Source organism: Roseofilum sp. Guam (assembly GCF_017746735.1).
Lineage (GTDB): Bacteria > Cyanobacteriota > Cyanobacteriia > Cyanobacteriales > Desertifilaceae > Roseofilum > Roseofilum reptotaenium.
On the sequence record NZ_JAGHZN010000022.1, the window covers coordinates 1 to 57671 of the forward strand.

At 44.5% G+C, this 57671-nt stretch carries 49 protein-coding genes and 1 tRNA gene (1 of these 50 running past the window's edge); 35 read left to right on the forward strand and 15 right to left on the reverse strand.

Translation table 11 applies throughout. The features are described from left to right. Window positions 1–244: 244 nt before the first annotated feature. The 3 genes from J7529_RS10330 to J7529_RS10340 all read left to right on the forward strand — a co-directional run bounded on the left by J7529_RS10330 (window position 245) and on the right by J7529_RS10340 (window position 3317). Complete coding sequence (locus tag J7529_RS10330) at window positions 245–475, forward strand: type II toxin-antitoxin system CcdA family antitoxin (protein WP_271943749.1); 231 nt, start codon at window positions 245–247, stop codon at window positions 473–475. A 184-nt stretch (window positions 476–659) separates the two neighbouring features. Beyond that, complete coding sequence (locus tag J7529_RS10335; RefSeq protein WP_318728893.1) at window positions 660–2402, forward strand: sensor histidine kinase; 1743 nt, start codon at window positions 660–662, stop codon at window positions 2400–2402. An 18-nt stretch (window positions 2403–2420) separates the two neighbouring features. Continuing rightward, window positions 2421–3317 (forward strand): sensor histidine kinase, encoded by an 897-nt coding sequence (locus J7529_RS10340; RefSeq protein ID WP_271943753.1) that lies wholly within the window; start codon window positions 2421–2423, stop codon window positions 3315–3317. Here the strand turns inward: J7529_RS10340 and J7529_RS10345 are convergent. Then, complete coding sequence (locus J7529_RS10345) at window positions 3307–4104, reverse strand: alpha/beta hydrolase (protein WP_318728894.1); 798 nt, start codon at window positions 4102–4104, stop codon at window positions 3307–3309. The two genes, J7529_RS10340 and J7529_RS10345, sit on opposite strands and share 11 nt — an antisense overlap. Window positions 4105–4476: 372 nt before the next feature. Here J7529_RS10345 and metG point away from each other — a divergent pair, with 372 nt between their 5' ends. The 3 genes from metG to lptC all read left to right on the forward strand — a co-directional run bounded on the left by metG (window position 4477) and on the right by lptC (window position 8004). After that, window positions 4477–6075, forward strand: coding sequence for a methionine--tRNA ligase (gene metG, locus J7529_RS10350; protein ID WP_318728895.1), 1599 nt, complete (start codon window positions 4477–4479; stop codon window positions 6073–6075). A gap of 93 nt (window positions 6076–6168) precedes the next feature. Continuing rightward, window positions 6169–6771: an NYN domain-containing protein gene (locus tag J7529_RS10355; protein WP_390890051.1), complete on the forward strand. Its 603-nt coding sequence runs from the start codon at window positions 6169–6171 to the stop codon at window positions 6769–6771. 33 nt (window positions 6772–6804) lie between these two features. After that, window positions 6805–8004 carry an LPS export ABC transporter periplasmic protein LptC gene (lptC, locus tag J7529_RS10360; RefSeq protein WP_318728896.1) on the forward strand — a complete coding sequence of 400 codons (1200 nt, stop codon included), beginning with the start codon at window positions 6805–6807 and terminating at the stop codon, window positions 8002–8004. Here the strand turns inward: lptC and J7529_RS10365 are convergent. Both J7529_RS10365 and J7529_RS10370 read right to left on the reverse strand, forming a co-directional pair. Next, entirely contained in the window at window positions 7994–9676 is a 1683-nt protein-coding gene (locus J7529_RS10365) for a WG repeat-containing protein (RefSeq protein ID WP_318728897.1), read from the reverse strand. The genes lptC and J7529_RS10365 overlap by 11 nt on opposite strands. Beyond that, the gene (locus tag J7529_RS10370) at window positions 9676–9909 is read right to left on the reverse strand and encodes a hypothetical protein (RefSeq protein ID WP_318728898.1); all 234 of its coding nucleotides are present in this window, start codon (window positions 9907–9909) and stop codon (window positions 9676–9678) included. The genes J7529_RS10365 and J7529_RS10370 overlap by 1 nt, the downstream gene beginning before the upstream one ends. A 230-nt stretch (window positions 9910–10139) precedes the next feature. On the opposite strand from J7529_RS10370, the gene J7529_RS10375 reads away from it, so the two are divergent. The 5 genes from J7529_RS10375 (at window position 10140) to J7529_RS10395 (ending at window position 16535) form a co-directional block, all read left to right on the forward strand. Next, entirely contained in the window at window positions 10140–10808 is a 669-nt protein-coding gene (locus tag J7529_RS10375; RefSeq protein WP_318728899.1) for an OB-fold-containig protein, read from the forward strand. Between the two features lie 93 nt (window positions 10809–10901). Beyond that, complete coding sequence (locus J7529_RS10380) at window positions 10902–12839, forward strand: flotillin family protein (RefSeq protein WP_318728900.1); 1938 nt, start codon at window positions 10902–10904, stop codon at window positions 12837–12839. Window positions 12840–12988: 149 nt separating this feature from the next. Beyond that, the gene (locus tag J7529_RS10385; protein WP_318728901.1) at window positions 12989–14152 is read left to right on the forward strand and encodes a GuaB3 family IMP dehydrogenase-related protein; all 1164 of its coding nucleotides are present in this window, start codon (window positions 12989–12991) and stop codon (window positions 14150–14152) included. Window positions 14153–14856: 704 nt separating this feature from the next. Next, entirely contained in the window at window positions 14857–15234 is a 378-nt protein-coding gene (gene trxA, locus J7529_RS10390) for a thioredoxin (RefSeq protein WP_271943777.1), read from the forward strand. A gap of 239 nt (window positions 15235–15473) precedes the next feature. Beyond that, complete coding sequence (locus J7529_RS10395) at window positions 15474–16535, forward strand: LOG family protein (protein ID WP_318728902.1); 1062 nt, start codon at window positions 15474–15476, stop codon at window positions 16533–16535. A gap of 38 nt (window positions 16536–16573) precedes the next feature. On the opposite strand, the gene J7529_RS10400 is transcribed toward J7529_RS10395, so the two are convergent. Continuing rightward, window positions 16574–16798: a transposase gene (locus J7529_RS10400; protein WP_318728903.1), complete on the reverse strand. Its 225-nt coding sequence runs from the start codon at window positions 16796–16798 to the stop codon at window positions 16574–16576. A 720-nt stretch (window positions 16799–17518) separates the two neighbouring features. Then, window positions 17519–17591: transfer RNA gene (locus tag J7529_RS10405), tRNA-Ala, on the reverse strand. A 112-nt stretch (window positions 17592–17703) separates the two neighbouring features. Here J7529_RS10405 and J7529_RS10410 point away from each other — a divergent pair. Next, on the forward strand, window positions 17704–18597 hold the full coding sequence (locus tag J7529_RS10410; protein WP_318728904.1) for a rhodanese-related sulfurtransferase: 894 nt from the start codon (window positions 17704–17706) through the stop codon (window positions 18595–18597). Between the two features lie 303 nt (window positions 18598–18900). Here J7529_RS10410 and J7529_RS10415 read toward each other — a convergent pair whose 3' ends face one another. Genes J7529_RS10415 through J7529_RS10425 form a run of 3 tightly spaced genes read right to left on the reverse strand, consistent with a single transcriptional unit; the run spans window position 18901 to window position 22605 of the window. Then, window positions 18901–21939, reverse strand: coding sequence for an ATP-binding protein (locus J7529_RS10415; protein ID WP_318728905.1), 3039 nt, complete (start codon window positions 21937–21939; stop codon window positions 18901–18903). After that, the gene (locus tag J7529_RS10420) at window positions 21936–22382 is read right to left on the reverse strand and encodes a hypothetical protein (protein ID WP_318728906.1); all 447 of its coding nucleotides are present in this window, start codon (window positions 22380–22382) and stop codon (window positions 21936–21938) included. The genes J7529_RS10415 and J7529_RS10420 overlap by 4 nt, the downstream gene beginning before the upstream one ends. A gap of 10 nt (window positions 22383–22392) precedes the next feature. Continuing rightward, a complete protein-coding gene (locus tag J7529_RS10425) occupies window positions 22393–22605 on the reverse strand; it encodes a hypothetical protein (RefSeq protein WP_318728907.1) in 213 nt (70 codons plus the stop codon). Window positions 22606–22712: 107 nt separating this feature from the next. Here J7529_RS10425 and J7529_RS10430 point away from each other — a divergent pair, with 107 nt between their 5' ends. Next, a complete protein-coding gene (locus J7529_RS10430) occupies window positions 22713–23942 on the forward strand; it encodes a pentapeptide repeat-containing protein (protein WP_413038865.1) in 1230 nt (409 codons plus the stop codon). After that, on the forward strand, window positions 23939–24106 hold the full coding sequence (locus J7529_RS10435; protein WP_318728909.1) for a hypothetical protein: 168 nt from the start codon (window positions 23939–23941) through the stop codon (window positions 24104–24106). Before J7529_RS10430 ends, J7529_RS10435 begins: the two co-directional genes overlap by 4 nt. A gap of 114 nt (window positions 24107–24220) precedes the next feature. Here J7529_RS10435 and J7529_RS10440 read toward each other — a convergent pair whose 3' ends face one another. Beyond that, window positions 24221–24565, reverse strand: coding sequence for a histidine triad nucleotide-binding protein (locus J7529_RS10440; RefSeq protein WP_318728910.1), 345 nt, complete (start codon window positions 24563–24565; stop codon window positions 24221–24223). 168 nt (window positions 24566–24733) lie between these two features. On the opposite strand from J7529_RS10440, the gene dusB reads away from it, so the two are divergent. The 5 genes from dusB to J7529_RS10465 all read left to right on the forward strand — a co-directional run bounded on the left by dusB (window position 24734) and on the right by J7529_RS10465 (window position 31991). Further along, window positions 24734–25777 carry a tRNA dihydrouridine synthase DusB gene (gene dusB, locus J7529_RS10445; protein ID WP_318728911.1) on the forward strand — a complete coding sequence of 348 codons (1044 nt, stop codon included), beginning with the start codon at window positions 24734–24736 and terminating at the stop codon, window positions 25775–25777. Between the two features lie 74 nt (window positions 25778–25851). Continuing rightward, complete coding sequence (locus J7529_RS10450; RefSeq protein ID WP_318728912.1) at window positions 25852–26241, forward strand: DUF4359 domain-containing protein; 390 nt, start codon at window positions 25852–25854, stop codon at window positions 26239–26241. 27 nt (window positions 26242–26268) lie between these two features. Next, a complete protein-coding gene (locus J7529_RS10455) occupies window positions 26269–27792 on the forward strand; it encodes a serine/threonine-protein kinase (protein WP_318728913.1) in 1524 nt (507 codons plus the stop codon). 129 nt (window positions 27793–27921) lie between these two features. Further along, complete coding sequence (locus J7529_RS10460; RefSeq protein ID WP_318728914.1) at window positions 27922–30849, forward strand: response regulator; 2928 nt, start codon at window positions 27922–27924, stop codon at window positions 30847–30849. Further along, window positions 30846–31991 (forward strand): sensor histidine kinase, encoded by a 1146-nt coding sequence (locus tag J7529_RS10465; RefSeq protein WP_271937817.1) that lies wholly within the window; start codon window positions 30846–30848, stop codon window positions 31989–31991. The genes J7529_RS10460 and J7529_RS10465 overlap by 4 nt, the downstream gene beginning before the upstream one ends. On the opposite strand, the gene J7529_RS10470 is transcribed toward J7529_RS10465, so the two are convergent. After that, window positions 31939–34665 (reverse strand): ATP-binding protein, encoded by a 2727-nt coding sequence (locus tag J7529_RS10470; protein WP_318728915.1) that lies wholly within the window; start codon window positions 34663–34665, stop codon window positions 31939–31941. The two genes, J7529_RS10465 and J7529_RS10470, sit on opposite strands and share 53 nt — an antisense overlap. 357 nt (window positions 34666–35022) lie before the next feature. Here J7529_RS10470 and J7529_RS10475 point away from each other — a divergent pair, with 357 nt between their 5' ends. The 4 genes from J7529_RS10475 (at window position 35023) to J7529_RS10490 (ending at window position 40879) form a co-directional block, all read left to right on the forward strand. After that, the gene (locus tag J7529_RS10475; protein ID WP_318728916.1) at window positions 35023–37044 is read left to right on the forward strand and encodes a response regulator; all 2022 of its coding nucleotides are present in this window, start codon (window positions 35023–35025) and stop codon (window positions 37042–37044) included. A 51-nt stretch (window positions 37045–37095) separates the two neighbouring features. Continuing rightward, the gene (locus tag J7529_RS10480) at window positions 37096–37938 is read left to right on the forward strand and encodes a hypothetical protein (protein WP_318728917.1); all 843 of its coding nucleotides are present in this window, start codon (window positions 37096–37098) and stop codon (window positions 37936–37938) included. Between the two features lie 90 nt (window positions 37939–38028). Further along, complete coding sequence (ftsH, locus tag J7529_RS10485; RefSeq protein ID WP_318728918.1) at window positions 38029–39894, forward strand: ATP-dependent zinc metalloprotease FtsH; 1866 nt, start codon at window positions 38029–38031, stop codon at window positions 39892–39894. 394 nt (window positions 39895–40288) lie between these two features. Beyond that, entirely contained in the window at window positions 40289–40879 is a 591-nt protein-coding gene (locus J7529_RS10490; RefSeq protein ID WP_318728919.1) for a hypothetical protein, read from the forward strand. A gap of 158 nt (window positions 40880–41037) precedes the next feature. Here J7529_RS10490 and J7529_RS10495 read toward each other — a convergent pair whose 3' ends face one another. Then, window positions 41038–42522, reverse strand: a complete 1485-nt coding sequence (locus tag J7529_RS10495) for a family 10 glycosylhydrolase (protein ID WP_318728920.1) — start codon at window positions 42520–42522, stop codon at window positions 41038–41040. Between the two features lie 298 nt (window positions 42523–42820). On the opposite strand from J7529_RS10495, the gene J7529_RS10500 reads away from it, so the two are divergent. Then, window positions 42821–43561, forward strand: coding sequence for a PEP-CTERM sorting domain-containing protein (locus J7529_RS10500; RefSeq protein WP_318728921.1), 741 nt, complete (start codon window positions 42821–42823; stop codon window positions 43559–43561). Between the two features lie 65 nt (window positions 43562–43626). On the opposite strand, the gene J7529_RS10505 is transcribed toward J7529_RS10500, so the two are convergent. Continuing rightward, window positions 43627–44538 carry a MoxR family ATPase gene (locus J7529_RS10505; protein WP_318728922.1) on the reverse strand — a complete coding sequence of 304 codons (912 nt, stop codon included), beginning with the start codon at window positions 44536–44538 and terminating at the stop codon, window positions 43627–43629. Window positions 44539–44649: 111 nt separating this feature from the next. Between J7529_RS10505 and J7529_RS10510 the strand changes: the two genes are divergently transcribed. The 3 genes from J7529_RS10510 to J7529_RS10520 all read left to right on the forward strand — a co-directional run bounded on the left by J7529_RS10510 (window position 44650) and on the right by J7529_RS10520 (window position 46862). Next, window positions 44650–46197, forward strand: a complete 1548-nt coding sequence (locus J7529_RS10510) for a type II CAAX endopeptidase family protein (protein WP_318728923.1) — start codon at window positions 44650–44652, stop codon at window positions 46195–46197. 97 nt (window positions 46198–46294) lie between these two features. Continuing rightward, a complete protein-coding gene (locus tag J7529_RS10515) occupies window positions 46295–46573 on the forward strand; it encodes a type II toxin-antitoxin system ParD family antitoxin (protein ID WP_271941512.1) in 279 nt (92 codons plus the stop codon). Next, on the forward strand, window positions 46560–46862 hold the full coding sequence (locus J7529_RS10520; RefSeq protein WP_318728924.1) for a type II toxin-antitoxin system RelE/ParE family toxin: 303 nt from the start codon (window positions 46560–46562) through the stop codon (window positions 46860–46862). Before J7529_RS10515 ends, J7529_RS10520 begins: the two co-directional genes overlap by 14 nt. Window positions 46863–47051: 189 nt before the next feature. Here J7529_RS10520 and J7529_RS10525 read toward each other — a convergent pair whose 3' ends face one another. Continuing rightward, window positions 47052–48443 carry a UDP-N-acetylmuramoyl-tripeptide--D-alanyl-D-alanine ligase gene (locus tag J7529_RS10525; protein ID WP_318728925.1) on the reverse strand — a complete coding sequence of 464 codons (1392 nt, stop codon included), beginning with the start codon at window positions 48441–48443 and terminating at the stop codon, window positions 47052–47054. A gap of 507 nt (window positions 48444–48950) precedes the next feature. On the opposite strand from J7529_RS10525, the gene J7529_RS10530 reads away from it, so the two are divergent. The 3 genes from J7529_RS10530 (at window position 48951) to J7529_RS10540 (ending at window position 52542) form a co-directional block, all read left to right on the forward strand. Then, entirely contained in the window at window positions 48951–50234 is a 1284-nt protein-coding gene (locus J7529_RS10530; RefSeq protein ID WP_271941522.1) for a hypothetical protein, read from the forward strand. 239 nt (window positions 50235–50473) lie between these two features. Next, window positions 50474–51043, forward strand: coding sequence for a Uma2 family endonuclease (locus tag J7529_RS10535; RefSeq protein ID WP_271941524.1), 570 nt, complete (start codon window positions 50474–50476; stop codon window positions 51041–51043). 89 nt (window positions 51044–51132) lie between these two features. Further along, the gene (locus J7529_RS10540; RefSeq protein WP_318728926.1) at window positions 51133–52542 is read left to right on the forward strand and encodes a GTP-binding protein; all 1410 of its coding nucleotides are present in this window, start codon (window positions 51133–51135) and stop codon (window positions 52540–52542) included. Window positions 52543–52598: 56 nt separating this feature from the next. On the opposite strand, the gene J7529_RS10545 is transcribed toward J7529_RS10540, so the two are convergent. Beyond that, on the reverse strand, window positions 52599–53468 hold the full coding sequence (locus J7529_RS10545; RefSeq protein ID WP_318728927.1) for a retropepsin-like aspartic protease: 870 nt from the start codon (window positions 53466–53468) through the stop codon (window positions 52599–52601). An 82-nt stretch (window positions 53469–53550) separates the two neighbouring features. Between J7529_RS10545 and carA the strand changes: the two genes are divergently transcribed. The 5 genes from carA to J7529_RS10570 all read left to right on the forward strand — a co-directional run bounded on the left by carA (window position 53551) and on the right by J7529_RS10570 (window position 57086). Further along, window positions 53551–54696: a glutamine-hydrolyzing carbamoyl-phosphate synthase small subunit gene (gene carA, locus J7529_RS10550; protein WP_318728928.1), complete on the forward strand. Its 1146-nt coding sequence runs from the start codon at window positions 53551–53553 to the stop codon at window positions 54694–54696. Window positions 54697–54810: 114 nt separating this feature from the next. Beyond that, window positions 54811–55200: an STAS domain-containing protein gene (locus tag J7529_RS10555; RefSeq protein ID WP_278003129.1), complete on the forward strand. Its 390-nt coding sequence runs from the start codon at window positions 54811–54813 to the stop codon at window positions 55198–55200. A gap of 79 nt (window positions 55201–55279) precedes the next feature. Next, entirely contained in the window at window positions 55280–55678 is a 399-nt protein-coding gene (locus tag J7529_RS10560; RefSeq protein WP_271941538.1) for a Mini-ribonuclease 3, read from the forward strand. Between the two features lie 6 nt (window positions 55679–55684). Then, window positions 55685–56713 (forward strand): 23S rRNA (guanosine(2251)-2'-O)-methyltransferase RlmB, encoded by a 1029-nt coding sequence (gene rlmB / locus J7529_RS10565; RefSeq protein ID WP_318728929.1) that lies wholly within the window; start codon window positions 55685–55687, stop codon window positions 56711–56713. Window positions 56714–56798: 85 nt separating this feature from the next. Continuing rightward, window positions 56799–57086, forward strand: a complete 288-nt coding sequence (locus J7529_RS10570; RefSeq protein WP_271941544.1) for a DUF1816 domain-containing protein — start codon at window positions 56799–56801, stop codon at window positions 57084–57086. A gap of 25 nt (window positions 57087–57111) precedes the next feature. Here the strand turns inward: J7529_RS10570 and J7529_RS10575 are convergent, their stop codons facing one another. Next, on the reverse strand, window positions 57112–57671 hold the 3' portion of the coding sequence (locus tag J7529_RS10575; RefSeq protein ID WP_271941546.1) for an alpha/beta fold hydrolase. Its footprint extends 253 nt past the window's final position; only the last 560 of its 813 coding nucleotides appear in the window; its start codon lies off the right edge, out of view; it ends in the stop codon at window positions 57112–57114.

Below are 57671 nucleotides of genomic sequence, written 5' to 3' on the forward strand. Positions count from 1 at the left end.
TGAATGCTCTTTCCATAAAAGACTATTTGACTCTTGTTTACATTATAGCCCCTTCAATGTAAGACCGGCAAGTTAAAACTTGCCCGCTCGCCTTCATCCCCAGAATGAATTCACGGGGTTTTCGGCATATCTCTTATAATAGTTTAACGTAAGTACGGGAGTTTAATGAGGTGCATGCCCAATTACCAATCCATCAGGCGATCGCACCATGTTAAACTGAAATAAACCCTACGTTCTTGAACCCATGAATGATTCCACCCTTTCTTCGGAACCTAAGCTCGACAAAGTAGAAATTTCTATCGCCTTAGACGCAGAATTACTCGAACAAATCCAGCACTTAACCAACGACCCTTCAAGAATTATTGAAACAGCCATTCGTCAATGGCTCAAAGGCTCAAACCAAAGGGATGATGAACTCACCCGTACTCTGATCAAAAATCCTCCCCTACCTCCCAGAGGTGAATGGAACGATTAAAACCCAAGGCGACCAGGATTAATGGGAGTACACTGGGATCTTAGGCCATCAGATCCCCAATCGGTTCTAAGAACCTTAAATTGTCAACCCTCAGATGCGCTGAATCGGTTATTCCTCAATCTAGAAAATCTAAGCTACTCTAGGTTAGAGGTCAAATGTCTGTTCAATTCACCGACACCAACTCATGAATGCTTCCTCCCATGCATCCATTTCCACCCTAAACGAAACCAGCCTTTCTAATCATCTAGAGACGGGAGACCTAACACCGCCAAGTCTGTCCGAATTGGGTGCTGAATTAAGCTTTATCCATAATACCTCTGGTGAGTATCTAGCCTTTCAGTGGACTCAAGGGGAACGCTACGATTTAGCTCCTGAGAGCTTGGTGGGGCAATTGATGGAAAATACCCTCTACCCCATTCCCATCGATGCCTATTTGGATCGAGTGCGCCAAGTCTTGGAAAATAAATTACCGGATCGTTTTAGCTATCCCTTTCAGTATAGAGAATGCTACTTCCTCTTCGATCTGGTGGTCACTCCAGTGCTAACCTCTCCCTTGAAAGCCAATCAAGTTTTGGTTCTTGGGCGACTCCTCTCGAGCGCTGTAGGGTCTCAATCCTTTGCCAGTAGCTCAGATCCACCGCAGCAGGGAGAGCGCAAAACCAGCGATCATTATCAGACGCTTTTAACTCGGATCACCCGCAAAATTAGACGGACGCTAGATTTAGAAACTATCTGCAATCAGACGGTGGAAGGCTTGGGTATTGCTTTAAACTTAGAAAGCTGTGCGATCGCCCAAAAATGCCTAGAGACAGAACACCTCAAAGTAGTTGCCCACTATACCCATCAAGGGGGCCATTCCCAAGTGGGCCGTTTGCTCCCCTTAGAGAATAACTCTCCCTTAATTGATGCCCTATCGAGCCTAGACCCCTTAGCCTGGGTAGAATCAGAGGATAAGGAGTCTTTAGAGTCTCGGTTAGCTGTAGCCACCTGCTATAAGGATCGCCCCAATGGGTTACTGTTGTTATCCCCTCCCATCAGATCCGACCCGGATCAAGCCTATTTGTGGTCAGCCGAAGAGATCGAGTTGGTGAGGGAGTTGGCCGATCAAGTGGGAACGGCGATCGCCCATGCTACGCTCTACCAAGAACTAGAATTAGCCAGAGAACAAGCTGAGGAAGCCTCTCGACTGAAAAGTGAATTTTTGGCCAATACGTCCCATGAACTGAGAACCCCCCTCAATGGAATGATTGGGTTTCTGAAGCTGATCCTAGATGAGATGGCTGATGATCCCGAAGAGCAAATGGAATGGGTGCAAGAAGCCCATAAGTCTGCCTTGCATCTTTTAAACTTGATTAATGATGTGTTGGATCTGGCTAGAATTGAAGCCGGAAAAATGCAGATCGATATCAGTCCGGTAAATTTGGATGAATTATTCACCAACCTGGACAACTTTACCCGACCTCAAGCAGAAACGAAAGGGTTAAGTTATGAAATCAGTCGCACCCCAACCCGCGATGAAGTGATGATTACGGGCAATTATCAACGTCTGCTGCAAGTCTTGTTAAATTTAGTTGGCAATGCGGTTAAATTTACTCATGAAGGGGGCATTACCATTACCGCAGAAGTGATCGCGAAGAAATTCCAAGTTGGAGATCGGGAGCATCCAGGGTTTGTCAAGGTGAGTGTGGCGGATACCGGAATTGGCGTACCTTTGGAGAAGCAAGAGCAACTGTTTCAAAATTTTTCTCAAGTGGATGGATCTCGCACCCGTCAATATGGAGGAACCGGATTAGGATTAGCCATTTCTCAGCGTTTGATTGAAACCATGGGGGGGGAAGTGAATTTCTTTAGTATGGGAGAAGGATTAGGCTCGACCGTAACGTTTACGGCTCCCCTGGGACAATTGCCCGTAATTGTGAAGGAGTAAAATCATGGAGAGGGTTTGATGGTAGATAAAGGATTGGAAGTCAGTTCAAGTTCTGACCATCGGCATGGGGCTTGCTCTAATCCAGAGATGTTAACAGTGATGGCGGCGATCGCCAATGCTATCCTTTACGAAGAACTCGAATCAGCCCGAGCGCAAAGCGAAGAAACCTCACGACTTAAACAGCAACTTCTGAATAAGGTTTCCCATGAGTTTAGAACACCGCTCAATGGCATGATTGGTTTTCTAAAGCTTATCCTTGATGGTATGGCTGACGATCCCGAAGACCAAATGGAGTTTGTTCAAGAAGCTCATAACTCAGCGCTGCGACTGTTGAATCATATCGAGGACTTTCTGGATTTAGCGAAACTCCAAGCTGGCGAAATGACGATTGAGCTAAGTTCAATCCATCTGGATGAGCTATTGAGAGATGTAGAAAAGTTTACCCGATCTAAAGCCGAGGAGAAAGGTTTAGAGTATAGTATTTCTGCTCCCCCGACCCGAGATGAGGCGATCGTGGTGGGTAATTATCAAGGACTGCTACAAGTGATGTTAAATCTGATCGGTAATGCCATTAAGTTTACCCATGAGGGGGAAATTACGATTCGAGGACAAGCGATCCCTCAAAAATATTCCGCCCTAGGACGCGAGTACCCTGGATTTGTCAAGCTGATTATATCGGATACCGGCATTGGTGTGGCTCTAGACAAGCAAAACAAGCTATTTGAGGCATTTTACAAAGTTGATGGATCGAATACGTCCAGATACGAAGGTACAGGCATTGGATTAACGATTTCCCAAGGATTGATGGAGTCCATGGGATGTGAAATTGATTTCTTTAGTATGGGGGAAGGATTGGGATCGACTGTAACTTTAACGGTTCCTCTGCAACAATTACCGATCCTGATTAAGGACTAGATAAAGTCGGTGATTTAATCCATTCGCAATCAGTAATAATACTGAAAAGACTGATGGACTCTTCTAATAAGCAGGCATGACCACTATGGGGTAAATCAATGACTTGAGCATGTTTAAGATGTTGTTGTAAATACCGGGATTCGGAGACTGAAGGTAACAAGCGATCGCTCCCGCTGGCTAGAATGAGCGTTGGTTGCGTGATTTCGTAAAGATCCTGGACATCGAGCGTAAATTGACGCAGTAAAGATAACCGCCAAGCAGAGGTATCAGCCGGCACATTACAAAGAGCAGACCAAAGGGATTGGCGATCTTGGGGCGCGATCCGAGGCAGGGCAGCCAGTAAAAAATAAACAGCAACACTGCCAACATTATAGATGCGATCCGGAATCCAAGGCACAATGGACTCCCCCAGTGCCATCCAAGGACGACGATGGAACGAAGAAGCGGGATTGACCAAAATTAAACGAGCAATCAATTCGGGTGCTTTGAGAACCGTTTTTAGTGCCAAACAGCCCCCAAAAGACTCGCCACATAAATACACCTGCCGGTTGACTCCAGAAGCTAATTGAGCTTCAATCAAATGGATGAGGCGATCGCTCAATCCGTCCCAATCGAGGCGATCATTCACTGGAATTCTCAAAGCACACACCTCAAAATCCTGTTGCAACTCTTGCGCCTGACGAGCAAACAGCGATCCCCAACCATCCATACCCGGTAAGAAAACCAATAAATCAGCTTCGGGACGCACCGCGCTGAATTGGAGAAAATGAGGAGAACCATTAGACATAGGAAAAAATCAAAATATAGCCTTGGGTATTCAAGATCAACAACAAATGCATTGATCCCTAAAGAAATATTAATTAATCCTAATCATAGATGAGGCACTTTTCCTGTGAATTCCCTTATTTTTCCCTTAATTAGCCGCTCCTCCTGAAGCTTGAAGCCACAAGCTGCTCTTTTCTCTAGCCCTCTCCAGTCTGTTATCTTAGTCTCATCTGGAATTAATTGGCCATCCAGACCAACCTGAGCGATTAAGGCTACAATTATAATCAATTCCCTTTATTGATCAGTTGAGTAAAATCTTTAGTAAAATCCATAAAATCACCTGACCGGTTGATTCAACAAAACAGATCATTAAAAAAAGTCATCTTAATCTTCCATGAACTCTGAGTATCCAACAAAAAAGACCTTTACCATTACAACCCCTCTATACTACGTCAATGACTTGCCCCATATTGGGAGCGCCTATACTACCATTGCCGCAGATGTTTTAGCTCGCTACTGGAGACTTCGGGGAGAAGAAGTCTTGATGATTACGGGGACAGACGAACATGGCTTAAAAATCCAACGAACTGCTGACGAGCGCGGAAAAGCCCCCCAGAGCCATTGTGATGAAATTGTCCAAGGGTTTAAAACGCTTTGGCAAAACCTCAATATCCAGTACGATCGCTTTAGTCGCACAACAGCAGCTAAACATCATCAAATTGTGCAAGAATTCTTCCAACGAGTTTGGGAGAATGGGGACATTTATCAAGGGGTACAACAGGGATGGTATTGTGTTTCCTGCGAAGAATTCAAAGAAGAACGAGACCTACTCGACGACCACCGGTGTCCCATCCATCCCAACAAACAAACAGAATGGCGAGATGAAAATAACTATTTCTTCCGTTTGTCCAAATATCAAGACCAGTTAGAAGCATTTTATAATGAGCATCCCGACTTCATTCAACCGGAAAGTCGTCGTAATGAAGTCTTAAGCTTTGTGACTCGAGGACTGCAAGATTTTTCCATATCGCGGGTTAACCTCGATTGGGGATTTCCTGTACCTACGGATAGTGACCAGACCCTTTATGTCTGGTTTGATGCCCTATTAGGCTATATTACTGCCTTACTCGATCCTGAAGATGCTCCCAGTTTAGAGAATGCCCTAAGGCGGTGGTGGCCGATTCAAACTCATCTAATTGGTAAAGATATTCTCCGCTTCCATACCGTCTATTGGCCAGCGATGCTCATGTCTGCGGGTCTCCCTTTACCCCGACGAGTCTTTGGGCATGGCTTTCTGACGAAAGATGGGATGAAGATGGGGAAAACCTTGGGCAATACCTTAAATCCCTATGAGTTGGTGGATCAATATGGGGCTGATGCGGTTCGCTACTATTTTCTCAAGGAGATTGAGTTTGGTAAGGATGGGGATTTTAATGAAACCCGATTTATTAATGTTCTCAATGCTGATTTGGCCAATGATTTAGGGAATCTGCTCAATCGGACACTAGGCATGACGAGAAAATATTGTCAGGGTCAAGTGCCCGCTATATCTGGCGATCGGATTCCGGATGATAACCCTCTCAAAACCCTGGGAACCTCCTTGAAGTCAAAAGTAGATCTTGGTTACAATGCCCTAGCTTATTCCCACGCCTGTGAAGCCATTCTGGGTCTAGTCCAAAGCAGCAATAAATATATTGATGAGCAAGCACCCTGGACATTGCACAAACAAGGGCAAAAAGAAGCAGTCGCAGAAGTTCTCTATTCGGTGCTAGAATCTGTTCGTTTAGCCGCCTATCTTCTCTCACCGATTATTCCTGAGATTAGCACCGCGATCTATAATCAATTGGGCTTTAGTGTCGATTTTAATCAGACGGTAGATCTTCAGAAGAAAATTCCCTTTGACACTCATGCCCAATGGGGTATTTTACCCGCTCAACAAACCCTAGGAAACCCCAAACCGGTTTTCCAACGTTTAGAATTAACTCAAGCGTGAATTTGATATAATCACGAGCTTTACTTTCACTTCCAAACCACCATAAAACTATAAGATTTTAATAACTGAGGTATAACAATGATGTATGAATCGATGGAACAAAATCAAAGTCTCTGTACTCCAGAACAAGTGCTTTCCAATCGAGGAACCGTAGCCATTTTTATTGATGGTTCTAATCTGTTTTATGCTGCCCTGCAACTGGGGATGGAAATTGATTACACTAAGTTATTGTGCCGCTTAACCAATGGTTCTCGGTTGTTACGGTCATTTTTCTATACGGGTGTCGATCGCACTAACGAGAAGCAGCAGGGGTTTTTGTTATGGATGCGTCGCAACGGCTATCGAGTGATTGCCAAAGATTTGGTGCAACTGCCAGATGGTTCTAAAAAAGCGAATTTGGATGTAGAAATTGCAGTTGATATGATGGCTTTAGTGGGATGTTACGATACGGCGGTATTGGTCAGTGGCGATGGAGATCTGGCGTATGCAGTGGATTCAGTGAGCTATCGAGGGGTACGGGTAGAGGTGGTGAGCTTGCGATCGATGACCAGCGATAGTTTAATTAATGTGGCCGATCGCTATATCGATCTCGAGAGCATTAAGGAAGATATCCAGAAAACCCCCCGGCAAAACACCTATTCCTATCGTCCCTTATCCAGCTTAAGTCTGATGGATGAACGACAGGAAAAACGATAATCTTCGCTGTACAGAAATCATAGGTCATCGATCATGGGCAAGAAAACTGGCAATCCCATTGAGGCTGGCATCTCTAACCTAGGGATCGGAACTGGGCTGTCCTTAATTTTGGCGATCGCTTTATCCGGCTGTGGTGGCTCGAATACACCGGATCAGCTCATGCAAGCAGCATCGGATGCAGAATCATCCGATGATATTCAACTGGTCTTTAAAGACATCACTCTAGAACAAGGAGACGATAAAGGTCAGTTACTTTGGAAAGTGGAGGCCAAGTCAGCTACCTATAGTGAAGATCGACAAATTGCCACCGTAGAAGAACCGTCAGGGGAATTGTATCAAGACGGAAAATTGGTCTATCGAGTGCAAGCGAAGCGGGGAGAAGTTCACCAAGATGGGAATTTGATTTTACTCAAAGAGGATATCAAAGCGATCGCCATTGAAGATGAAGTCGTGTTAGAAGGGAATGAACTGGAATGGCGACCCCAGGCGGATGTTTTGGTGGTTAAAGATACGTTAACTGGCTCCCATCCCCAGGTCGAAGCCAAAGCCGATCAAGTCAATGTCTATAGCCGCTTACGGCAAATGGAATTGATCGGCAATGTAGATGCAATTACCCGTACTCCTCAGTTACGGATGACCACGGAACACTTAGTCTGGTTAATGAAAGATCGGAAAGTGGTGGGATCGGTTCCCCTAGAAGTGAAGCACTATGAAGACGAAGAACAAAAATTAACTGAAATCCCAGAAACGTCTCCTAGCCACACCGCCTTAGCTGGGGGAAGTTTAGTAGACTTAGAGAATGAATCGGTCACCTTGATGAATCAAGTCACATTAACCGCTGCCGATCCAGCCTTAGAAGCCAAAAGTGATTCCATGACATGGGATCTCAAATCCGAGTCTGTGGGAGCCAATCAAACCATTACCTTAGAACATCTGGATGAAAATCTGACCTTAGTGGGCGATCGCGGTACAGTGGATTTAGGCAATAAAGTCGCCTATTTAACGGAAAATGTCCGGGTAACCGGAGGTAAAAATCAGTCCGATCTATCGGCAGAAAGTGTCACCTGGTCTTTTGGAACAGAACAAGTTGAAGCAACCGGAAATGTGACCTATCGTCAAGTCAATCCCCCCTTGTTTCTGCAAGGAGCCAGAGCCTTTGGTCAGTTACAAGATCAAAATATTACTGTAAGCAGTGGCGATCGCACGAGAGTGGTAACTGAGATTATCCCTTAGATACAGCACTGTTTAATTGGAGATATCCCCAAGTTCCGCCTCTAAACAGGATTACATATTCGGCGGGCATTCCCGATCCCGTATTTCCCCGTCCTTCTTGATACCATTCTCCCTGTAACGTCACCCGTGCTAATCCATGGGAGAAGGAACTAGCATCGCTAAAATGAGGGGGAATTACAAACGTTCCAGTTTGATCGATAAATCCACATTTTGGCCCGAATCTCACCATCGCTAAACCTTCAGAAAATGGTTCTACGGGAGAATAGGGTCGATCGCGAACATCCTCTAATCCGTAAAATTGGGGGGCGATCGCGATTTCTCCCGTTTTATCGATATATCCCCATTTCTTCTCCCATTCTTCTCCCATTTCAATGGCTGCCAGTCCTTCTGAAAACTTTTGGATTCTATGGGGCGTTTCCAAGACTAGATTGCCTGTGCGATCGATACATCCATAAACGCCGTTCAATCTCACCACGGCTAAACCATCCGAAAATCGATCGGCTTGCTCAAATTGGGGTTCAACGATCGCATTTCCCTGGTTATCCAGATACCCATAACGCCCATTGCTCCAGATCACGACTCGCTCCTCAGAAAAGCGATATCCCCGCTCTAATTCCGCCGGAATTACCCAGTTTCCCGTGGTATCAATATACCCATATTTTTCTCCCACTTTCACCGCAGCACGGCCATTGTAGAAGCGATCGCTCGATTCAAATTGGGGTTCAATCACCACCTGACCTGTTGGATCAATATATCCTGATTTTCCCCCTTTTCGCACTAAACCCAAACCTTCCGAAAAGGGAGCAGCCATCTCCCATTCTGCGGGAATGACCAAATTTCCTTCCTGATTCAGATATCCATACTTCAACCCAGAATGGGTCTCTGTAGAGACTGGAATTAGGGGGTCTGAAGTGGGCAATTCACGCTCAATCTCAAAGCCCCACTCTAAGATTTGATAGTGACGATCGAATTCAATGGGTTGACCGTTTAGGTTGATTAAATCATAGCCCAATTGACCCGAAACAAGGGCTACGCCTTGAAAGAAATGAGACGCTCGACTAAATTTGGGTGCGATCGCCCAATGTTCTCCTCCTCCGATAGCAGATAAAGGAACTGTATTCCATATCCCTAGCGTTTGACATAAAATGGCGGCCACTTCTCCCCGTGTTGCTGGTTGATTAGGGCGCAATTTGCGGCGATCGGGAAAATTAACAATGAGATAGCCAAATAATGCTGCGGTTAACTTAGGTAGGGCATAATGGGGAATCTCTTGGGCATCATCAAAATAGAGTTTGAGGTTCGTTTTGCTAACGGTAACGGTTGGGGGAATCTCTAACTTTAAATGGGACGCGATCGCAATCAACACTTGAACCCGAGGAATGGGTTGCTCTGGCTTAAATGCCAAACCCGGATAACCGACTAAAAATCCTTTAGAAACAGCGGTTTGAATTGCTTCATAGGCCCAATGACTTTGGGGCACATCCACAAAATTTTTCCGATCTCGAATGGGTTTAGCACTGGAAAACACATTGCAGAGCAAAACGGCAAATTCAGCGCGAGTGACTAAACCTTCTGGTCGAAACGTGCGATCGGGATACCCTTGAACCAGGTTTAATTCTGCTAATTGGGCGATCGCTGCTTTTGACCAATGAGCTTCAATATCAGAAAACATCAGGTTATCGGCGATCGTAAATAACGGTTAGCTTTGACTGGGCGATGATCTGGCAAACTTAAAGACTCAGAAAGGGTTACTACTCTACATTCAACGGTAATCGTAGTTCCCCCATAGCCATAGGCCAAATTCTCAGCAACAAAGGAATCGCGAGGGCTAAATAATTGTAGTAATACCCAAGAATAGGCTATCCACAAGACAAGACCAACGATTAACCCATTAACTTCCATCATTACTCAATATCCTCATGCCCAGATATTTAAAGTTGCTTATCATTCATTATAAGACCTAGGGAACCCTGAAGTTGCTCATTTATTTAACGAAATATTACAAGCGATCTCTTCTCCGGCTCAGTCCATGGAAGTTAAGATAATCTATATATTTCCCCTGGCATTCTTCATCAATTGCTACCTTAGAGATAAATATCCGTTTTCAAAACTTCTCAAATTTCAGGTTTTTAGATATGGTCTTTGACCTTGCCCATCTCCCCTATTGGATCTTTCTCGGTTTAGGAGTTGTCTTATTTTTACTGGTCATTTTTTCTGGAGGTGGAGATAGTGATGGCGATGTAGACATTGACGCTGATGCAGATTGGGATACTGACCTAGATATGGACGTAGAAGCAGACGCTGAAGGTGGTTTTAGCGCTCTGCAAGCATTAGGATGGTTAGGCTTAGGAAAAGCCCCCTTATTGCTATTATTGGCGATTGATTTCAGTCTTTGGGGGCTTCTGGGATGGGTTCTAAACCTACTCTTAGGAATTCCCACCGGACTATTCGGGAATGTGGTTTTAATCGTCTCCTTAATCTTAAGTCTATTCGGGGGAAGTCTAATTTCTCGACCCATTGGCAAACTGTTTGCGGCATTTGGGGAAGATACCCGTAGCGATCGCCTCATCGGATGCATGGGAACTGTCGCTTCACCCACTCTCCCCCAACAGCCCACCACGCAAATTGGCCAAGTGGATGCGATCGATTCAGCTAATAACTTAGTCAGTATTAACGTCCAGCTCCCCCAATGGGCAACCCAAATTCCTCAACGGGGCGATAAAGTCATCATTATCGAATATTCTGAACCTTTTTATCTAGCTATCGTGAAAGATAGTGCAGATGAAACACGCTGGTTAGGCTAACTTGAGTGCCTGTGAATCTTCATGCACACGTTCTGGTTGTGTATGCTCTTCATCCTTGAATAGAACTATCCAATTTTCAGGTATCACCCGATTATGAAACAAACCATTATCGAACAATCCTCCCAACCCCTACTCGCTCAGGTTCCCCTTGTCCAAATGGGATCGGCAGGTATGCTTTTAGCTGGCGGTTCCTTGGGATTTGTCTTTCTATTGATCTTAGGGATTATTGCTTATACAAGTGTTTACAAAATTACCCCTAACAACGAAGCTTTTGTGCGGACTGGGGGCGTTTTCATTAAACAAAAACGAGTCTTTCTCAACGGGGGATGTATTGTCATTCCTGGCTTTCATGAAATCACCCGCGTTCCCTTACGAGAAATTTCTATCGATGTGGAACGCACGGGTAATTTAGCGGTGCGGACTCAAGACTATTTAAGGGCAAACATGCGCGTCACCTTTTATGTGTGTGTTAGTGCTGATAAACAGGATGTCTTAACGGTAGCGGCTCGTTTATCGAAGCAAGGCAATATTTCAGCAACTGATATTAAAGAAGCACTGGAGAAACGTGCAGATGATGCCATTCGTGCCGCTGCCAAAAAGAAAAGTCTAGCTGAAATTGACTCGGATAAATTGGGATTTGCGGATGAAGTTTTAAACCTGATTCAACAGGACTTGAAAAAAGTTGGCTTAACGCTCAACAACATTGCTATTTCTGAGATCGAAGAAAGCGATACCTATGATGAAAATAACTTTTTCGATGCTCAGGGTGTGCGTCTGAGAACAGAAACGATTCAGAAATCGATTCAGCAAAAACGGGAAGTAGAACTGAAGACGAAAGTTCTGATTGAGCAACGGGAACTGGATGCCGAAAAACAATCCTTACGCATTGCGAAGGAGAAAGAAGAAGCCAAGTTAGATCAAAAATTAGAAGTGGAATCGATGACGGCTCAACGGGAACGGGAGATTCAAGAATCGAAAGACCAAGAATTGGCGAAAATTGAACGGAATAAATTGTTGCAAAACAAGTCTGTTGAAGAAGAAAAAATTCAGCAACAGTTAGCAGTACAACAGAGTCAAATTGATGCTAATATTGCTTTGGAAGAGCGCAATAAACAGTTGAATATTGCCCAAGCTCTGCAAAAACAAGAATCTGAAGTTGCCGAAATTAATCGTCAACAAATGGTGGAATCGTCCCAGCTTAAAGCACAGATTGAAATTGCGGCGGCGGAACGGGAATCGAAGATTGCCCAACAGGAAGCGGCGATCGCCATTGTAGAAAAAGAAAGGGAACGGTTAGCTGCCGATGCCGAACGCGCCCAAGCCGAAGCCGCCGTTATTACCGCCCAAGAAATCGAACAAGCGGAACGGGCACAACGGCTAACGGCGATCGAAGCCGAAAAAGAAGCTCAGAAACAACGGATCTCCGAACAAAACGTAGTTGAAATCGATGTTTTCCGTCGTCGCAGACAAGCCGAAATTGCCCGCCAAGCCGCCGAACTCGAAGCTGAATCAATCCGTACCCTAGCCCAAGCCAACCGGGATAGAGCCTTAGCTGAAGCCCAGGGAGAACAAGCCTTAATTGAAGCCAGAAATGCCCTCTCCGATGCCAAACTCTCCGCCCAACTGATCTCGGAAATCTGGCCGGCTCTAGCGCCCCATATTCCTGAAATTGTCAAAGGACTCACGCCCCAACCCGGTATCTTGGGCGATACCCGCATCTATTCTTTCCCTGGAGCCAATGGCAACAACGGCAACGGCATGGGCGATATCAACAAGCTCCTGATGTCCACCAGTGGCTTATCCTTAGTCAATGCCCTGATGGACGAGGGAAAATTGGGGGCACTGCTCCAACAAATTAGCCAAATGGTGCGTAACCCCAATCCTCCAGAAGCCAGCAGCCAAAACTCCCAGCCTAAAACGGAAGTATCCAACCCAGCACCGGCTTCAGAAAAGCCATCAAAGGCGATCGCCCCACCCAAGCGGCAACCCATGAAACCCCCCTCAGCGCCAGATAATCCCACTGCCAGCTAAACCCTATTCAGGGCAGATGAGCTGCCCTGATTTCCTCCCCCCCTTTTTGCCCTTACTCCCCATCTCCCGATTCCCCCACTCCCCACTCCCTATTTTCAAGTGAATTTGATAGGCTAATTAAATCTATTTTGGGAAACGCAAGAGAGACAGTGGATATTCAAATTGGACGGGGAAAAACAGCCCGCAGAGCTTACGGAATCGATGAAATCGCCCTAGTACCCGGTCTTCGGACGCTCGATCCGACTTTGGCCAATACGACCCTAACCTTGGGTGGGATAGAACGGGAAATTCCCATTATTGCCAGTGCCATGGATGGGGTTGTGGATGTAAAAATGGCTGTAGCCTTATCTGAGTTAGGCGCAATGGGAGTCCTAAACTTAGAAGGAATCAATACTCGCTACGACGATCCAAACCCCATCTTAGACAAAATTGCCTCGGTGGGAAAAGACGAATTTGTATCCTTGATGCAACAACTGTATGCCCAACCCATCGATCCAGAACTGATTACCAAACGGGTCAAAGAAATTAAGGATCAAGGGGGTATCGCGGCAGTGAGTGCCACTCCAGTGGGAGCAATTAAATACGGTCAGGTGGCAGCCGAAGCAGGGGCAGACCTGTTCTTTGTCCAAGCAACCGTCGTCTCCACCGATCACCTCTCCCCGGAGTCCGTCGCACCTTTAGACTTGGCACAATTCTGCGAACAGATGCCCATTCCAGTCATGTTAGGCAACTGTGTGACCTATGAGGTGACCTTGAAGTTAATGAGAGCGGGGGCTGCTGGTGTTTTAGTAGGCATTGGGCCAGGAGCTGCCTGTACATCGCGGGGCGTTTTAGGGGTAGGCGTTCCCCAACCGACGGCGATCGCCGATTGTGCAGCGGCACGGGATACCTATTACCAAGAAACGGGTAACTATATCCCCGTAATTGCCGATGGCGGCATCATCACCGGAGGCGATATTTGTAAATGTTTAGCCTGCGGTGCAGATGGAGTCATGATCGGCTCTCCCTTAGCCAGAGCCAAAGAAGCTCCCGGCCGAGGCTATCACTGGGGTATGGCTACCCCCAGCCCTGTATTGCCCAGAGGCACCAGGATTCGGGTTGGCTCTACCGGAACTCTAGAACAAATCCTGCGAGGCCCAGCTCAGTTAGATGACGGAACCCACAACCTACTGGGTGCAATGAAAACCAGCATGGGAACCCTAGGCGCTCAGACCATTCGTGAAATGCAGCAAGTCGAAGTTGTGATCGCCCCCTCCTTACTGACTGAAGGCAAAGTTTATCAGAAAGCCCAACAACTGGGGATGGGCAAATAGCTCCGGTTTTCCTCAACGAAAGAAATCTGAGAACGATTCCTACAATTTGTACAGAATTTGGGGAAAAGTCAAATCTGTTGTTTACAATGGGGTATAGCGGAGACGCATGATGTTTCCGTTCACTCCTCACACCACACTCCGCCTGAACAGTTTGTTCAGGCGGTTTCTTATTTAAACGGAGCGATCGATTACAGGCCTTTGATCATTACTCTAGGAGGAACGCTAAGAGCCGCTTTTAAGCTGCCGGTTATTCTGGCGCTAAATTGTGTTAATATTTCAGAAAGCTAGAGTGCGGTACACCTAGACACCTTTAAGAGTTTAGGTAGACAGCGTAAGGAATAGACCCCTAAACTGGAATATTCCTTAATCACCTCTGACGATGGGGTCGTCTATGTAGACTCGCCAGCGGCTTGCCGAAGGCTAGACTTAAATGTGGAAAGGCTAATCAAAGACCGTAAACTGGCTACATCTATTAGTGATGCATGTGGATTGAATACCCTAAAGAATAGGGACATTTACACTTTCCACTTCGCGGACATCAACAGGAGAACCCCCATTCTTAGTGGGTGGGAGAAATCTTGCCAGCTAATGGAAGTTTCTTAAATCAATAATTCCCTTGTTCTGTCTGCCAACAGGTAGAATTTAGACTGGGGAGTTCCAAGATAGAATTCCTGATGTGCAATGTAGGATAAGGATTACCCCTAATGACAGCAGCAGCACCCGTTACAGATACCAGTTTTGATAAGGAAGTGCTTCAAAGCCAAGTTCCAGTTTTAGTTGATTTTTGGGCCCCCTGGTGTGGCCCCTGCCGCATGGTTGCACCTGTGGTGGAAGAAGTAGCCGAACAGTTTGATGGGCAAGTTAAAGTGGTGAAAGTCAACACGGATGAGAATCCGAATACGGCGAGTAAGTATGGTATTCGCAGTATCCCCACTCTGATGATATTCAAAGATGGCCAGCGTGTCGATATGGTGGTTGGTGCGGTTCCTAAAACCACTTTGATTACAACGTTGGAAAAACATCTAGGAAAAAGTGGTGATTCAAATAGCAGTGAGAGTGCCCCTGAAGGTGAGCAAGGATAAGGACTAAGCCCAATACGTCATGGGTGAAATTCGGCAAATGGGCTTTTCTGAGGTGGTATATCTTGCCAAGTGAAAAGCCCCTATGCCGAGATGAATATGTTCTCAGCTCTAAATGCATCTATAGGGTCACCACAAATAAGACCTAAAAGATACGACACAAAGTTTTGATTAGGTTTCTCAAATGAGAAGCCTAGTCTACTCATGCTTACTCCTGTTTACTCACAAACTGTAAATTCCGGATGACTTTATCCTCCTCAGATGCTCACGCTACACTCAAAGCGAATTTATTAGATCTTTTAGCTCAATTGCCACATTTAGAACATGGCAAATGGATAGAACAAGCTCTGATCAGTATCCTAACCGTTGCAGGAGAAGAGATTGACCGCTTAGACTGGAAGATTTTAACCGCTTCTCTACAGGATATGGAAAGAGCCTTTCAAATCTTCTCTACCTATCGCCACGTGCGTAAGATTAGTATTTTTGGCTCTGCTCGTTTACCGGCTCATGCCCCAGAATACCAGATTGCCCTAGAATTTGCCGGGAAAGTTGCCCAACAGGGCTTTATGGTGATGACTGGAGGTGGGGGCGGAATTATGCAAGCGGGGAATGAAGGTGCAGGGTTGGAGCACTCGTTTGGACTTAATATTCAGCTTCCTTTTGAACAGGGATCTAATCCTTTTGTAACTGAAGATAAACTGATTGAGTTTAAGTATTTCTTTACCCGTAAACTATTCTTCTTGCGAGAAACAGATGCGGTAGCCTTATTTCCTGGAGGATTTGGGACACAAGATGAAGCGTTTGAATGTTTAACCCTCTGCCAAACCGGAAAAGCAGGGCCGATGCCTTTAGTATTATTGGATAAACCACGAGGACAGTATTGGTACGGATGGGAGAACTATCTGAGAGATCACCTCTTAAGCCAACGTTTGATTAATGGGGAAGATTTAAGTCTGTATACGATTACAGATAAGGTAGATGTAGCGTGTCAGGCGATCGCCCAATTTTATCGCATTTATCATTCAAGTCGCTATGTGCGCGAGCAATTCGTGATTCGCTTGAATACAGAACTCTCGGATACAGAGGTAGAACAGCTCAATCAAGAGTTTAGTGATATTTTAGTGAGCGGTCAAATCAAAAAAACCAAAGCCTTACCAGAAGAGCGTCTCAATGATGTTCATCACCTACCCCGATTAGTCTTATACTTTAATCAACGGGATCATGGACGGCTTTATCAAATGATTAACCGGATTAACCAAATGGGTCAACCCTCTGAGGAGGAAAATCATCCAGAACGTAAGTAATGAATGGGGAATAGGGAATGAGGACTTACTTGAATTACTTATAAAACCCATTTAGGATCTTTTGAAGATGTCGCCAGCCTCTTGAGCATGAGTCTCACAAAACAAAGATTCACTTTGGCAGTAGCATTCTCTAAAGTTCTCTCAACGTTTTTAACGAGACTTTTACACTTTTCCATCCCAGCATTACTTCTTTTAATAACCCACCGAGCTTTGACTGGCATAAACCCAGATTTTTCTTTTGAGCCTCTGAAAGTTTTTGTCATAACTCAATCTCGATCTTACTCATAATCTCAGGATAGATTTTCTCCAACTCCTCTTTTATTTTTTGGGGATGATATCCAGGGTCGAGGAGTAGGGGGTAAGTCTTTGGGTAACTCACCCCAGTTGCAACCATTCTTGAGTTGCTACAAGATTCCGTCAACCATTTCTCTGTTGTTCCATTTCGGAGGCTTAGTTTTTTTCTTCTTCGGTAGTAGGAGTTCGATAATTTCCCCTTCCGAGTCGGTTAGACTGCTTGAGTACCTCATTTCTCCTCTGACACTATACCCCTGTTCTGTCATTCTCCAAACAAGGGGGTTCCAACCCTAATGCTTTCCTTTGGGCTTCGCAGATAAAACAAGCGATAAAACTCCGTTTCTCTTCGCGATCTCTGGCTATAATGACGCAAAGGAGTCCTAATCTCGGAAAGTTACAGCAATACAATAAGATCCCAAATGGGTTCTATATGTTTTTTGTCACGCCTTATAGCTTCCTCTTCATCTATAGATAATGTTTATGTAATTGTCACGTAACTGGTTTATTGATGGAATGCTATGACAATGTTTCCATGGATAGGTTTTCTCTATTTGTATGACCTATCTTTTGCCCATTCACTTGTGATGGAGTAACCTTGAAAAGGGCACAAATACAAATAGGGCACAGGGTCTGCTTTGCAAGCAGGATATTGGTGGTGGAAAGTCCGCTCTGCTTTTGTTTTCTCTTAATGGAGGTAAGCGGACTCGAACCGCTGACATCCTGCTTGCAAAGCAGGCGCTCTACCAACTGAGCTATACCCCCAAGAGGATTTGGAATGGGTGAAGAGATTGAAATTCACCGCACTCGATCTATTATACACATAAGACTTCATTTGAAAAGAGGTTCAGCTAATTTTTTTTTCTGGGGGGTGACCATGAGCCTTGTCGTAGCTACCTTTTACCAATTTTTTTCCTTTGCCGATTATGCCGAATGGCGATCGCCTCTACACTCGTTATGTGAAGAGCACGGAATCAAAGGAACCATCCTCTTAGCATCTGAAGGCATCAATGCCACGATCGCCGGTTCTCGTTCGGCTGTTGATACCCTCTTAACCTATTTGCGTTCTGATCCTCGATTATGGGATCTTACCCATAAGGAATCTACAGCGCCAGATTATCCCTTCGATCGCCTCAAAGTGCGCCTCAAACAAGAAATTGTCACCCTCGGTCAACCAGACGTTAATCCCAATGAGCAAGTGGGAACCTATGTCAGTCCCCAGGAATGGAACCAACTAATCGGCGATCCAGAAGTCACTCTCATTGACACCCGAAATGACTATGAAGTACAAATCGGTTCCTTCCGGGGGGCACAAAATCCCCATACTCACTCTTTTCGCAACTTCCCCGACTATGTGAAAACCCATCTTGATCCCCAAAAGCATCCCAAAGTAGCTATGTTCTGTACTGGGGGCATTCGCTGCGAAAAAGCAACGGCCTTTATGCTCAAACAGGGCTTTCAGGAAGTCTACCACCTGCAAGGCGGAATTCTGAAGTATCTTGAAGAAGTCCCCGAACCCGACAGTTTGTGGGAAGGGGAATGTTTTGTCTTTGACCAGCGGATCGCGATCAAAACCGGCTTAGTTGCTGGCAGTTATGATCTCTGTGTTGCTTGTGGTTATCCCATTTCTGAGGAAGATAAGGCTTCACCAGACTATGAAGAAGGAATTTGCTGTCCCCATTGCAGCGATCGCCTTACCCCTGAAAAACGGGCCCGCCAACAAGCTAAATACCAGCAAAGCAAACTTAAGAAAACAAAGGATAACAAATAAACAGCACCCATCCTCCAACAAAAAAGATCCCAAATAGCCAGAGCAAAAATGTCAGAGACCCTTTAACCTCCAGCGATCCCAATATGGGAGTCGCGGAGATTAGCAGTAGAATGAAAAAAGCGCCAAATAATAGCCATACAGAAGAACTATTCAAACCTATCATCATGTACTCCATAACCTAGTCAGATACTTTTATCCTAGGTTACAGTTAACACAGAAGGAAGCATTTTTAAGGTTTGCTTCTTAATTGAGTCGCCGTCATCGAGAAGGCTAGTGATCCCGTCACAAACTAGATAAACAATTCTAAGCCGAGTTTTCTACATTTTGGAAAAAATCTTCTAACAGAATTCTAATTTCCTCAATTGCAAAATCGTCTAATAAATCTGAAGTATAACGAACAAAAGACTGATACTCTTTGTCGAGTTTTGCTAAACGTTTCACCTCATTTTCCATATCCTCAATATCACCAATTCGCGCTGATTGATAGAGTTTTTTGAGTTCAGACTTTGGAGGGAATATCATTGGAAATAAATTACTTTTTTTGCTGTTTTCTGCTTGATCTATGGGATAATCCAGATGATCTAAGTCTGGACTATCAGTATACATCCAGGTCAAATTCAAGTGTTTTTTCAAACTGGCTAGTAAAATCTCTGTATCAATGGGTTTAGGAATGAAATCATTACAATTAATCCCTGGACTGTTTTCTGTATCTAAACCTGAAATGCTAGCACTTGATATAATGATTGGAATATGTTTCAACTCATTTAGATGTCGTAGAATTTGAGTCAGTTCTAAGCCATCCATCACCGGCATGAAAATATCAGTAATAACTAAATCCGGCTTTACTCTTTTAGCTTCTTTGAGTCCTTCTTTACCATCAGTTGCTTGTACAACCTCAAACCCTAGAGAGTTGAGCAAATTAACAATCAAAGAACGATGTTCCCAACGGTCATCAATAACTAAAATAGTTTTCTTTTTACCTAAATATCCAGTAATAGTATGGTCTTGAATTGGAAATTCTGCCAATATTGTCTCTTGAGCTAATAAACACTCAATCTCAAAGAAGAAGCAACTTCCTTGGTTAGCAATACTAGAAACTTGTAACTCTCCCCCCATCAATTGAACGATATTTTGACTAATGGCCAATCCTAAACCTGTGCCTTCAGACATCCGAGCTTTGTCCCCTACTTGTTCAAAGGGAGAAAATATTTTTTCCATTTGTTCTGAGGGAATGCCAATGCCGGTATCTTTTACCTCAAAGCGAATTATTGCATAATTCTGATTCTCTCTAGAACTCAGATCAATACAGGTTACCTCAAAAGTTATTTCTCCAGTATCTGTAAACTTAATTGCGTTCCCAATTAAGTTAATTAAAACTTGCCGCAACCGTTTTTGATCAATGACAATCGCCTTGGGTAAATCAAAAGAATAAATACTTTTAAAATCCAAACCTTTTTGATGCGCTTTTATTTTGCAAATTGAAGTTATGCCATCTAGAAAGTAGCTTAAAGCTAAGGATTGTTCATACAATTCAATTTTTCTCGATTCAATCTTAGCCATGTCGAGAATATCATTAATCAGGCTAAGTAAATGAGAGCCACATTCATGAATTACGTCTACTCCTTTGCGATCTTCTCCCTCCAAAGTTTTCGAGCGTTTTAAGATTTGGGTATAGCCCAAAATTCCATTGAGGGGAGTGCGAAGTTCATGACTCATACTGGACAAAAATTCTGTTTTTGCTTGGTTGGCACTATCAGCCGCTTGCTTTGCTTGTTTCAAGGCTAGTTCAATTTCTTTGCGATCGCTAATATTTTGCAGCGTTCCTTTAACCTTAATTCCTCGATCGTCCACTTGAAAAGGTTGACCAATGATACGAACCCAAATCAAATGACCTGAATGACACATCAAAGGCAGTTCTAAATCAAAGTCAGTTAAGTGAACAATCGCTTTATCAATTGCTTCTCTGAGTTTATTTTTATACCTGTTTTCAAAAAAGGATAACATCCCCTCTAAAGTTGGTACATACTCAGGTTCAAGTTGGTGAATCTGGTAAACTTCCTGAGTCCAAATCAACTCTTGAGTCTGAGGGTCGAATTCCCATCCCCCTAACTGACCAATTTTTTGGGTTTCATTGAGTAGAGCTTCACTTTTGCGAATGGTAACTGTTTGTTCTACTACTTGTTGTTCTAAATTATTAACTAAAGCTTGCAGTTGGCTTGCCATTTCATTAAATCCTTCTGCCAATTCTCCTAGTTCATCTTCGGATTCTATCGGTAAGCGATGGTCAAGAGAACCTTGTTTAAGCTGATTGACTCCTTGAGTCAGTTGGATTATTTTTTCTGTGATTCCTTTTTGGAATAATTGGGCAATGATCGTGACAAACAGTAATCCAAGCAGGACAGAAAAAGACAAGATATAGTAAATCAACTCACTCGCCTCATCAACTTTTTTTTCTGCCTTTAAGACCTCTTGATTGGTTAATTCAATAAGTTGACCAGAAATTCGATCTATATTTTTTGCTTGTAAGTCAAAATCACTGAATTTGGCTTGAATTTCACTGTCCACTTTTAAGATCTCTTCTGCTGTATTCTTATAGGATGCAAGAATATTTAACAGAGTCTTTTTTTGTTGCTGGTTTATTGTTGAATCTTCTAGTATCTTTTTCTCTAATTCTAGTAAGATTTTAAAAGTAGAGCGCATATGGCGGCGCTGCCGAGTAATCAAATACTCTTTTTGTGCCAGACGTAAAGCTTGATATTGTTCTCTCCACTGGATGTCTAGAGACTCAATGGCCTGTTTTCCCTCGTGACCTAAATGATCTAATTGGTCTTTGAGTCCTTTTCCCTCTTCCGCTAGTCGTGTAACCAATTCAACCGCTTCCATAAAAGTTGTTTCATAATGTTCGGCTGAGGCAACAAACAAATTGATATCCACATCTGTTTCTTTAAGGGAATTACTAACTTGTGGTTGCTCAATCAGTTTTTTGAACTCGGTCATTAAGCGAATGACTTCATTAATATTATCTACAGCTTCTTGGGCATAAATTTCTTTAGCCTGATTAAAACCAATTTCTGAATAGCGCAAGAAAAAATCTCTTTGATGGGTACGAGCAGCTTGCAAATGGCGATCCATCTCTAGAACTAATCTCTGAAGTTCTACACTTGTATAAATGTCTTGTGCCGCTTTATCTTGAACAACTTTAAATGCAATATAACTATTGACTGAAACCAAAAGAATAAAGCCAAATAATCCACCAAAACCGGTGGATAGTTTAGTGGTAATACTTAAGCGATTCCACCAGTGTTGGAGCTTTCTAAGTTGAGTGAAAATCACCGGTTTCATAGAATAGTTGGATCGAAACAATCAACAGTAACAAACTTAGCATTGCAATTTCGTAGTTCTTGATGGACAATTTGGAGTCTGCCATTGGGCGATCGCACCGCCACAGAGGAAAGTACCTCCAGCACCATATTAGCTGTATCGTCGGCAAAACTGTAATTAGGAGGTTCTGGAGAGTAACCATATTCACCTTCATAGGCATTTTCTACTGTCCTTAAACCTTCTGTTTGTGGCCAAGCAAAGCCCACTAATGAGTTTAAAGTCGGCTTCATGTTGCGATCGCCCTTATTGACTGCTCCACTCAAAACAACCTCACCCTCCAATTGTGCAAAGGTCTCTTCACAAGAGAGACTTAATCTCTGGGTAAATGCATCCCCATCCTTGACCGTTGCCGCCCATTTTACGCCTAGCTCTTCAATGGCAAATTTAGCAGCGACTTCCCCCACTTTAGTCCCATTATAGTACTGTGCGGAAATAACCTACATACCAATGACTGGCAGATCCAGAACCCATGGGAGTTAATAAAGGGACGGTATTGCCTCTCGCTAGCTCAATGGGTTCATTGGGGCTAAAGGTAACATACCCTAAATGATCGCTACATTCAGGAAGCCTTGATGAACACGATGACCATCGTAGGATAGCCAAGAGCATCAACCCAGAACGAATCATCCATTCATTTTTCTATATCATGTCTGAGACTGCCTATTTTAAGAATCGCGCTATGCTTCTTTTAAGATGGTACGTCGTTTATGATCCTTGATTAGTTTTCCTGTATGATGCCCGATCCGATTGCGTCGTCTTCCGCTTCCCTATCTCCTAGTTCTCAAGGTAAGCCTCGCCATTCCCTAGAGCAACCGCCCTCAACTTTAGAGCCTTCAGAGTTTAATCCAGAGCGGTGGTCGAGTAAACCATCGCCATCTGGGGATTGGATTATGGTAGTGCCGATCGCTGTCATGTTTGTGGGATTATCGCTTCATAATTTCTGGATAGGCTTTTCTGGGGCAGCCGTTGCCTTTGCGCTCTCCTTGCGATTAGTTTGGCCGACATTAACTCGAACGCTCAAAGATCTGACTGCCCAACAGCGATCACAACTTATCGGATTTACCGGTTTATTTATTTCCCTAGCTGGACTCCTCAATTATTTAGGACTGTATCGCGCTATCAGTAACTGGCTCAATCAAGTCAAATGGGATGAATTTGGGTCTTGGGCTGAATGGGTGGGTGCTGTGGGACAAATTATGATCGCCATTTTGGCCGTTTATATTTCTTGGCGACAATATGTGATTTCCAAGGATTTAACCATTCAGCAAAATACCATTACTCAACAGCAAACCATTGATGCTTTTTTTCAGGGCATCTCTGAACTGGCATTAGATGATGAGGGGATGTTAGAAGATTGGCCTCAAGAGCGCTGTTTTGCTGAAGGCCGAACTGCTGCTATTCTCAGCAGTGTCAATGCTGCCGGGAAAGCCAAGGTCATTCGGTTTTTATCCCAATCTAATTTACTCACGCCCTTGCGCCGGGATTATCATTTGGGGCGACCGATTTTTGATGGACGAGGAGGATATCAGGAAGACCGGCTTAATGGGATTCGAGTGATTAATTTGGGAGTGATGTTAGCTGGTGTAAATTTAGCTCGTACAGACCTGCGATGGACGGATTTAAGTGAGGCCTATTTAGTCCGCACGGATTTAAGAAATGCGGATTTAACTAAGGCGAATTTATCTCGAACTGTACTGTATCAAGCGAATTTAGCGGGCGCTGACTTAAGAGGGACACAGTTCTTTTATGGATCGGCACAAACAGCTACCCCCCGCGATCGCCAACATCCACCCAATTACAAAACCGGACAATATACCGGTGCAGTGGTCGAAAATGCTGATTTTTCTGGCGTTCAGGAACTCTCAGAAGAACAACGCTATTACTGCTGTTCTTGGTGTGGAGAAGCCTCGCGACAAACGATTCCCGGAGGGTGTGAGGGGATTACGAATTTGTTAGGCCGGTGACCATCGATCTGTGGCGATCGCCTTTTCTCAAATACTATAAACTAGGAAAAGCAGATTTTGCAGATTATTTAATTGCTGCGATCGCTCGTCAAGCAGGTTGTACAGAAACCCTGAGTTTCGATCGCAAGCTGACCAGGAAAAAAGGGTTTCGTTATCTAGAGTAGCAAACGAAAAATTTTTGAAAAATCAATCTTGCATCCTGTAATTCACTCCCCCCATTCCCCTATCTCCCTATCCCCCTATCTGCCGTGAGAGAAAGGGCTGGGGGATAAGGGAAACTAGCCCGGAGGCCAGTCCAGAGCGCGTCCTCCGAGAATATGGATGTGCAGATGATCGACGGTTTGACCTCCGTCTACTCCGTTATTAATCACGACTCGATATCCATTGTTACTCAGTCCCGCTTGCTCGGCTACTTGTTTAACCTTGAGTAACAAATGACCCATCAAGGCATGATCTTGGGATTCAGCATCGGCTAATTTGGGAATCACCTTTTTGGGAATCACCAGAATGTGAACGGGAGCTTGGGGAACAATATCATTAAATGCCAGACAAAGGTCATCTTCATAGACAATATCTGCTGGAATTTCCTTACGGATAATCTTACTAAAAATAGTTTCGCTCATGGTATCGAAGGGCGATAAGTTGAATTGCTCTCATCATACAGCGCTTCGCGCTCCCCCTCGCGTAGTCTAGAAACCCGGTTTCTTAACCCCCCGCGTTAATCCAGGTTGTATAATTAAACCAAAAGTGCGATTCACTGAAAACCCAAACGCTCATCCGACAGATTCACCATGGTTGCCTTGTCTCCAGAACTGAAAACCCGACTCTCTTCTCCTCTGAAAATTGGCACAGTAGAAGTCAACTCTAGGGTCTTACAATCGCCCCTATCTGGGGTGACGGATTTGGTCTTTCGTCGCCTGGTGCGTCGTTATGCGCCCAGTTCCATGATGTATACGGAAATGGTGAACGCTACGGGATTACACTATGTGCGCGAGTTACCGAAACTGATGGAAGTAGACCCGAATGAGCGCCCCATTAGTATTCAACTCTTTGACTGTCGCCCCGATTTTTTGGCCGAAGCGGCACGAATGGCCGTGGACGAAGGAGCGGATACAGTAGATATTAATATGGGCTGTCCGGTCAATAAGATTACGAAAAATGGGGGTGGTTCGTCTTTATTGCGCGAGCCGGAAGTGGCGGAGGCGATTGTGCGAGAAGTGGCTCAAGCGGTTGAGGTTCCGGTAACCGTGAAGACGCGCATTGGCTGGTCAAATCAAGAAATTAATATCCTGGAGTTTGCGCAACGGATGCAGGATGCGGGGGCAAAAATGTTGACGCTCCACGGTCGGACTCGCGCCCAGGGGTATAATGGGCCGGCCCGTTGGGAATGGATCGCGAAGGTTAAGGAGATTTTGTCCATCCCAGTTATTGGCAATGGGGATATTTTCTCTGTGGAAGCGGCAGTACGCTGTTTGGAGGAAACCAAAGCAGATGGGGTGATGTGTTCGCGAGGGACGTTGGGGTATCCGTTTTTGGTAGGAGAAATTGATTATTTCTTGAAGACGGGAGAAAAATTGCCCGAACCAACGCCGATCGCCCGTTTAGAATGTGCCAAGGAGCATTTACGAGCCTTGTACGAGTATAAGGGCGATCGCGGCATTCGTCAGGCCCGCAAGCATATGACTTGGTACGCGAAGGAGTTCTATGGTGCGGGAGAACTGCGCGGTAAGTTAGCGCGGATTGAATCTGTGGAAGACGGGGTAACCTTATTAGAAGGGGCGATCGCCAAACTGATGGAATTAGACCTCGATCCTGCTCCTGTACCCGTGGGTTAGTTTTCCCCAGTTTCCGGGAGATAGCCCGCAGTTGGGTGTATGGTCAAGAATGGCATTTAGACAGGAATGTGGTTATGAAAGCGCTAAAAATGGTGGCTTTAGTCGGAGGAGTGGCGATCTCTACCGTAACCGGAGCAATGGTTGCCACCAACCCCAAATCCTCCAACTATGAAGAGTTTGCCTCCCAACAGTTAGTCGAATACCTCCAAGAAAACGTTTGCGACAAAGCCGATCAAAGCTTTGGCAACATCCTGCAAGAATCTTGCGATAACTTCCTCCAAGAAGCTCGACCCCAACTGCAAACCATCATTGCCCAACGCACCGAGCGTCAAGACTATATACTGTTTAGTGTCTATCGAACTAATCTATCAATTGCCGCCTTTCTGCCTGCTTACGAATTTGAAACCCTAGGAGTTTTTTCCCATTTCCATATCTTGAAGGCAGAAGAAAGATCCGCCCAATAACGTCACTTTCGTTGTCAGGATATCCCCATGAGTTACTGTGTTAACCCCGAGTGCAAATCCCCCCAAAATCCCGATAACACTAAATTTTGCTCCAGTTGTGGCACTTCCCTCTATCTCCGACAACGCTATCGGCCGATTAGTCAACTGGGTCAAGGGGGATTTGGTAAAACCTTTATTGCTATTGACGAAGATATTCCGTCCCAACCTCTCCGAGTCGTCAAACAACTCTATCTCAAGGGGTTTAGCGATCAGGTCGTTCATAAAGCTCAACGGTTATTTCGTCAAGAAGCTGTTCGTTTAGATGAGCTAGGAAAACACAATCAAATTCCCGATTTACTCGCCAATTTTGAACAAGATCAACAGCTTTATTTAGTGCAAGAATTTGTAGACGGCCCAACCCTCACTCAGGAATTGCAACAAAAAGGGGGTTATGAACCCGAAGAAATTGAACAACTGCTGCGAGATCTTTTACCCGTTTTACAGTTTGTTCATGATAATCAGGTCATTCATCGGGATATTAAACCTCAAAATATCATCCGCCGCAAAAAGGATAATCTACCCGTATTAATTGATTTTGGCGTATCGAAATGGGTTTCACAAACCACCTTAAACCAAACCGGAACGATCGTTGGTAGTGCAGAATATATGCCCTTAGAACAGTTGCGAGGGAAAGTTTTTCCAGCCAGTGATTTATATAGCTTAGGAGCCACTTGTCTCCATTTGTTAACCGGACTACCTCCCTTAGAACTCTATGATATTGCGAATGAAAAATGGGTATGGCGAGACTATTTACTTCCAGAAAAACGGGTGAATTTAACATTAGCCCAAACCCTCGATCGCATGGTTGCCCGGAATTTAAAACAACGCTTTCAATCAGCCTCAGAAGTACTATCTGTATTATCAGTTTCTCCTGGTTCCTTCACCTCTATAGCAGCTTCCAAATCCCAAAAACCTAAATCTCAAAAACCGAAACCTCTCACTTCCCGTCCCTCTTCAAGTCGCACCGCTATCAGTAACCAACCCACAGAAATCACCCCTAAAGCATTTAACCCCCTTCATATGGTTAAAACTTGGGTTTTTGGCTCCTCCGAACTCCCCGTAGAATTGAAGTCTGCTGTGGGCGTTGATTATACAAAATTGCAAAATCTACTGCAAATGAAGCGCTGGAAAGCAGCCGATCAAGAGACCTGGAATTGTCTTCATAAAGCATCGGGTAAACCGATCAGCTCTTTTTTAGATCCCCGTAATATAACGGATATTCCTTGTGAAGATTTTCAGACTGTCGATCGACTGTGGGTTGAGGCCAGTGAGGGACGCTTTGGGTTTACGCTTCAGTTTCAGGTCTATCAACAAGCAGGAGAAGAGTATTTCCCGTTTTGCCAAGCCCTGAAGTGGCCCTTGCGGCCCAGTGGCAATACGGAGGACTATATTCAGTATAAAAGTATTGCTCCCGTCGCTCACCTTCCCTCTCCCGCTCGCTTCAAAGGATCGGATTGGTCAAAGCATGTAGAGGCGATCGTTTCTAAGTGTATTATTTGTGGATTGGTTTAGAGTTTTTGAGTTTTCTGTTATATTTTCTTAAGGAATATATAAGGATACTTAGGATATCTTTTATTGCCTTTCACCTCTTGCCTGTTGCCGGTTGCCGGTTGCCTTATTATATATAAAAAAACAATAAAGATGGTAGCATTAAAGCCTCCTCGACCTCAAATTTTAATTATTGATGATTCCATGAACAACCTGCATGTTCTGTGCAGCGCCCTCAAACAAGCAGGCTATAAAGCTCGTGGTGTCAAAAATAGTAAGATGGCTCTGATTAGTATTCAAGCTGCTCCTCCGGATCTAATCTTACTTGATATTAGAATGCCCGATCTTAATGGCTACCAAGTCTGTCAACGGTTAAAAGAAAACCCAAGAATGTCTCATATTCCCGTAATTTTCATTAGTGCCTTGGATGATCCTATTGACTTAATCCGAGCCTTTGAAGTCGGAGGATGTGACTATATTACCAAACCCTTTCAGATTGAAGAAGTTTTGGTCAGAATCAAGCACCAATTAAGAATTCAGACTTTAGAAAAACAACTCCTCGATCAAAATCACCAATTACAATACGAAATCGAACAGCAGGAAAAAACTCAAAAGGCACTCCAGGAGTCAGAAGAAAAATTTTCTAAAGCTTTTTTACTCAGTCCTTATCCCATGGCGATCGCCGCATATCCTGATGGAGAATTCATCGATCTCAATCAAGCTTTTCTAGATATTACGGGATATTCTAAAGCAGAAACTATCGGTAAAACTCCGATAGAGATGAATTTGTGTACTAATTCTAACCAAGGAGATCTGCTCTTAGAAGAACTCAAGCGATCGCAGCGCCTCCAAAACTACGAACTCCAAGTTTTAACCAAAACCTCAGAAGTACGCACGGTTCTCCTTTCAGCCGAATTACTTAACTTACAAGCTAAATTTTATATCTTGTGTCTATTTAATGATATTACTGAACGCAAAAAAATAGAAATCGAACACAACCAAGTATTAACGGAGTTAAAGGAGAAAATCAAACTCGAAAGAGCCACCCGTCAAATCCTTGAACGGATGCGCAGTACCCTAGATATGGAACAAGTGTTCTACACCATCACCGAGGATATCCGCCAAACCCTACAGTGCGATCGCGTGGGTATATTTCGCTTTAATCCGGACTGGAGTGGCCAATTTGTGGCCGAATCTGTGGGCAAAGGTTGGGTATCCGTAATGGCTAACTCCTTTGTCTCTCTAGAGAGCGATCGCTGTTTCGTCAATCTCTATACCCCAGACCCTCCGATCATCACCGATACCCACTTCCAAAACAACCGCAGCGGACGCTACAAATACCCAACAACCTATTTCTGCGTTCCCGACATCGAACAAGCAGGATTCAACGACTGCTATCTCGATCTCCTGCACCAATTCCAAGCAACAGCCTATCTGACTGTTCCCCTATTCACCGAAACCGAATTTTGGGGACTCCTAGCCTGTTATCAAAACTCTAGTCCCCGCTTCTGGACAGACAGTGAAATTCATTTTGTGGTCGAAATTGGCGAACAACTTGGCATCACTTTGCAACAAGCCAAAGTCCTCGAAACTGCCCAACGACAATCCCAAGAACTAGCCCAGGCCAAAGATCTCGCCGAAGGAGCCAACCAAGCAAAAAGTGAATTCTTAGCCAAAATGACCCATGAACTGCGAACTCCCCTCAACGGTATTTTAGGCTTTACCCAAATTCTGCAACAAGATACAAACCTCAGTCATGGAGTTCAAGACTACTTAAGCATTATTCACCAAAGTGGCGAACATCTATTGCACTTAATTAACGATGTTTTAGATATGTCCAAACTTGAATCTGGGCGCATCAAACTCTATCCCCAACCCTTCGATTTCTACCAATTTCTCGACTCCCTAAGCCGTCTCATCCGAACTCGAGCCACAACCAAAGGACTGACTTTTCAATTAATTCAGGAAGAGAATATCCCCAAAACCATCCAAACCGATGAACATAAACTTCGCCAAGTCCTGATTAATTTACTCGATAATAGTATTAAATTCACTCCTTCAGGCATTATTACCCTCCGGATTTCTTGCCCTTCCTATTTATGCTTCGAGGTAGAAGATACAGGGATTGGCATGTCTTCAGAATTCTTATCCACCCTATTTAATCCATTTTCTAACCCCCCGTCCCAAGACGGAACCGGGTTAGGTCTGGCCCTGAGTCAAAGATTAGTCAATTTAATGGGAGGACAAATTAAAGTCAAAAGCCAAGTGAACCAGGGGTCTCGGTTTAGCTTTCAAATTCCTTTTATTCTGGACAAAAGTATTCATCCTAATGAGGAGAGTAGCCCTTCCCCAGTCATTGGACTCGCCCCGAATCAACCGAACTATCGTATATTAGTAATTGAAGATCACTGGGCCAGCCGACAATACTTGGTGAATCTACTACAATCCGTTGGATTTCAAGTCCGCGAAGTCACTCAAACTGAAGAAGCCATAATTCTATGTAAAAACTGGTTACCCGATTTAATTTTGATGGATATCCAACTCTCGGCAATCTCTAGTCATACCCTCACTGAGACCATTCGAGCCACACCCAAAGGCAAAGAAACCGTGCTAATTGCTCTGATCCCTGAATTGGTCTCAGATCAACTCGGAGATCTTAGAGCAGATGGGTGGGATGACTACATGAAGCAACCCTTTCAAGAAGAAGTCGTGTGGCAAAAAATTGCCCAGCATTTAGGAGTTCATTATCAATATGCTAACTCATTGGACTCTACCTATCTGACTCCAGAATTGACGGAATTTTCTAGTGTAGATTGGATAAAGTCTAACCCCGATCCAACGATTGAGAAGGATTCAGACCACTTAAAAGAACGGTTAACACAAATGTCTCCAGATTGGATCGATCGGTTATTCCAAGCGGCTCGTAAGGGGTCGGATTCAGAAATTCTTGATTTAATTCAATTCATTCCTTCTGAACACCAAAGTTTAGCTGATAGATTAGAAAACTGGTCGAATAACTTTCAATTTGATCGAATCCTAGGTCTGGTAAAAAATGTTGCCCATTCCCAAGAAATACTATGAATATGAACTCTCAACTGATCAATTATGCAGAAATTTTAGTTGTTGATGATAACGTCGTCAATGTGCGCTTATTATCAGATATTTTAAGTGGTATGGGCTATGAAGTTCGCAAAGCATTGAGTGGAAAAGCAGCGATTGACTCCATTTATAGTTGTTTGCCTGACTTGATTTTATTAGATATTAGAATGCCAGAAATGGATGGATATCAAGTATGTGAAGCCTTAAAAAGCGATCCTAAAACCTATGATATACCCATTATTTTTATTAGTGCTTCAGATGATACGTGGGATAAGGTGAAGGCATTCCAGTTAGGAGGGGCAGACTATATTACGAAACCATTTAAGAATGCTGAAGTTTTGGCTAGAGTGAAAAACCATTTACACATTCGTTCTCTGCAACAGCAACTGATTGAAAATAATGAGAAATTGACTCAAGCCAATCACGAACTAGAGAAATTTACTTCTGTAGTCTCCCATGATTTACAGCAACCGATGCAAAGTATCTTAGGATTTGCTCGCATTCTGGAGTTTACGTTAAAAGATAAATTAGAACCCGAAGAATATACTCATTTACAAAGTATTATTAGTGCGGGCGACCGCATGAAACGATTAATCCAGGATTTATTGATCTATGCCAAAATGGGACAAGAGCAGATCGCTTTAGAACCGGTTGATTGTAATGAAATTATTGGGCAAGTGAAAGAAAACTTAGCCAGTGCGATCGCCGAACGAAATGTGAATCTTATTTGTTCTTCATTGCCCACGGTGCAAGGGAATGAACTTCAGCTTGTTCAACTGTTTCAAAATTTAATTAACAATGCGATTAAATTTACAGCTCCAGATCGACAACCAGAAATTCAAATCAAAGTGGTCATTCGGAAAAACAAATGCTTAATTAGTATCAAAGATAATGGTATTGGTATCCCCCCAGACAAAACCGGAGAAGTTTTTCAAGTCTTTAAGCGCTTTCATGACTCCAAAAAATATAGTGGTCATGGCATTGGGCTAGCTACATGCCGCAAAATTGCTGAGAACCACGGCGGTAAAATTTGGTTTAAATCAGAAGTTGATGTGGGAACATCCTTTTATTTCACTCTCCTAATGTCTGGTGCTGAAGAAGAGATTCAGGAAGTAATGGAGTGATTAGGTCTAATAAACTCTCAAAATCAAACCCATTCAATTTCTGCTCAATGAATTGTATGAGTTCAGCTCGATCGCCTGGCAAATCTTCAATTAGCTCTAGAATCCTTTGATCGTCCAAGGTAATGGTGGCATGGTATATGTCTTCGAGCCATAGCTCTGGCATCGTCAAAAATATGCTAACATCAACCGTTTCCGCATGGATTGGCTCTGAGAAAATACTGATTCTTAATGGATCTTCATAGGTATACTCTAAGGATAAAAATTCAGCAATAGTCGTCAAAAGAATAGACTCTTCAAGGGGTTTATAGAGTATGCGATCGTAACTGATTTGAGCGTTTAACTGGTCTTCATCCTCAAAGACCATGGCTGTGATCGCGATAATCGGTATAGACTTTTCCTGAGTGATAGCACAAATTTGTTCAATAGTTGGATATCCATTCTGATAGGGCATTCGCAAATCCATCAAAATCAGATCTGGATTAAAATGGTGCCATTGGGCGATCGCCTCTTTGCCATTGGCTACCCCCTCAACCACAAATCCTACTATTTCCAGCAACGTAACCAACCATTGGCGATCCTCTGAGTAATCGTCAATCACTAAAATGCGATAAGACGGTTGATCCGGTGCTAAACCCTTTACCCGTGGATGGTCTTGATGTCCTTGGTTCTTGAGTAAACACTCTGGTTCTACCGGAATCTGAAACTTAAAAATACTACCTCGATCGACGACACTCGATACGCTTAACTTACCCCCCAATAACTCCACAAACTTATGGCTAATCGATAGGCCTAAACCGGTTCCCTGTTGGGAGGCTAACCCTGTTGAAGTCTGCTGAAAGGGTTGAAACAGTAACTCAATTTCCTCTGGGGGAATTCCTGGGCCAGTATCTTCTACTTCAAAAGCTAATAAATGCTGTTCTTCCCGCTGTTCAATATAACCCACCCGTAAAATAACTTGTCCACGAGTGGTAAATTTAATCGCATTACCGAGCAAATTAATCAAAATTTGCCGTAACTTCCCTTCATCTGTTTCCAAGCATTCGGGCAATCGAGTTATCTTTTGCACTTCAAAATGGAGCTGTTTTTCTGCTGCTTTCAGATTTAACATCTGATAGAGACTCTCGAGGAAAACTTGTATATTAATCGAGGTAGGATTGACCTCGATATAACCCGCTTCAACCTTGGATAAATCTAAAATATTATTAATTAGCCCTAATAAATGTTCTCCACTGTGATAAATGATGTTGAGATAATTTTCGTGTTCGTCAGAGAAATAAGCATCTCGCAGGAGAACCTGAGTAAATCCTAAAATGGAATTCAGGGGGGTTCTTAATTCATGACTCATATTGGCTAAAAATCGACTTTTGGCACGGCTGGCAGATTCCGCCTGTTCTAGAGCCAGATCCCGTTCTAATTCTACCTGCTTGCGTTCGGTAATATCACGGGCAATCAAAATAACTTGATCCTCTAACATAGGAGATAAGGTCGCCGAAAACCAAACCTTGGAGTCTTCAAGATCGAGAGCATAATCTAAAGTAAGGGTAATTTGATCGGTTACCACCTGTTGTAACTGCTGACAGAGTGTTTCTCGTTGCTCTCCATAAATAATCTGATTAATGGTTTCCGAAATGAGTTCGACTCCCTCTCCCAAAGCCGGAGCCGTGGGACTCATTTTAATGGTTTCCCCCACTTGATCCAGGACTAAGACAATATCTCCCATCGCTCCAAATACAGAGCGCATTTCCATTTCTGAAGTCTGGATTTTTTGTTCTAAAAGCCTGCGATCGCTAATATCGAGGAGAATGCCAAATAATCCCCTCACCTTACTATCCATCCCTAAAATCGGTTGCACTCGCAGCTCACAATAGCGCAGTTGTCCATCGCCACTATAGAGAGCTAATTCCCATTCTTGGGCCCTTCCTGTGGCGATCGCCTCTTGGATACGCTGGTGAAACTCCCGGCGATCTTGGGCAGGGAGCTTTTTCAACACTTGTGCATAGGTCAACCGTTGGGGATCAATCCCTAAAATACGATAGGTTTCCTGCGATCCTCGAATTTCCTGACTGAGGCGAATCTCTTCCTGACGCTCCCATTCCCAACTGCCAAAGTGGGCAATCCGCTGTACTTCTAATAAGGATGAATTTCCGGAGAGCAAATACTCTGAAGAAGTAGATGGGGAGAGAGGTTGTTGCCATAGATAACATTCTGGACAGGGTAGGAGATAGGCAGATTTTTCCCTTAATTGATCTCTTAGCTGATGCTGATGCAGTTGCCCTTCAATCGCACTGACAAGATCCATGGGTTGACTGGAAGAGAGAAAGCTTACTCCCTGAAGAACTAATCTTTTGACGGTTGCTAAATCGACTGAATCGTTGGTTAACACCAGTAAAGGAATACCATGAGTTTTTGGATCGGATTTGAGGCTTTGGTAAACCGGTTGCCAATAATGGGCAGAATGGGATTGAATTAAGACTAAATTCGGTAGAAAGTCTGAGGGGATACGATCTTCCCAATTCGGGAAAATTTGAACGTCATACCCAAGTTGAACTAACTGGTTTTGTATAATTTCTCCTTGGCTAGGATAACGGGTAATGAGAGCCAGGCGATCGCCGCTCGAGATCTCAGCCCTTTGAGTATCCCTACTATGGGTTCTATCCGTCAGATCGTCTCTCATGGCGAGAATGTCCTTGGCATCAACAGAGCTGTAGATGAGGATTGAAACTCAGCTTCAGTCATCTTTGAGTTACTGAAGTAGTCTATCAAGAATATCTATTCGCTGTATAAGAATCAAGCTCGGATCAGAGGAGTGAGATAATCAGATAATATGTAAAAATTCAAGTCAAATCCTGAATCCGACCCCTGGGGTAACTGGTTCAGTCGATTGGAGATCGCTTCAGGGATAGCCGTTGAACACTTGAGGGATTCCCATTGTGCGATCGTGAGCCTCTTCTTTGTGGTGTGTAACAACTATTGTCCAGTTCCCCTGGTTATTTCCTCTTTCCACGCTCCAAAGCACGAATAAGCCATAACTATGAGAATTTTAATCACCGAAGATGACCCCATTTTAGCACCCATGCTCAAGAAAGCCTTAACGCACCAACATCATGTAGTTGATATTGCTCATGATGGGGAAATTGGCTGGGAATATGCTGATACTCTCACCTACGATTTAATTTTATTAGATATCGATCTCCCCAAACTAGATGGATTAAATTTATGTTATCGTTTGCGACAAGAAGGATATCAAGGTGCAATTATCTTATTAACTGCCAAACATGAGAGTACCTATAAAGTCAAAGGTCTAGATGCTGGAGCCGATGATTATGTAGTCAAACCTTGTACCCTAGAAGAACTGAATGCTCGGATTCGGGCCGTAATGCGCCGTCAGCAAACCTATACCCAATCGCTGTTAATCTGGGGGGATTTATCTTTAAATCCGAAAACTTTCGAGGTTACTTATCAACAAAAAAACCTTTCTCTATCAGCAAAAGAATATAGTTTGCTGGAATTATTTTTACGCCATCCCCAGAGAATTTTTAGTAGCAGTAGTATTTTAGACTATTTATGGTCATTTCCTGATAGCCCAGGGGAAGATACGGTGCGGGCCCATGTGAAGCGCCTGCGACGCAAATTAAAAAATGTAGGTGCAGATGGGGTCATCGAAACCATTTATGGTATGGGTTATCGTTTGAAAACCGTACCCCCTAAAGCAGCAGAAGAGCCAAGCCCTACCCCCCCTGTCATCCCGATCGCTGAACCTCAGAAACTCAAGACTCCAGAAGCTCAAACTGAGGCAGCGATCGCCGAATTATGGGAGTCTTTCAAAGGGCCGATTCTAGAGCGGTTAACCCTTCTAGATGATGCGATCGCTGACTTAGAACAAGGTACCTTATCAGAAGATATGCGCCAGGAAGGACAACGCACCGCCCACAAATTAGTCGGCTCTTTGGGCATGTTTGGCTATCCCCAAGGATCGGAAATCGCTCGGTTAATAGAAATGATTTTCCAATCCGATAATGTTAGGCAGAAAGGGCACGAGTTGCGATCGCATCTAAGACACCTGCAAACCCTGCTTACTCCCCCTGAACAACAGACAGCCCAGACAGAAGAAAGCTCTATACAAACCAAGGAAGCGGGATCTCTGGATTTCCGAGATCGTCAAGACTCCGATCTTCCTGCTCCCCTAGTTGTCCTCGCCGTTGACGATGATCCCTTAATCCACCAACGACTCACCACCTGCCTTCCTCCCTGGGGAATTGATGTGATCCCCTTGGGAGACCCCCATAACTTTTGGAAAACTCTCAAGCAAGTTCAGCCCCATCTGCTGATTTTAGACATTGATATGCCCGAGATTACTGGATTAGAGTTATGTGAAGCCGTTCGTAACCATCCAGATTGGAATAACTTACCCATTCTGTTTTTGACCACCTACAAAGATCCAGAAACCATTAATCGCCTTTATTCTCTGGGTGCAGATGATTATGTGAATAAAACGGCAACCGATTCGGAATTAGTCACCCGTATTTTAAACCGTCTGGAAAGGTATCAACTCCTGCAATCTCGCTTAAATCTATCTTCTCAAATTGATCCCTACGACGAATTAACGGACGTTATGCGTCGCTATCGAGCTTGGACACAACTTGAACATCAGTTAGAGCGATGTCATCAAGACCGTCAGTCTCTCGCTGTAATTATTCTCGATATCGATCGCTTTCGACAGATTAATCAACAGGGAGGCTATCGATTAGGCGATCGCGTCCTCAAAAATATTGCCCAAATTTTACTCGAGCAAGTCCCCCCAAAAACATTAATTACCCGATGGGGAGACGATCAATTTTTATTAGCTGCTCCCGGACTCAATCCTCGACAAACTGAGCGATTAATCCAACAGATCCTCATTCAAGTAGATCGGATGGATATTGGTGGTTTAAAACCGATTAAAATTACCCTCAGTAGTGGCTGTGCCCAATTTCCCGATCACGGTCAGGAATTAGAGCAACTTTGTCAACGGGCAGAAAACGCTCTACATTTAGCCCAAAAAAAGGGGGGGTAGAGGCTCGCTGGGGGACATGGGGACACTTCAGACGTGGGAAGATACTCAGAGATGATGAATAACCTTTACAGCCTATTATTGATGAGTTGGGTGACGGCTACCCTAGGAGGAGCCAGTTTTGCCCTCTTCTGGCATAATCGCCCGGTGGGGAATGCTCCTGCTTCCCAAGTTTCTCCAACCTCTTCTCCTGCTGCAATTTCCCCAAATGCCTCTATGGAGATCCCGTCAGAAATCCGCCCTTTAAATCTATTGGACACAGATGATGTGGAACCCGGAAGCGAGTTTGATGAATTTCGGCGGGAATTTCGTCATGCAGTCGCTAACCGAGATCCAGACTTTATTATGGACTTGTTACCAGAGGAGAGTCCTTTATGGAAGACAATAGGACAAGTGAGGGTATGGGAAGAGTTAGAAAAGGCGATCGCCCTTGGATGTATTGCTGACCCTAATCCCACGAATGCTAACGTTGACCCCTTTACTTCCCTCTGGATTTGTCCCCCCGTACAATCAGAACTCTTGCAAGCCTATCCCCCATTGGCCGACTCACCCCAACCTAGATTAGACTGGGAAAAGAATCAGGTGGTCGTGGTGGGATCGGGGGTGAATGTGCGATCGCAGCCCGATATCGACAGCGAGGTGATTTCTGTCGCCTCTAACGAAGTCTTAACCCGCAATCCTTCATCATCAGAGGACACAGAAATAGAAGAAATAGAGGAAACATCTAACACCTTTTCCAGTCCCCTTGATGGATGGACAGCAATCTGGTTACCGAGTGGAGAAGCTGGTTATATTTATAATCGCTATGTCTATTCTCCCCTAGACCCCCAAATTCAATTTTGCCAAGTTCAAGGAGAATGGAAACTCTTCTATTTCTCCCAACCTCCTAACCCTTAGTGTGCTGGGCACGGGTAAGAGATGATAGGGAATGGCTAATGGCTAAACTGGTATAACGACTAATTTAAATATTGAGAGTTCATTGAATCTATGAGTATTAAGAAAAAGCCCCAATTACCTCGACCTCAACAGATGGGTTGGATTTTAGTCGGTGTGGCTGGGGTAATTGTAGCAGTCAACTATATTCTCCCTCAATTTACACGGCCGAGACTGCCCACCGTTCCCTACAGTGAATTTTTATCTCAAGTCAAGAATAATCAGATTTCTGGCGTGCAAATTGGGTCGAATGAAATCCGCTATCGCCTGAAATCAGAAAACGGCTCAGAAGAACTGGGCCCCCTACTCTCAACGACTCCCCTATTTGACCCCGAATTAGTCCAGCGATTAGAAGCGAATGGGGTTCTGTTTCAAGCCGCTCCACCGCCAACGAATACCTGGCTTGCTGTTCTCCTCAATTGGGTCATTCCGCCGATTATTTTGGTTATCGCGTTTCAGTTTTTCCTTAATCGGGGGAATTCTCAATCTCTAGCGATTAGTAAGAGTAAAGCAAAAGTTTATGTGGAGGGAAAATCGGAAAAAATAACCTTTGCGGATGTGGCTGGAGTCGAAGAAGCAAAAGTTGAATTAGCGGAAATTGTGGGGTTTCTCAAAAGTCCCGATCGCTTCAAAAAAATTGGTGCGAGAATTCCCAAAGGTGTGCTATTAGTCGGTCCTCCAGGAACCGGAAAAACTCTTTTAGCCAAAGCCGTCGCTGGAGAAGCTAATGTTTCCTTTTTCAGCATCTCAGCTTCCGAGTTTGTAGAGCTATTTGTGGGCACGGGAGCTGCACGAGTCCGGGATTTATTTGAACAAGCGAAAAAGAAAGCACCCTGTATTATCTTTATCGATGAATTGGATGCCATTGGTAAATCCCGTAGCAGTGGCGCGGGGCAAAGTGGCTCGAATGATGAACGGGAGCAAACCCTAAACCAGCTTTTGACGGAAATGGACGGCTTTGGAGTTGGGGATGCCACGGTGATTGTTTTAGCAGCAACGAACCGCCCAGAAGCCTTGGATGCTGCCTTGTTGCGTCCGGGACGCTTCGATCGCCAAGTGCTGGTAGACCGACCCGATTTAGCGGGAAGGTTGACAATATTGGAGATTTATGCTAAAAAAGTCAAGCTCGGAGACGATATTGATTTGAGGGCGATCGCCACCCAAACGCCTGGATTTGCGGGAGCAGACCTCGCCAACCTAGTCAATGAAGCTGCATTACTCGCGGCTCGCAACAACCGGGAAGCTGTATCTCAAGCTGATTTTAAAGAGGCGATCGAGCGCGTGATCGCCGGACTAGAGAAAAAGAGCCGTGTATTGAGCGATCGTGAGAAAAAACGAGTCGCTTATCACGAAGTCGGCCATGCCTTAGTAGGAGCCTTAATGCCGGGAGGCAGCAAAGTCGCCAAAATCTCCATTGTTCCCCGGGGTCTATCTGCCCTCGGCTACACCCTCAAATTGCCCACTGAAGACCGGTTCCTAATGGAAGAATGGGAATTACGCGACCAAATTGCCATGTTACTCGGCGGACGCGCTGCCGAAGAACTCATCTTTAATACCATTTCCACCGGAGCCTCTGACGACTTGCAACGAGCCACAAACTTAGCCGAACAAATGGTCACTACCTACGGCATGAGCAAAGTCTTAGGCCCCTTAGCTTATCAAAAACTTCAGTCTGGAAACTTCCTTGGTAATGGTAGTGGCAACACTCGCCGCATGATGAGCGACGACACTGCCCAAACCATCGATCGCGAAGTCAAAGAAATTGTCGAACAAGGATATGAAAAAGCCCTGAGTATATTGTCCCACAATCAAGAACTGATGGAACAAATGACCCAAAAACTCTTAGAAACTGAAGTGTTAGAAGGCGAACAACTGCAAGTATGGTTGGATCGCATCAGTCCGATCTCTTCTCCATCCTAGTGGACTGTTTCACCTAAAATAGGGCTTTGTTTGTAGTAAGCACAAAGAGTCCTTAAAAGCCTAGCTGGAGATTGCTCAATCCCTCACTACAAACAAAATCTAATTTGATGCATTAGATTTCCTTCGTTGTTGCGCTTTAGCGCTCTGAACATTTGAGCGCTAAAGCGCAACAACGAATTGCAGCTAATTCACTATTTTAGGTGAAACAGTCCACTACCCATTTTCATCGTCAGTCATAATTCTTAAAATTCATCCCCTCAAAAAACCGTAAATTTATTCAAACTTCATCTCAAGTCCATAAAGAATATCGTAAACTTACTGTACCTCCTTCCGCAAAATTGCGGTATCATTACCTTTAATAGATCGGCATTAAACTTTCTTCAAGGAAAAATAAATGAGTACATTCCTCATGGCTTATGCCCTGATCTCCTATGTGTTTTCAGGGGCAGTTTGCTATACCAGCGCACGCAAAAATCAATACACTAACAACCCAAACAATTCTCAAAGCTTAGGATGGATTGTCCTATTTTGGCCCTTGTGGATCGGCAATGAAATTGACAACACTTCTAGCTTAAATACCAGTTACTCTCTTGTAGAAGAACGGATAGAACCCCAGGAAAAAGTGCATCCCTCTAAACCCATTGGGCAAGTCCTCGAAGAAGCTGGACTCTTGACCCAAAATCAAGTCCAAGCCATCTTAGCCTACCAACAAGATCATCGCTATTTGCGCTTTGGGGAAATTTCAGCCATGTGGGGATGGATAAAATCGGAAACCGCCGACTTTTTTGCGGAACGACTCCACCAATTCCAGGCTTACCAACAACCCCTAGGGCAATCTCTTAAAGGTGCAGGCATTCTAGATGACGAACAAATTAAAACCATCCTCACCTATCAATCGCAAACTGGACTGAGATTTGGAGAAATAGCCGTTCGCCATGGATGGGTGAATCCAAAAACCGTTGATTTCTTTGTTGGGACACTTTAATTAAAACAATTTCTTGATGATACTTCACTCAATAAGGGGCTTAAACCCCTTTTTAATTTTTAACTGATATAGCAGAGAAAGAGTTGGTGAGGACATGGTTCAAGAGTGAAACCTAGCTACCATCACCTATTCCCTATTCCTTAGCACGCAGCGCTATATTACTGGGGGCGACAAGAACGCCGTTGACGATCGATCTGTGGTTCTTGCCAAGAAAAGGCAAAATGGCTAATGGCTGAAATGCGGCCCTGCCAGCGTTGAAGGTCGCGCATCTGAGCTTCTAAAGAAGGTCGATTTCTGTAGGTTTCCCCCCATTGTCCTGCTAAGACGGGCTTCACTTGCACCTCTTGAGTCGCCATACTCAAGACTCGCTCCACTTGTTCCGTAATACATTCAGTTCCTCCACAAACGCCATAGGACATGGGATGCCATTCCATAGAAGCTGGGAATCGATCCCAAGGTTGTAATCGGGAATCATAACCTTTTCCCACGACTTTGTTGGCATCCGGGAAAAAGACGGCTCCAGTAGGTAACCCTTGGCGTTGAGCTGGGGCACTAGCAAGAGCAAGAAAATCGATGACTCCTTGCAGAGCATGGGCAACGGTGAGTAACCATAATTCCTGTTGGAGACGATTCTGCTGTTGCCCTAAACTGAGGGAGTTTTGGGGGGCTTGGCGACCTTGCCAGAGGGGTTGACCTTCTTGGGGATGGCGACGATTGGCAGCTTGAATATCGTCGATGGTAATATATCCCTTGCTGATATAGGCTTGAATTAAGTCCCGACCTTTGTTATTGGTGGCTCGTTGATAGAGGGATTGTTGAGATGCCGGGCCATAAATCCATAAATCTTGGACTTTTGTCGCCACCGAAGCGGGGCCAGTGAGCCGAGGATAGCGAATATAATCAAATAGCATTCCATCGGGCTGGCGTTTGAGGATGGAATTAACTAAGTAATAATAGTCTCGTTTGGCTTGGGGATGATAGGGATCGATAAATACGTTCTCTGTATCGCCTCCGGTCACATCATAACTGGTATCTTTTTGATCGTGGACGGAGAGACTGGTATCATTATTGCCATTGCGAGCCAGGACTTGTTGGCGATCGCCAAGCAGACTATAGTTATACCCAAAATTCATCGAAAACAACCAGGCATAAACCCGTAATCCCCTTTGTCTGGCTTTCTGAATCGCTAAGGCTAACAAATCCGCGTTTTCTTGTCCTTGAAGCCGAACGACAGAGGGCCAAGGTGTGGGGTTATCATTGACCGGTAAGAGGACTTGGCTATCATAAAATACCTCAACATAGACCTCGTTATATCCCTTATTAACAATCTCATCCATCACTCGATCCAAATTCCCGTTGAATAGATCGCAGGGATAGAGCCGTAGCCAAATAGCCTGGGTTTGCGGCCAAGTGCGATTGCGACAATTTTGCAGTTGGGCAGTATGTTGTTGAATCAAAGCTTGATAGCGCTGTTGGGCTTCTGAATTTCCACTCAGGGCTGCTTGACGGACCTGTTCCTTTTCTTGCCGCTCTCGATCGGATAACTGACAATAGGCATTGACTGCCGCCAAGCTCGATTTGACTTGAGTTAAGGTTCCTAAAATCGGCGACAGAACCAGCAACAGGGCCAGCCAAAGATTCAACTTTTGAAGTCTCAAGAATGGAAAAGTCATGAAAAAAGGATTAATCGGGTTGTAGTACCTTGTAGAGGCAGGGAAAATCTGGATTAGGCGATCGCCAAATATTGCTCGTCATCTTAACATTAATTCAATTGAGCCAGATCGTCGATCCGTACTTTTCCCAATCTTCATACCCCTGTGAAGAGTTGGTAAAGAAGGGGATTTAAGCTAGTCATCAGAGGAACTGGCAGCTTAAATTAGGCATATGACATGCACTTAATCTTATTGAAACCCCTAAAGATAGCCTACCTCAGGAGAAATAATGATGAAATCTTCTCAAGTCTTTGCTGCGATCGCCACTACCACCACCTTAAGTGTAATGGCAATGACTAGCGCCGCCCAAGCCTTCACCATCGGTGGCCATCTGAACGGGGCAGAATTTGACGCTTTAGGTTTAGACATTCCCTGGGCAGCCGAAAGCCGCATTGGTCGCGTAGGAGACCATGAGCTTAATATTCATGACTATACCAACAGTGCCCAAAATCGGGTTCAAGCCAACTACGACAACTGGGTGAGTGGCGAAGCTGTTGATTTTTCCTTGGTTTTTGACAGTGCGCTCAATACCCTTACTTATACAGTAGCTGGTATTGAACTGAGTAAAACTGAGATCTTTGAGGACAATTTTTCCGACCTCTACATCCGCACAGCCGCTCGCAAAGAAGGAACCAGCATGGTAGTCAATAACTTATTCTTGAGCGATGCAACCATGTCATCAAGTATTGGAGATTTCTCCAGTGCCTCCTGTTCTGGAGGAGTCGGTTGTGGATACAATGATGCCGACTACCTTCACATTGGCAATATTGTAGGTGACTTTACCCTAACTGGACAATCAACCATGACTTGGGGCGCAATGCAACCCAAGAACTCTAATCTTGCCTATCAAATTAAATTGGTTGAAGGCGGTGGAGATGTTCCAGTTCAAGTCCCTGAGCCTGCTACTTTATCACTGTTCTCCCTGGGCTTGGTTGGTGTGTTAGCCAGTCGTAAACGCCGTCAATCCTAATTAACCATTAATTATTAACCAGGATAGGGTTTCTGAATCTTCAGCAGAAAACCTATTTTCGTGATTTAAGTCCCGGTGGGAACCGATCGCAACAACCGCTCGATAATCACCCTCGCTTGTCGTCCTCCAGCCGGAATCATGCGATGACATAGTACGTGGGGAGCTAAAAACTTGACATCATCAGGGGTCACATAATCGCGATTTTCCAGGAAAGCTAGGGCTTGGCTCGCTCGTTGCAGAGAGATCGCTCCCCTAGGACTCACCCCTAACGTAATCTCTTCATCTTCACGGGTTGCGCGCACCAAATCCACAATATATTGCTGTAAGGGCACTTCCACCTTCACTTGCAAACACTCATTTTGCAGTGTCTTTACTTCCGCCAGAGAAATACAAGGTTTTAACTGATCCACAGCTTTTGCCCCAGCATGTTCTTGCAACATCTTTAATTCTTCCGATTCCGTGGGATAACCCAAAGAAAACGACAAAGCAAACCGATCCATTTGCGCCTCCGGTAAGGGAAACGTTCCTTGATACTCCACCGGGTTTTGCGTCGCAATCACAAAAAAGGGAGGCTCTAGGGTATGAGAAACCCCATCCACCGTTACCTGTTGCTCTTCCATCACCTCCAAGAGCGCTGACTGGGTACGAGGAGTGGCGCGGTTAATCTCGTCGGTGAGCAGCACATTGGCAAAAATCGGCCCTGACATAAACTTAAATTCACCCGTATTCGGGTTCCAGATATTGGTTCCGGTAATATCACTAGGGAGCAGATCGGGGGTACATTGAATCCGTTGAAACTTACCATCGATCGAACGAGCTAAGGATTTAGCCAGTAAGGTTTTTCCTACTCCAGGAACATCTTCTAAAAGGGCATGACCTCCAGATAAAAGGGCTACAAGTACGAGACGAATTGGATCGTTTTTACCGACGATCGCTTGATTCAGGTTATCGATTAATTGCTGGATATGCTCTCTCATCCGCTTACTTACTCCCCAAACTTATTGTTTATAGAATAGCTTGGTTTCGATTCAGGATGTCTAGAATACTCCGGTACAATGGGATCTTGCCATCCCACCTAGAAGTGTTCTATGACCTCTGAAAAGCAACCTCTAACCATTAAGCAAATTGGGCTATTGTTCTTAACGGCGATCGCCCTTAGCCTGATTACCCTCTTTTTGTATAACAGTTGGAGTCAACCCCAGTTTCAAGGTCAGTTAGAACTCTATCAGACCAATTTACTCCTGAATTCGTCTGTGTGGAAGGGGGAAAATTTAACCCCCCAAGCCCAAGGGGTGTTGCGTCAAACGCTGATCGGAGTTGAACCGGTGTCAACGGCGATCGCCCAATATGAAGATGCTCAAAAAGATAGCCAAAATCATCTGGAGAAAACGCGCCAGCAACTCACCGAGTTAAACCAGCAACCGGTAGCAAATCCGACTCAAGAGACCCTCCTAAAACAGGCGATCGCCTCTACACAAGAGAGTTTAGAAAAGATTAATCTTAATTTAGGTCTATTAAAAACCCAGGCGGATCGAGTTCCAGAGGCTTTGCAATTATGGCAAAAATTAGCCGATGATCCTCAATCTTTTACCGGAGATACAGCACAGGCTTTAATCGGGTTATGGGAAGAGCCGCCCCAGATTCTCTCAGATGCCCCATTGATGTTGGATCTGGAGTTATCGGGATGGTTTCGTTATCAGGCATTATCACAACTGTATGAGATCCAGGGTGACGCATTAGCGTTAAGGGAGTTGGAGACTCAGCAACAGGAAATCGCGTTTCAAGGGATTCGTAAACTGCTGATTGTGGCTGGGGTGCAGTCAGTGGGAATATTCTTAGGAACTGCCTTATTGGTGCTAGTCGTACTGCAATGGATCATTCAACGGAAAGAGTCTTGGTTATCTCAAAATCAGGGGGTTAGAGAAGTTCCCTGGAATTGGGACACTATCTTGTTAGTCTTAGTCGCGGGATTTTTCTTCATTGGCCAATTGATTTCGCCAGTCATTTTCCGGGAATTCTTAAGTCTATTTTCCTTTACTCGTGGCAGTGGAGTTCGCGCCGATGCCATTATTATTTTAATGTCCTACTTGGTGAGTAGTGCTGGAGCATTAGGGATTTTATATGTGGCGGTGAATCCCTTTAAACCCTTACCACAAAACTGGTTTAAGTTTGAAGTTAAAACCTCAGGTATAGTGTGGGGAATAGGGGGATTTCTAGTTGCTATTCCCGTGGTGTTATTGGTATCTTTAATCAATCAAATTCTATGGCAAGGTCAAGGGGGTAGCAATCCAATTTTACCGTTAGCGCTGCAAGGGAATGATTGGGTTGCGATCGCCTGTTTCGCCTTTACCGCATCTGTTGCGGCACCAGTCTTTGAAGAAATTATGTTTCGCGGTTTCCTACTTCCATCCCTCACCCGCTATGTTCCAGCATGGTTAGCGATTACGTTGAGTGGGTTTGTTTTTGCGATCGCTCACCTGAGTCTATCAGAAATCATTCCCCTCGCCACCTTAGGTATAATTATGGGAATAGCTTATAGCCGTTCCGGCAACTTACTTGCGCCCATTCTCCTCCATAGTTTATGGAATGGAAATACCCTGTTAAGTTTATTTCTCCTAGGCAGTAGTCTTTCTTGACTTGATATATACTAGATTTAGTGAATATGTTGTATCGGTTAAATGATAGATATTATTTTCACTAGATCTATTTTGATTGAACGGGTAAATTGTTGTCATGAATATCGTTTTAAGTCCAGAACAAAAACAATTCATTGAATCTCAAATCAAGAAAGGAAAGTATCTGAATAGTCAAGAGCTAATTAACAAAGCTTTGCAATTATTAGAAAAACAAGATCGAGAATATGAAAGATGGATTGAAGATACTCGCAAAAAAGTTGTTGTTGGAATTGAACAATTAGAAAAAGGAGAAAAAATGGATGGGGAAGTTGTGGTGGCACAATTGCAAAATAAATTTAAGCAAATGCGGGAAGGTGTAATGGATGAAGAGGTATAGTATTTCTCAAGAAGCGATTCAAGATCTTGATGAGATTTCTGACAATTTAGCCAGTTTTAGTATTGAAGCCGGTGAACAGTTTATTCAGAAATTTACTGAAAAATGTAGGCACTTAGTAAGGTTTCCTAATATGGGGAAGAACTACCCTGAAATTATGCCTAACTTAAAGGGTCTTATTTTGGATAATTATCTGGTTTTCTATCAAATCAAATTAGAAGAAGTGGAAATTGTGAGGGTTGTGAGTGGATATCGAGATTTAGAATCTGTCTTTGTAGATGATGACACTTAAGCAGAGTCGAAACCAGAGCGTCGGGGAGTAACGCTGACACCATTTCTCCATAATATTGCGCTTAATGAGAAGGTCAGACAATTGTTCCCACAGAAAACATTAGTTGCAAGATTAAACAGAAATGGTATGACTCCGTGAGAGGATCGTCGATCGGCAAGTTATTCCCCAAAACAATCAGCTTGATACTGTCTATGATGACCCATGATTGTCTAATCCGTAATGTTCTAAGATCGCTTTCACTACCCGATCCAAACCTACAGAATGGGATGCTTTAAATAAAATGCGATCGCCAGGTTGCATGAATTCTTTAAGTCGTTCAATCAAGGATTCCTGGGTACTATAGACTTCACAGGGCATCTTGCGGATACCCTCGTTAATACCTTCTACATCTTGGTCATCTTGTAAGACCATGATTCTATCTAAGGATGGCAGTTGTTCTGCCCATTCTCCCAATTGGCGATGATATTCAAAGGAATTCTCGCCTAATTCTTTCATGGCTCCCAAGACGGCGATGTGGCGATATCCTGGAGTTTGATCCAATAACTCTAAGGCCGCTTTCATGGATTCTATGCCTGCATTATAGGTTTCATCAAGCAGGACGATATCATTCGGTAAAACATAGCGTCCCGATCGCCCGCTGGGTAAAGTTACAGATAATCCGGCTTGTAGTGGCTTCCAGTCTAATCCTAAAACCTTAGCCACGGCGATCGCGGCCAGATAATTAGATGCATTATGACGGCCCGGAAGCGGTAAGGGTAAGCGTACTCCTTCTAACTCCAAGGTTTCTGTATCGATCAATTTTCCCTGACAGTCCCCTGCACTCAATCCATAGGTCAGGGTTTGACCCGACCACACTCGATCCGCTGTTGCCAGTAATCTCTCATTATCAGCATTTAAAATTGCTACTGAGTCTTTCGGCATTTTTTCGAGTAATTCACATTTTGCTTCGGCGATCGCCTGTTCTGACCCCAGCAGACCAATATGAGCAGTGCCCACATTTACAATCACCCCAATTGTCGGCTCGGCCAACTCCGAAAGCAAAGCGATTTGCCCCCGACCCCGCATAGCCATTTCCAGCACCGCATAGTTATGAGTCCCTGATAATTCCAAGAGTGTTTTTGGCACCCCTATCTCGTTATTAAAATTTTTTTGCGTTTTGAGAATTTTTTTGGTATAATTACTGTCTTTGAGGTGGGCTAAAACAGCAGCAATTAATTCTTTTGTAGTAGTTTTGCCACAAGATCCAGTGACCGCAATCACTGGAATATCGAACGTCCTTCTCCACCAACTGCCTACAGTTTGATAGGCAACCAATGTATCTTCAACTTGTAGTTGAAGACCCCCATCGGGAACAGGAGTATCGACAATAGAGACAACTGCGCCCTTGGCGATCGCCTGGTCAACAAAATCATGACCATTAAAGGTTTCCCCCCGCAAAGCCACAAAAACCGATCCAGGAACCAGAGAACGAGTATCAGTCGAAATACCTGTCACTTCTAACGTCTGGTCTAATTGTGGCTCATGGATTACCGTAGCCCCTAGAACATCAATTAACTGGGCAAGGGTGACCTGAAATGTCATGATGACCTAACTATTCCTCTAAGCAATACACTTTGTTGTCCTTCATTGCTGAAGTCTTAATTTCCAGGATACCTCATAAATTCACTGAAGTTTTACAGAAAACTCGGATCAAGAGGAGGTACTTTACCAAAACTTTAAAAAAAACGCTCTCAATTGCCGGTCAATTATAGAGGAGAATTATTGGGAGTCTATCATTTGATCTCTCAAATGCACCGATTGATCGGGGTTTATCCCGATCTAGGGCAGATAGATGCTCTTTCAAAATTCCCAGAATTAACGGATGCAGGGTGACCCCATTCAGGGGGAAAATAGGGGATAATAAGAGTTATATAATTTACGGACAAGAAAAACGAAGGGTTCCCAGATCTTAATTGGGAACCATCCATATACTGAAATAGAATAGATGAAAGAATAGATAAACCTATAGAGGCAAGGTCTCGATCGTATTGAGTAAAGCACGAAAGGGGATAACCCCCATATATATATTCAAATCTAGGGGGATATACAATGAACAGGCGAACAACAACTGCTTATAACCAATCCAACCGAATTGCTCAAGAACAGGTGATCTATGAGCATCTCCTCGAATGTGTCCAAGCAGAAACCCCCGAGCAACTCGTTGATCGATTCCGGACATTATTTATCAATGGACTCGGATACGATAATCAAGAAGTAGTCACTGCCTTAAACGCCCTAACCTCGGCTAAAGGGGCAGAAGAGGACTTCAAATTTGTCATTAACCGCTGTTGTCATATTCTAATTAACCAGTGGCGAACCTATCCCCAACATCAAAATAGCATTCCGGATTTAGTCCACCTATTCGATCGCAGCAGTAAGGGACTCAATGGTGGATTCACCCAAATGCGCTCCGTTCGTCGTCTGCGCTCTTTAGTTCAAGACTTTACAAACACAGAACAATATGTAACGCTCTCTCGGTTAGCGGAAGTCTTTAGCGCCACACCCAAGCCAGCAGGGGATCAGGTTCCTCTGAAACAGCTTATTCACCGCTATCCCTATCTCTATTCCCACTGCATGTTAAGCGACCAAAGCAGTTCAGAGCAACAGAATACGGTCAGACAAGTCCAAACTCAAATGCAACAAAAATTTGAGAAAAACCTGTCCCAATATGTTACCTATCGAGTTCGGCAAAGCCAGATGCTGCGCTTATGTTCCCCAGAAAAAGCCAAACGACTGGTCAAACCAGAAGAAAATCCTACTCTATTGAGCGATCGCGAATTAGTCGGCGCACTCAAACACTATATTGGTAAAGTTGAAGGATCATATACTCACCAAGACTTAGCTCAATCCTTTATCACCCATACCCATCAAGTTAGAACCTTCAGAGAGTACAAAGACAGTCTTTATGAATATCTCTCAACCTCCATCGAATCCAGCTATGGTCAACGGAAGTTTAATCAACAACTCTACGAGCATCTCAGTAATACCCTCCCCCAAAGCGACGATCAAAAACCAAGTGATTTCCTCACAATCCGTACTTGTAGTCAACTTTTAAACTTTATGATAGTTCAAGGGCAACAGAACCCTCAACACTATACCTTTATTGACCTCCTCTCCAATAACGGTCCCACAGCCACCATTGGACTATTGCTCAAAATTGTCCTAGTCTGCCGTAAAGTCAAACCCTACTTAGAAAAGCGCCTCGCTATCCTCTATAACCACTATGAAAACTCCACGAAGTCCACTGTTTCTTGGTTGGTTCATGCTCTAGAACATATGAATGTCGCCCTAAGTACCAACTTTGGTAAAGTCGATCTCTCGATTATCCGTTAAACTGAGAGACTGGGCGATCGCCCAAAAAAACAGTCCGATCAGCAAGCGTACACTTACTAGCGCTTTGCGTTAGGGAATGGGGAATAGGGAATAGGATTGTGGTACATGACTTTGGGGATTCGGATATCGTACTCCATAACATCACAAAGCGCTTTCTCCTGCTTAGTTTGGGGTTGTAGATATCAGTTCGTCTAAAATAGAGTTAGGTCATCCAAGCCATGGGAAATCTATAAAAACGTATGGTTGCGCTCCCTAAATCCTATTTTATCAGTCCAGAAGAGTATCTGGAAATCGAAGAACAGAATACCATCAGGCATGAATATATTGATGGTCAAATGTATGCCATGTCAGGAGGCACTGATAGCCATAATGTGATTGGTGGTAATTTGTATATGTTGCTCCGCAATCATTTACGAGGAACGGATTGTCAGGTCTATTTCAACGATGTAAAGGCACAGATAGAAAAACAGAATCGGTTTTACTATCCCGATTTGATGGTTACTTGCGATCCGAGGGATCGAGAGACTCCGCTGTATAAGCGATTTCCTAAATTAATTGTGGAGGTGTTATCTCCCAGTACAGAAGGATTCGATCGCGGGGATAAATTTAATGATTATCAAACCTTGGAGACGTTGGAAGAATATGTGCTAGTGAACACAAAACAGCAGCGAGTAGATATTTTCCGTCGCCAGGGCAAACAGCAGTGGTCTTTTCAATCCTATACCCAAGAGTCGGGAACATTTGCACTACAGAGTTTAGGGTTAGAGGTGTCTTTTGAACCATTGTACGAAGATGCGGGGATTGATTAAAAATCAACAATTTTCAAGTCGGCGGCAGCCGAAACAATTAACCGGTAGTGGCAAGTCTAGGGAATTAATTTTTTATTTTTAATTGATCCATGAGTGCAGCAGATTTTGAGCAAGAACTGGAACAAACCGTTCTGAGCTTCGCCGATATTCAAGCGGAATTAAACTATAAACAGGCCACGGAATCTTTACAGTCCTTGGTGTCAAATTTAGATTTGAGCCATTCAGAACGGTCAGGTCTAGAAGCAGAAATTGAAGATTTACAAGGAATGCTCGACAAGTTAGAACAAAGTCGGGTACAAATTGCTGTGTTTGGTTTGGTGGGACGGGGTAAATCTTCAGTGCTGAATGCACTGTTAGGAGATCAAGTGTTTGAAACCGGCCCCATCCATGGAGTTACTCGCGCTATTCATGGAGCATCCTGGGAAGTTTGCGATCAACAGGAGTCAGAGTTAGTACGGGTGACCATTGGTCATCAAGGACAGGCCCAAATTCAGCTCATAGATACGCCAGGAATTGATGAGGTCAATGGTCAGCAGCGAGCGGCTCTTGCTCACGAGGTGGCGAAGCAGTCAGACTTAATTTTATTCGTGATTGCTGGGGATATGACCCAGGTAGAATACGAAGCTTTGTCCCTCTTGCGAGCCGAGAGTAAGCCGATTTTGCTGGTGTTTAATAAGATCGATCAATATCCGGATACTGACCGGATGATGATTTATGAAAAAATTCGCGATGAACGGGTGAAGGAGTTATTGTCCCCAGACGAAATTGTGATGGCGGCTGCCTGTCCGTTGGTTCCGGAAGGGGTGCTACAGCCGGATGGCAGTTTGGGGGTGAAACTGGTGCGGGGAGAACCGCAAGTGGAGGATTTGAAACTGAAGATTTTGGAATTGCTCGATCGCGAAGGCAAGTCTTTAGTCGCGTTAAATACCATGCTCTACGCCGATACGGTGAATGAGCGGTTAGTCCAACGAAAGATGGAAATTCGCGAGGGGAAGGGGAATCAAATTATCTGGAATTCGGTGAGGGTCAAGGGATTAGCCATCGCTCTAAATCCAGTTACGGCGATCGATTTACTCAGTGCAGCGATCGTTGATGTGGTCATGATCCTGAATTTATCTAAGCTCTATGGTATACAGATGACCCAACAAGGGGCTTTGAATTTACTCCAAAAAATTGCGATCGCCATGGGAGGTATTAGCGCGGGAGAACTCTTCGCCAACCTGGGACTCAGTAGCCTCAAAGGTCTACTCGGTTTAGCGACTCCCGTCACCGGAGGAGTTGCCTTAGCACCCTATTTATCTGTCGCTATCAGTCAAGCGGCTATTTCTGCCCTATCTTCCTATGGCATTGGCCAAGTGACGAAAGAATATTTAGCCAATGGTGCATCCTGGGGCCCGGATGGGCCAAAAGCAGTCGTTAGCCTCATTTTATCGGGTTTAGATGAGAGTTCTATTTTAAATCGGATTAAGGAGGAATTATGGACAAAACTCCATAATTAGGGTTTGCTGAAAAATGGTTTACCCATTACCCATTACCCATTACCGCGCGCAGCGCTTTATCTCGGTTGAAAGACAATCTGGTCTTGGCGAATAATCAGGTCATAATCGCCAAAAAAGTCATGACCCAGTAAGCCAATGTCCAACTGGGAACCGGCAATAACCACGGGTAAATTCTGCACCACTAAACCTTTAACGGCAATAGATTCGGCCAAACCGATGGGGACTGTAACTCCTTTGGCGCTTGCAGTATCCATTTTTGCAGATCCGATGAGGGGAATATTCAGGGATTGGGCCATCTTTTCGGTAATCACTACTCCTGTCGCTCCTGTATCAACGATCATTTCAAAGCTTTGGGTCTGATTAAACACTACATCAATCACTGGTGTTCCTCCCTCTCGGCGCTTAATGGGAGTTTGAATACTGCCCGGTTGAGCAGAATAGGGTCTGCGTCGAACCGGTTGAACGGGGGTGACGGGTTGAACGGCAATGATTTGGGGCGTGGGAGAAGGCGCTGGGGAAGCGGTTTTACTTTGGGTTTGAGCGTAAGTCAGGTTTTTCTGATATTCGTTAATTTTTTGTTGAGCCAGGGCATAGTGGGGACTTTGGGATGGGATTTGCTGAAGCAGCGCGATCGCCTGTTGCCATTGCCGTGTGACTAACTGCCAATCCCCTGGAGATGCGGCAGACTGGGCGATACTGGCGGCACCATAGGCTTTATCTAAGGCTCGTTGTAGGGTTTTTTGATCTTGGACAACTGGAGAGGGGGCTGCCGAGGGAGAAGGGGAAGGGGAGGCGATCTCCTGGGGGACTTCTGGCATTGGCGGATCGGACCCCTCAACCGGCGATCGCCCACAGGCCACGATCCCGACTGCCATTCCTAATACCATTAATCCTTTCACCGGTTCTAACCCGATCTGAGTATTCATTGGCAAAAACAATCTAAAAAAACTATAGCTTCCTTTTCCCCTATGCGATAATAACCAGCGTTCTTAATCCTGCTTGATGCCTATGCCACTCAAAGATGCTCAACCAGCCCTCCTCGTCCTTGCTGATGGCACAGCCTATCGCGGTTGGTCTTTCGGTGCAACTGGAACCACCCTCGGCGAAGTTGTGTTCAATACGGGAATGACAGGCTATCAAGAAGTCCTCACCGATCCCAGTTACTGTGGCCAAATTGTAACATTTACTTATCCAGAATTGGGCAACACTGGGGTTAACTTAGATGACGAAGAATCCGATCGCCCCTACGTCAAAGGGGCGATCGCTCGCAACATTTGCAGCCTGCCCAGTAATTGGCGCTCTACGGAATCCCTACCCGACTATCTTAAACAACATAATATTATCGGCATTTACGGCATCGATACCCGTTCCCTAACCCGCAAGCTCCGGGGTTTTGGAGCCATGAATGGGGGCATCTCCACCGAAATCCTTGATGAGAACCAACTGCTCGAAAAAGTCAAACAAGCCCCCAACATGAGCGGTCTGAACCTAGTTCGTGAAGTAACCACCGCTTCCACCTACGAATGGTCAGACACAACGCCAGATCTCTGGGAATTTAACCCCGAAGGCATTAAAAATAATGCACAAAAATATACCGTAGTTGCGATCGATTTTGGAGTCAAACGGAATATCTTGCGTCGGTTAGCCAGCTATGGTTGCCGGGTCATTGTAGTTCCGGCCAATACTCCCTCTGAAGAAATCCTTCGGCATAACCCCGATGGTATCTTCTTGTCCAATGGGCCAGGAGACCCTTCTGCAGTGACTGAAGGCGTTGAAACGGCCAAACAGCTACTCACGGCTGGAAAACCCATGTTTGGTATTTGTATGGGTCACCAAATTCTGGGACTCTCCCTGGGAGCGCAAACCTATAAACTCAAATTTGGTCATCGAGGTCTCAATCAACCCGCTGGACTGTCGCAAAAAGTGGAAATTACCAGTCAAAACCATGGATTTGCCATTAGTGGGGAATCTCTCGATCCCCAAGTGGAAGTCACCCATCTGAACTTAAACGACAAAACCATCGCCGGACTACGTCATAAAGAACTACCAATCTTCTCCGTTCAGTATCACCCAGAAGCAAGTCCTGGCCCCCATGATGCCGATTATCTGTTTGAAAACTTTATTCAGGCTATGGAAAATTACCGCGCGGCCTAAGTTCCCTGGAAACTATGGCATAAGGGACATCAGAAATGTTAATCTAGATCTCCGACTGTCCAATCTTGAATAGTCCTTTCACGGGGTTTACCCCTAAAAATTTGTTGATTTGATCTGAAATCAAAGGAGGGTAGAATTAAGGCTGAACCACTCACCCTGACTGTTAGTTTAAGAGGCACACGCAGCGTCAGCGGTAATGCACAAATTTTTCGCCTCACGGGTTTATTAGATGCATTTTCTGAACCCGCATTTCGTAAGGCCATCGGTAAATGTATTGATGAAGGGCCAAAGCACATTATCCTAGACCTGTCTAAGATTGATTTTGTGGATAGTTCTGGACTAGGAGCTTTAGTCCAATTGGTGAAAAAAGCTCAGACTGAAGAAGGAAGTCTACAAGTGGTTGCCAATGCTCGTGTATTGCAAACTGTAAAACTGGTTCGACTAGAAAAGTTCCTATCGGTGTGTGACACGATTGACCAAGCCCTTGAAAATACGAAGAACTGATGACCAGGATAGGTCTTAACTGGGCTATCCAGTCCTTTTACTGGATAGCTTCCTATTTTAATTGTGGTGGGGGCACTTAGTGGTACTCGACCCGCGATCGATAGTTCCCGATCCTATCGACTTGCAACGATTATCGCCAGCGGCTTTAGCCTATGTGGGGGATGCTGTATATGAGTTGTACATGCGGACTTATTATCTAATGCCTCCTAAGAAATCGCCACTCTATCATCAAGCGGTTGTCCAACAGGTTCGCGCTGAACAGCAAGCTCAACATCTACAAACCCTAATTCCCTACTTAAATCCAGAAGAGTTAGACATGGTTAGGCGGGGTCGCAATAGTGTCCATCGTTCCCCCCGACGCTTAGACCCCCAAATTTATCAACAAGCGACTAGCTTAGAAACTCTCATTGGTTATCTCTATTTAAGCGATCCCTCTCGATTGCATCAGTTATTGGGGATGCTTAATTTTGATGAATAACTAAAAATGTGTCCTGTTCGACAGACAGCCCAAAAAGCGATCGGGCAAACTACACCTTTAGATACGATTAATCCTATGGCAGCATTCCATAAACCCCGTCCTCAACGGAAATCCGAGGGGAGACGTTTTTCACGTCCTCAACTCAAAGGTAAACCCAAACCCGTACTCAAGCATCGCCCATCTGTGGTGGAAACTCCCCAAGAGTTACCCAAAGAGCGATCGCCAGAAGTCGTGGAGGACTCCAACCCCGACCTGATCTATGGTCTCCATCCCGTACTAGCCGTCCTTAAAGGAGAACGGCATATCAATCGTGTCTGGATTACCGCCAAAATGAGGTATGATTCTCGCTTTCATACCCTCCTTAACCAGGCTAAAGCGAACGGAACCGTCATTGATGAGGTAGACTATCGCCGACTCGACCAAATTACAGAGCGGGGAAATCACCAAGGAGTTGCCGTTCAGGTGGCTCCTTATCAATATATAGAGTTATCCGATCTGATTACCAGAGCCAAAGAACAAAGCCCCAATCCGGTCTTAGTTATTGCTGATGGAATCACCGATCCCCATAACCTAGGGGCAATGATTCGCACGGCTGAAGCCTTGGGATCTCAGGGTCTCGTGATCCCCCAACGGCGAGCTGTGGGGATCACCTCCACCGTGGTTAAAGTTGCAGCCGGATCTTTAGAATCTTTCCTGGTTTCTAGGGTTGTCAATCTAGCTAGGGCCTTGGAAGAATTGAAGGCATCTGGATTTTGGATTTATGGAACTGTTGCTGAATCAGGAGAAGCTCTCCCTAAAGTTAACTTTTCTGGGGCGATCGCCCTCGTCATTGGTTCAGAAGGCAGTGGGCTAAATTTACTAACCCAGCGCCATTGTGATTTTCTCATTTCTATCCCTCTCCAAGGTAATACTCCCAGCCTCAATGCTTCTGTTGCTGCTGGAATGAGCCTTTATGAAATCTACCGGCAACGGTGGACTACCCCCTTGAATATTTCTGGTCAGAGCAATTGCCAAAATAAATTGAACCATGTATAACAAAATGTAAAGAAATATGACCATCGCTCAATATCGTCCGCTCAACTTTATTGTCCATCGGCAGAGTCAATAGGCAGGCTAGTCAATGAATAACGTCCAAGATTTGTTAGTGAATACCCAAAACTTCCTTGGTTTCGCCTACTGGATTGAAATCAAAACCCAAACCCCCTCTTGTACTTACTACTTTGGCCCCTTTCAGAGCATAGAAGAAGCGGAAGAAGCCCAACACGGTTATGAAGAGGATCTCAGAGCTGAAGCTGCTGAAGGCATCAGTAGCCTGATTAAACAGTGTAAGCCTGAATCCCTTACTATTTCTGGAGACTTGGGGGAAATCGGTAATCGGCAGGAGGCGATAGGGAATTATCGGGAATAGGAAAGCCGGGTTTCAAAATTACCCATTACCAGGCCTGAGAGTCTAACCAATGGTCAATATCGGCTAAAACCAGGTTAGGGACTTCCCAAGGGAACAAATGGGCCGTTTGTGGATAACAGCGCCATTGACTCTTGGACAGAGCTTGTGCGGTTTCCCAACTGGAATCGGCTGTAATATGACAATCATGTGACCCAGCTAAAACTAAAGCTGGGCACTTAATCTGAGCGAGAGCATCTCGGCGATCGTAGCGCTCTCTCAGGGCCCGATTCAAGGCTTGATGGGCTGCCTGAGAAGTCGAGAGATAGGCTCTTGTGCCCTCCTGAGCTAAATAGCGATAGGCTTGGGGGGTATGTTGTCTGATTAAGGTGCGAAAGAGAGATCGCCTCCCAAACTGCTCAATATTCCACTCCCATCCTGGCTTGATCCCATTCAACAGGGCGGCTATCCCCGTATACAGATAATCCCTCCAATTGACTGGAGGATGATTCCCACGAGGGCGAGCTGCTGTAGCAATCAGAATTAGCCCCTTCACCCGTTGCGGATGTCTCAAAGCCAACTCCAGGGCCAAAATCCCCCCCAAAGACC

Bases quoted from the DNA above. Each gene is read 5' to 3' on its own strand.
- J7529_RS10545 (WP_318728927.1), bottom strand. From the start codon at position 53,468: ATGAATACTCAGATCGGGTTAGAACCGGTGAAAGGATTAATGGTATTA.
- J7529_RS10415 (WP_318728905.1), bottom strand. From the start codon at position 21,939: ATGAAACCGGTGATTTTCACTCAACTTAGAAAGCTCCAACACTGGTGG.
- J7529_RS10475 (WP_318728916.1), top strand. From the start codon at position 35,023: ATGAGAATTTTAATCACCGAAGATGACCCCATTTTAGCACCCATGCTC.
- J7529_RS10530 (WP_271941522.1), top strand. From the start codon at position 48,951: ATGAACAGGCGAACAACAACTGCTTATAACCAATCCAACCGAATTGCT.
- J7529_RS10380 (WP_318728900.1), top strand. From the start codon at position 10,902: ATGAAACAAACCATTATCGAACAATCCTCCCAACCCCTACTCGCTCAG.
- dusB (WP_318728911.1), top strand. From the start codon at position 24,734: ATGGTTGCCTTGTCTCCAGAACTGAAAACCCGACTCTCTTCTCCTCTG.
- ftsH (WP_318728918.1), top strand. From the start codon at position 38,029: ATGAGTATTAAGAAAAAGCCCCAATTACCTCGACCTCAACAGATGGGT.
- J7529_RS10535 (WP_271941524.1), top strand. From the start codon at position 50,474: ATGGTTGCGCTCCCTAAATCCTATTTTATCAGTCCAGAAGAGTATCTG.
- J7529_RS10365 (WP_318728897.1), bottom strand. From the start codon at position 9,676: ATGTTTTCTGATATTGAAGCTCATTGGTCAAAAGCAGCGATCGCCCAA.
- J7529_RS10340 (WP_271943753.1), top strand. From the start codon at position 2,421: ATGGTAGATAAAGGATTGGAAGTCAGTTCAAGTTCTGACCATCGGCAT.
- J7529_RS10425 (WP_318728907.1), bottom strand. From the start codon at position 22,605: ATGATTCGTTCTGGGTTGATGCTCTTGGCTATCCTACGATGGTCATCG.
- J7529_RS10370 (WP_318728898.1), bottom strand. From the start codon at position 9,909: ATGATGGAAGTTAATGGGTTAATCGTTGGTCTTGTCTTGTGGATAGCC.
- J7529_RS10465 (WP_271937817.1), top strand. From the start codon at position 30,846: ATGAATATGAACTCTCAACTGATCAATTATGCAGAAATTTTAGTTGTT.
- J7529_RS10460 (WP_318728914.1), top strand. From the start codon at position 27,922: ATGGTAGCATTAAAGCCTCCTCGACCTCAAATTTTAATTATTGATGAT.
- J7529_RS10430 (WP_413038865.1), top strand. From the start codon at position 22,713: ATGCCCGATCCGATTGCGTCGTCTTCCGCTTCCCTATCTCCTAGTTCT.
- J7529_RS10540 (WP_318728926.1), top strand. From the start codon at position 51,133: ATGAGTGCAGCAGATTTTGAGCAAGAACTGGAACAAACCGTTCTGAGC.
- metG (WP_318728895.1), top strand. From the start codon at position 4,477: ATGAACTCTGAGTATCCAACAAAAAAGACCTTTACCATTACAACCCCT.
- J7529_RS10335 (WP_318728893.1), top strand. From the start codon at position 660: ATGAATGCTTCCTCCCATGCATCCATTTCCACCCTAAACGAAACCAGC.
- J7529_RS10570 (WP_271941544.1), top strand. From the start codon at position 56,799: ATGAATAACGTCCAAGATTTGTTAGTGAATACCCAAAACTTCCTTGGT.
- J7529_RS10330 (WP_271943749.1), top strand. From the start codon at position 245: ATGAATGATTCCACCCTTTCTTCGGAACCTAAGCTCGACAAAGTAGAA.
- trxA (WP_271943777.1), top strand. From the start codon at position 14,857: ATGACAGCAGCAGCACCCGTTACAGATACCAGTTTTGATAAGGAAGTG.
- J7529_RS10455 (WP_318728913.1), top strand. From the start codon at position 26,269: ATGAGTTACTGTGTTAACCCCGAGTGCAAATCCCCCCAAAATCCCGAT.
- J7529_RS10345 (WP_318728894.1), bottom strand. From the start codon at position 4,104: ATGTCTAATGGTTCTCCTCATTTTCTCCAATTCAGCGCGGTGCGTCCC.
- lptC (WP_318728896.1), top strand. From the start codon at position 6,805: ATGGGCAAGAAAACTGGCAATCCCATTGAGGCTGGCATCTCTAACCTA.
- rlmB (WP_318728929.1), top strand. From the start codon at position 55,685: ATGTGTCCTGTTCGACAGACAGCCCAAAAAGCGATCGGGCAAACTACA.
- J7529_RS10500 (WP_318728921.1), top strand. From the start codon at position 42,821: ATGATGAAATCTTCTCAAGTCTTTGCTGCGATCGCCACTACCACCACC.
- J7529_RS10450 (WP_318728912.1), top strand. From the start codon at position 25,852: ATGAAAGCGCTAAAAATGGTGGCTTTAGTCGGAGGAGTGGCGATCTCT.
- J7529_RS10410 (WP_318728904.1), top strand. From the start codon at position 17,704: ATGAGCCTTGTCGTAGCTACCTTTTACCAATTTTTTTCCTTTGCCGAT.
- J7529_RS10525 (WP_318728925.1), bottom strand. From the start codon at position 48,443: ATGACATTTCAGGTCACCCTTGCCCAGTTAATTGATGTTCTAGGGGCT.
- J7529_RS10470 (WP_318728915.1), bottom strand. From the start codon at position 34,665: ATGAGAGACGATCTGACGGATAGAACCCATAGTAGGGATACTCAAAGG.
- J7529_RS10355 (WP_390890051.1), top strand. From the start codon at position 6,169: ATGGAACAAAATCAAAGTCTCTGTACTCCAGAACAAGTGCTTTCCAAT.
- J7529_RS10515 (WP_271941512.1), top strand. From the start codon at position 46,295: ATGAATATCGTTTTAAGTCCAGAACAAAAACAATTCATTGAATCTCAA.
- J7529_RS10375 (WP_318728899.1), top strand. From the start codon at position 10,140: ATGGTCTTTGACCTTGCCCATCTCCCCTATTGGATCTTTCTCGGTTTA.
- J7529_RS10440 (WP_318728910.1), bottom strand. From the start codon at position 24,565: ATGAGCGAAACTATTTTTAGTAAGATTATCCGTAAGGAAATTCCAGCA.
- J7529_RS10505 (WP_318728922.1), bottom strand. From the start codon at position 44,538: ATGAGAGAGCATATCCAGCAATTAATCGATAACCTGAATCAAGCGATC.
- J7529_RS10490 (WP_318728919.1), top strand. From the start codon at position 40,289: ATGAGTACATTCCTCATGGCTTATGCCCTGATCTCCTATGTGTTTTCA.
- J7529_RS10400 (WP_318728903.1), bottom strand. From the start codon at position 16,798: ATGACAAAAACTTTCAGAGGCTCAAAAGAAAAATCTGGGTTTATGCCA.
- J7529_RS10510 (WP_318728923.1), top strand. From the start codon at position 44,650: ATGACCTCTGAAAAGCAACCTCTAACCATTAAGCAAATTGGGCTATTG.
- carA (WP_318728928.1), top strand. From the start codon at position 53,551: ATGCCACTCAAAGATGCTCAACCAGCCCTCCTCGTCCTTGCTGATGGC.
- J7529_RS10520 (WP_318728924.1), top strand. From the start codon at position 46,560: ATGAAGAGGTATAGTATTTCTCAAGAAGCGATTCAAGATCTTGATGAG.
- J7529_RS10480 (WP_318728917.1), top strand. From the start codon at position 37,096: ATGATGAATAACCTTTACAGCCTATTATTGATGAGTTGGGTGACGGCT.
- J7529_RS10395 (WP_318728902.1), top strand. From the start codon at position 15,474: ATGACTTTATCCTCCTCAGATGCTCACGCTACACTCAAAGCGAATTTA.